Source organism: Halotalea alkalilenta DSM 17697 (assembly GCF_000621205.1).
Lineage (GTDB): Bacteria > Pseudomonadota > Gammaproteobacteria > Pseudomonadales > Halomonadaceae > Halotalea > Halotalea alkalilenta.
Window position 1 is genome coordinate 1 of sequence record NZ_KK211234.1, and the last position, 56959, is coordinate 56959.

Sequence of the window (56959 nt, forward strand, 5' to 3'; positions counted from 1 at the left end):
ACGAAAGGAGACGGTGGAGCGAAGCTTCGCCGATGCCAAACAGCTACACGGCCATCGCTACGCTCGGATGCGGGGACTGGCTCGGGTGAGAGAGCAGTGTCTGCTTGCCGCAGCCTGCCAAAACCTGAAGAAGATGGCCCTGGCGCGGATGCGCCGGCTATTTTCATCCATTTTTGGGGCCTGGAGCGTTGTTCAACGGCGCTGTGAGGCGTTGATGAGCGCCATGACCGTCATCTACCGATTCCCTGGGTATCTGCACGCAAAGTGGGTGGCTTGAACTGAAATGACGAACCCTGCCTGTAAAAGCAGGGTTCGTCAGCAGTCTGATTACATGCATATTTGCACCATTATGAGCGATAATCGGAAACTAACAGCCCAATGACCAAAGATAGCGGATATCGTCGCCGTCAGGCCGTCGCCCGGGCACTGATCGCGATGGATGAAAGCTGGATATCGCTGTTCGACGATATCGGGCTTAGGGATCTGAGTTACAGCGACCTGCTGACCCACATGTGGCTGCGCCGCGACCAGTCTTTGCACAAGACGGATCTGTACGCCTTCATGCCGAGTATCAGCAGGCGCACCGCCGTCAAGTACGTGCAGCAGATGATCGACCAGGGACTGCTGAAGGAGACCAGCTCCCAAGAGGACAAGCGCGTCCGCCAGGTATTCCTTGGCGAGCTGCTGATCGAGCGGCTAGAGCGGTTCTATGACGAAACCGGCCGGCACTTCTCCGGCTGAACGCGGCGCCCGCCGACTGAAGCCCCACCGCCACCATCTTCTCCACGCTGGGTCGGATGAGGTCGATCTCCTACGGTGTCGAAGCGTCTCCCTCCCAGGGTGGGGATTGAACGAAGCCACGGTCGAGACACCCGCCCACTACGACGTCACAGCTAGCTCTTCCACCGTTTCGATCGCCGATCGAGCGATAGCACGCCATGGTGAGTTAGTGCCGTGCGCGCCAAGCCGCCGCATATCGAATGTTTTCTCCTCCCACTCCTTCGGCTACAGCATCTCATCGGGCAATGGCGAGCCGTGGTATTTCTGGTAGATATCGTTGAGGCGTCCGTTGCGAAGGTTCTCCGCCACCCATTCGTTGAGCTTCTCCATCAGTTCTGGCTCGTTCTTGCGCAGGCCAATGGCAAGATCGAAGGTGGTGATCAAGAACTTCGGCTCGAACGCCAAGGTGGCGTTGCGCTGACCTATCTGGTTGACCAGGGTCTCGGAGGTGGCGACGAAGCGGGCCTGGCCGCTCACCGCCGCGGTCACCATCGTCGCGTCGTCGTCGTAGCGTGCCACGGTGATCCCTCGCTCGCCGGCCATCCGGGTCAGCTCGGCGTCCTGGGTCGTACCTCGGGTGACGGTGACCCGCTCGCCGCGCAGATCCTCCCAGTCGTCGACATCGACGGCGGCCGGCGCACCGATGACGGATCGCAGCGCGGCGTAAGGCGCGGAGAAATCGATCACCTCGGCGCGCTGCGGCGTGACTGATAGGGTCGAAATGACGATATCGGCCTTGTTGGTCTGGAGGTTGGGTATCCGTGTCGCCCCGGTGGTCTCGATGATCTCCAACTCGAGCCCCCAGTCCTTGGCCAGCAGCTCGGCGGTCTCCACATCGGAGCCGATCGGCCGCAGGCGATCATCGAGCATGCCGGACGGTGGGATGGAAAGATCGATGGAGACACGAATCCTGCCCGACTCCATGATCTCCTCGTAGGAGTTTGCCGCGGCTGTCCCGATCGGTGCCATGAAGATGCCGACCATGGCGCCGATGGCAGTGATGTGTCCTAGCCTGTTCATGATCTTTTCACCTCGACTGTGCCTGGGAATTCTGGACCCGCGCGCTCAGTGCAGCTCATCGCCGATGAACTCTCTGAGCTCGGAAGTCCGGGGGGAGGTCAATATGTCGGTGGAACCTGACTCGTGGACGTACCCCTGGTGCATGAAAATGACCTTGTCGGCGATCCGGCGAGCGAAGTTCATCTCGTGGGTCACCATGATCATGGTGATCCCGGACGCCGCGAGCGCTTCGATGACCTTGAGCACCTCGCCGGTGAGTTTCGGATCGAGTGCCGAGGTCACCTCGTCGAACAGCATCACCTTGGGCTCCATCGCCAGCGAGCGCGCGATCGCGGCCCGCTGCTGCTGGCCACCGGAGAGCTGCTCCGGATAGTTCTGCGCCTTCTCAGAAAGCCCCACCTTGGCAAGCGACGCCAGGGCGATCTCACGCGCTTGAGCGCGGCTGATCTTCTTCACCGAGCGGGGCGCGAGGGTGATGTTTTCTTCGATGGTGAGATGCGGGAACAGGTTGTAGCTTTGGAACACGATGCCGACATCGAGTCTCAGTTTCCTAAGATCCAGTTGGGGATCGTTGACCCGGTGCCCGCACACTACGATCTCGCCGCTGTCGATCAGCTCCAGGCGGTCGATGCATCTGAGCGCCGTGCTCTTTCCCGACCCGCTCGCGCCGATCAGCGCCATGACCTCTCCCGGCGCCACCGAAAAGGAAACGCCCTTGAGTACCTGCAGCTTGTCGAAGCTCTTCTTCACATCCTTGAGCATGACGATGGACATGAATTCCTCCCCATGGATGACTCATCTCAAGCGGATACGGCCTTGAGCGCACGCAATCTCGCCGCGCCACTTCGCTCCAGCCTCTGGCTGAATGCCGACACGGGAAAACAAAGGCAGAAGTAGATCGACGCGACGATGATGTAGATCAAGAACGGCTCGAATATCGAGTTGTTGATCAGCTGACCTGCGCGCGTGAGCTCGACGAATCCCACCACCGAGGTCAGCGAAGTGTTCTTGATGATCTGGACCGAGAAACCGACCGTCGGCGGTGTCGCGATACGAATCGCCTGAGGCAGGATGACCTTGAAAAGGCGTTGGGTGCGTGAAAGCGCCAGGCACTCAGCCGCCTCCCATTGCGCCTTCGGCACCGACTCCAGGCACCCTCGCCAGATTTCACCGAGGTACGCGCTGACGTAGATGGTCAGCGAGACCCCCGCCGCCAGTAGAGGGGAAATCGAAAAGCCCAGCGACGGAAGCCCGAAGTAGATCAGAAACAAGATGATCAATAGCGGCGTACCCTGGACGATCTGCACATAGACTGCCGCCAGGATGCGCAGCAGCCTGAACGGAGAGGTTCTCCCGAGCGCGACGAGGAATCCTCCGGCACCGCCGCCGAGGAACGCCATGAGGGAGAGAATCAGCGTCCAGAAGGCACCGGTGAGCAAGAACTGCAGGTGGCCGGGATTTATCGCAGTGGTCATGGCGTTTTCTCCGTCTTCCTTCGGTCTCGTTCACAGGTTGGTGCCCAGGCGTCTACGCCTCGGGAAAGCGAGAAGAGCGATCCCCCAGAACACCAAACGCATGAGCAAGGAGATGGCCAGGTAGATGAGCGCGACGATGATGTAGGTTTCGAACGGTCGGTAGGTTTCCGACTGGATGAAGTTGGCGGCGGCGGTCAGCTCTTCGGCGGAAATCTGCGAAGTCATCGATGAGGCGAGCATCAGCAGGATGAACTGGCTGGTCAGTGACGAATAGACCCGCTCTATCGCCGGACGAAGCGCTACGTGCCAGTAATTCTGTACCCGGGATAGACCGAGGCATTCCCCTGCCTCCCACTGCCCGGGATGGATGGAGTCGAATCCCGCCCGCATGATCTCGGCCGTATAGGCGCTGACGTTGATCGTCAATGCGATGATCGCCACCGCGACGGGAGAGAAAGAGAATCCCAGGCTCGAGAGACCGAAATAGACGATGAATATCTGCACCAGGAAAGGTGTGTTGCGTATCGACTCCACGTAGATGGTCGCTGCTCTCGCGGCGATGACGACATGGGAGCGACGGGCGACGGCGCACAGGGTACCGATGATGAAGCCGGTGATGGTGGTCACCAGCGCGAGCTGGATGGTCAGCGTCAGCCCGTCCAGCAGCATCTGCCAGCGGGCCAGGATGGCGGTGAAATCCAGGATCATCCCGCCGCTCCCGGAGCGCTCTGCAAGCCGCCCCGCTGCCCGCTCATACGATCGTATACGCGAAACAGCGCCTGGTTGCCTTCCCCGCCGCCACCGTGCGCCTTGGCGTCGAGATACTGCGTGGTCACCAGCGACGTACCCGGCAGCGGTACGCACTGCTGCTGCGCCATCTCGAGCACCAGGCGCAGGTCCTTGAGCATCAGGTCGATGCGAAATCCTGCATCGACATTGCCCTCGAGCATTCCGGCGCCGAGATTCTCCAGCATCCAGGAAGATGCCGCACCGCCGAGGAGCACCTCCCGCATCATGGCGAGATCGATGCCGCATGCGCGTCCGAGCGCGATGGACTCGCAGATCGCCTGGATGTTGATCGCGCAGACCAGCTGGTTGCAGAGCTTGGTCGCCTGTCCCGCGCCGGCGGGACCTAGATGGAAAATCGTGCGGCCCATACGGGACAAGACCGGCTTCGCGCGCTCGAAGGCCTCTTCCACCCCGCCGACCATGATCGAAAGGCTCGCCCGCTCGGCACCCACCGGTCCGCCTGAAACCGGTGCGTCCAGCATGTCGATGCCGACGTCCTCGAGCTCGGCGGCAAGCGTCCTGGTCGCCTGTGGCGAGATGGTGCTCATGTCGACGTAGAGACCGCCCTTCGGCGGGTGTGCGAGAAGACCGCGCGCGCCCCTGACCACCTCCTCCACCTGCGGCGTATCGGGCAGCATGGTGATCACGATGTCCGCCTCAGACGCCGCTCCGGCGACATCGGCCGCCGCAATCGCCCCCTGGGCCACCAGTCGGGAAGCGGCTTCCATACGAATGTCGTGGACGCGGACCTGGTATCCAGCGGCCAGCAGATTGGCTGCCATCCGTTCGCCCATTATGCCGAGACCGATGAACGCAACGACCCTGGATGCACTGATCGAATTCATTGCTCTTGCCTCCTCGCAGGTTCGAGTTCAATGGGAGCCGGGCGACTCGAGCCGCGCGATTTTCTCCAATCTCCTTACGAAGTCCTCGCCACCTTCGAACTCGGCCGATAGATAGGCATCGACCAGATCTCGCGCGAGCCAGGGCCCGACTATCTGCGCGCCCAGGCACATCACATTGACGTCGTCGTGCTCGACCGACTGGTGCGCCGAATGAAAGTCGTGGCAAACCGCGGCGCGAATCCCCTTGATCTTATTGGCGGCGATCACCGCCCCCACCCCGGTGCCGCAGACCAGCAGTCCTCTGCGCCGCACGTCCTCGACCACCTTGCTGCAGACCAGCTGCGCGATGTCCGGAAAATCCACCGGCTGGCTGTCGAAACTGCCTACGTCATCCACCTCATGCCCCGCTAGCTTCAAGAACTCCACCAGCTCTTTTTTCAGCGGATATCCCGCATGATCGCTACCAATCACGATATCCATTGGTCTATCGCACTCCCGTCATTGCTATCTACTGGATGGAGGAACTTCCGTTCCTTCGTGCGCCGCACCGAGCATGATCGCCCGGCGCCTGAACCCCGCGCCGATCTCGAAATGCATTCCCAGCAGCTCGTCGGCCCTTTGCACGTCTTGGGCCACGATCGCGGAAAAGATCAGCCTGTGATGGTCGATCAAAAACTCATCTATTCCTTCGACTTCGATGATCTTTTCGCGCCTTTCCAGGTGCGACCTCATCGCCAACTTCGAAATGGATTCGTAGATACTGACCAGAACCGGCGAGTGAGCCGAACGAACGATGGCCTGATGAAAACGGTGATCCGCCATACCTCCTTCATACGGGTCTCGGATGGTTTCGGCGATAGTGTCCAAGGCCGCGGCCAATTCATCGAGATCGGACTGGCGTGCGCGATGGCAGGCAAGGCGAATGGCGTGATGCTCTATCGCTATGCGCGCCTCCATGATGTCGTCGACCACATCGGTATGCTGGGCGAGAAAGAAGGAGAAGAACTCCCCCAAAGTAGAGGCATCCGGCTGCCGTACCACCGTCCCGATACCATGGCGTATCTCCACCGCCCCGATCATCGCCAGTGCCCGAAGAGCCTCGCGAAGCACGGGTCTGCTCACGTTCAGTCGGGCGGAAAGCTCCCGTTCTGGAAGCAAGCAATCCCCTGTTTTCAACCGCCCCGACAGAAGCTGTTCACGCAAAAACGAGACTACCTTCTCGTATCCCGTTTTAGCGCGCCCCTCTTCTTTCGAGACGGATATCGTGGTTTTCATTCAGAGATCATTCCATGGTAAGACCACTGGAACGACATTAGCATCCAAGCGCGGCAATGGATCCTGATCTTTAGTCTTTCAATCCATCGTTGATAGAGACTTTAGGAGAATTAATGGAGCTATCCGGAGCAGCCCGGCGCCCGAATATTCGACGAGCGCATCCTGCACTTCATGGACTGCACGAATCGGCCTTGACCAGAAGTGCATCTGATCAGAAGTGCATTGCTCGAAGCGCATCGGGCTGGCTATGTTGATGCATACGGTAGAAAGATCGCCCGCCGCCAATGTCGCCCCCAATGTCGCCCCCATGCAGGTCCCCGAGGAGCCGAGATGAAAGCGCCACGCCCCGTGCCCCCTCAGCGTTTCGAATTCTTCACCCCGGCTGGCGGCGTGCCCAACAATCCACGGCTGCCGCTGCTGCTCTATTCGCAGATCGTCCCGCCGGGCATCGTCGACCGGGCGAGCTACTTCGAGCGGCTGTTCCGTGCCAACGGCTGGCCACCGCAGTGGCGCTGGGGAATGTTCGACTTCGACCACTATCATCCCAACACTCACGAGGCGTTGGGCGTATTCTCCGGCAGCGCCGAGGTAAAGCTTGGCGGCGAGCTGGGTCGAACGATCGAACTTCATGCCGGCGACGCACTGCTGATCCCGGCAGGCGTCGGCCATCGCGCGCTCACCACCGCTGACGACTTCAGCATGGTGGGCGCGTATCCGACCGGCTACTCCCCCGAGACCCTACGGGCAACCGAAGTGGACAGGTTCGCTGTTGCCAAGCGCAGCATCGCCGCGCTGCCGACACCCTGTAGCGACCCGATCCTGGGCCCGGGAGAGCTGCATCGTTTCTGGCCCAGCAGCTGAACCTTCCCCGCACAGACCGCGAGCGCGCAGCGCCACGGGGTGATCCCAGAGTGGCCTCGACTGCGGCAAATGATCGCATCGGCTTTGCGCCTGATTAGCCTGGGCATCGATGAATTCCCCGCCATTCAATGCACTTCCCGCCACAGTCGGCGAAAGGGGCCTGCTGTGAGCGCGTAGCGACCAGCGTGGTTCGTTGCGCGGCAACCCCCTCCTCGACTAAATATTCAAATCGACCCTGGATGAATCCTGCTCCGCCCGTCGCCAGGCTTCATCGCCGTGCGATGCCAATCTCATCGGCAAGGTGGAGCGGATCGAGCGACCCGGCCAACCGCGGCCGGGACTCGGCGATGGCGCGGGGGATCGCGCAGGCAAGCGATCTCGACTGCGGCGCCGAACCCGTGCGGTACCTGAAGGAGGTTGACCAATGCAAGCCATGGTGCTGCACCAGATCCACCAGCCCCTGGTGCTCGAGCAGCGTATCACCCCGACTCCCGGCCCCGGTGAGATCCTGCTGCGCGTCGAAGCCTGTGCGGTCTGCCGGACCGACCTGCACGTCGTCGATGGCGAACTGCCCCACCCCCAGCTCCCCATCGTCCCTGGACACGAAATCGTCGGCCGGGTCGAAGCGCTTGGCGCTGGCGTCGACGCGCTAGGGCTGGGGGACCGGGTTGGCGTGCCCTGGCTCGGCCATACCTGCGGCGTCTGTCCCTACTGCCGGGCCCAGCATGAGAATCTCTGCGACCAGCCGATATTCACCGGCTACATGCGCGATGGCGGCTTCGCGACCCATGTCGTCGCCGATGCGGCGTTCGCCTTTCCACTGGCCGGATTCGACGATCCCGTCGCGGCGGCGCCTTTGCTGTGCGCCGGGCTGATCGGCTGGCGCTCGCTCAAGCTGGCAGGAGACGGCGGCAGGATCGGGCTCTACGGCTTCGGCGCAGCGGCGCATATCCTCGCGCAGGTGTGCCGCTGGCAGGGGCGCGAGGTCTATGCCTTCACTCGCCCGGGCGACACCGCGGCCCAGCAGCAGGCCCGCGCACTCGGTGCCAAGTGGGCGGGCGGCTCGGACGATTCGCCCCCGCAGCCGCTGGATGCGGCGATCATCTTCGCCCCCGTCGGCACCCTGGTACCTGCGGCCCTGCGCGCGGTACGCAAGGGAGGCCGGGTGATCTGCGGCGGTATCCATATGAGCGACATTCCGCAGTTTCCCTACGACATTCTCTGGGAGGAACGACAGCTCGCTTCGGTCGCCAACCTTACCCGCCAGGATGCCGTGGAGTTCCTCGAGATCGCACCGCAGGCCGGGGTGAAGCCAACGACGACGGTCTATCCGCTGGAGCGGGCCAACCAGGCCCTCGACGACCTGCGACACGGACGCTTCCAGGGCGCGGCGGTGCTGGTGCCGCCAGCCGAAGAGTGAACTGACGAAAAGCCGCGCCCGGGTTCGGCCCGGACGCGGCTAAGATGAAAAAGTGCGACGAACGCTCGCTGGCTTCGATCCGGCGGATGGCCTTGACTCAGAGATCCGCCTCCTCGTCCAGCTCGCTGATCGAGCGAACCAGATCCGCACGACTGACGATGCCGACCAAGCGGCCATCGCGCAGCACCGGCAGCCGCTTGACCCCTTCGCGCAGCATGATGTCCGCCAGTTCGATGAGCGAGGCATCCTCGCCCACCGTAATCGCGGGAGAGCTCATCAAAAGCGATGCCTGGTAGTGGCCACGCCGCATGAACTCGGCAAGCGCGGGAGCGGGGTCCGCCCCCTCCACCAGAAACGCCAGCCACCAGTCTCGACGCTGCTCGATCTCCTTACCGAAGGGACGCAGAAGGTCCCTTTCGCTCACGATCCCGAGCACCTTTCCAGCGGAATCACAGACGGGCGCCGCACTGATCGAATGCTTGGTGAACAGGGTGGCGATCTCACTCAAGGTACTTTCCGGTTTGACGCTGATCACCTCGCGGGTCATGACGTCATCCACTCGTCTACTCATCCCGATTCTCCTTCACTGGCGCCGCTCTGGGTTAGGCTTGCCACTCAATCCATAGGCTCTGCTGCACTGACGATCACCTTCATCGCGTTCTCTTTTGCCGCGTTGGAGAACACTTCATAAGCGTCGAGGAACTGTGCCATATCGAAGCGGTGGGTCACCAGCTGCGCGGGAGCGATCTTGCCCGAGGCCACGGTCTTGAGCAGCATCGCCGTGGTATTGGTATTCACCAGACCAGTGGTCAAGGTCACGTTCTTGATCCACAGCGTCTCCAGATGCAGCTCCACGCTCTTGCCGTGGACGCCGACATTGGCGATGCGTCCGCCCGGCAAGATCGCCTGCTGGCAAAGATCGAAAGTGGCCGGGATCCCGACCGCCTCGATCGCTACGTCGACCCCGCCGCCGCTCAGCGCCAACAGCGTCTCCAGCGCATCGCCCTGGGATACGTCGATCACGTCGGTGGCGCCGAACCGCTTGGCGATCTCCAAGCGCCCCGCATCGGTATCGAGCATGATCAGCCGGGCCGGGCTGTAGAACTGCGCGGTCAGCAGGGTGGCCATCCCGACCGGACCGGCACCGACGATCGCAACACTGTCTCCCGGCGCGACCTGCCCGGCGAGCACCCCGATCTCGAAACCCGTCGGCAGAATGTCGCTGAGCATCACCAGCGCCTCTTCATCGGCCCCAGGGGGAACCGGGTAGAGGCTGTTGTCGGCGTGGGGGATTCGAACGTATTCGGCTTGCGTACCGTCGATCAGGTGACCGAGGATCCAGCCGCCGTCGGCGCAGTGAGCGTAGAGCTGGCGACGGCAGTTGGCACAGCTGCCACAGGAGGTGATGCAGGAGATCAATACATGATCGCCGACTTTGAAGTTCTTGACGCCGTCGCCGATCTGCTCGATCACACCGACGCCCTCATGGCCCAGGATCCGCCCAGGCGTCACCGCCGGCACGTCTCCCTTGAGGATATGCAAGTCAGTGCCGCAGATGGTGGTCTTGGTGATTCTGACCACCGCGTCGGTCGACTTCTGCACGCTCGGCCGGGGAACCTCCTCCCAGCCCTTTTCACCAGGTCCCTTGAACACGAGAGCTTTCATTTTCAACCTCCACGATCAGTTCGATGATGTGGACTTCGTTCGAAAATGGTCGGTGCCACGGCACGGGCGGATGTCGTCACCGCTGAGAGGGACCCAGGGAAGATAAAGGAGAGTTCCAGGCCCGAGCCCCGTATATCCTCGCGGACGAGGAAGTCGCCCTCAGCGATAGACCAGCCCGCCGTCGATCAGCGGCGCCTGCCCGGTCATGTAGTCGGAATCGGGGCCGGCGAGATAGGAGACGAAAGCGGCCACGTCATCCGGTGTTTCAGCTCGGCCCAGGGCGATACCGCCGACGAACTTGTCGTAGGTGGCGCCGATCGGCGCGCCGGTCACCTCGGCCATGCGCTTGTCGATGTCGACCCACATGTCGGTGCCGACCACGCCTGGACAGTATGCGTTGACGGTGATGCCTTCGCTGGCCAGCTCCTTCGCCGCGGCCTGGGTCAATGCGCGTACCGCGAACTTGGTCGACGAGTAGACGCCGAGCAGCGCGTAGCCTTCGTGACCTGCGATCGACGAGGCGTTGATGATCTTGCCCTTGCAGCCCAGTTCGCGGAACTTGCCGACAGCGGCCTGGATTCCCCAGAGAGTCCCCTCGACGTTGATCTTGTAGATCCGCTCGACCTCCGCCGGGGTGACGTCCACCAGCGGTTTCACCTGGCTGATTCCGGCATTGTTCACCATGATGTCCAATCCGCCGAGCTCCCGGCTGGCGTGTTCGACCGCCGCGAACACCTGCTCGCGATCGCTGATGTCGGCGACGAACGTGGTGACTTTCCGGCCCAGCTCGCGAATCTCCCCGGCCACTTCCTCCAGCTTGTCCTGCTTGACGTCGACCAGCGCCAGATCGGCACCATCTCGAGCCAAGCGCAGCGCGATTCCCCGCCCGATTCCCTGTCCAGCGCCCGTTACCAGCGCCACTTTGCCATCGATAGCCATGTCCGGAACTCCTGTCAGTTGGGTAACGGAGAGGATGGTGGTTTCAATTCACCACCTCGTCGTAATGCACCGACCACTCGCTGTGGCGTTCCCTGCTAGCGCGCAGGGAACGCCGCGGGGTCGGATCAGAACGGTGCGTCGATATCGACCACATCGATTAGCTTATGGTTGACGAACTCCTTGATGCCCAGACCGATCAGCTCCCGCCCATAGCCGGAACGGCGAATGCCGCCGAACGGCAGGTCAGCCTTGACCATGGTCGGATGGTTGATGAACACCATGCCGGTGGAAATCTTCCTCGCCACTTCCGCACCGTGCTGGGTATCGGTGGTGAATACCGAGCCGCCGAGGCCGAACGGGGAATCGTTGGCGATACGCACCGCGTCATCCTCGTCCTTGGCACGGAAGACCAGCGACACCGGGCCGAAGAACTCGGTGTGGTAGGCCGGGTTGTCCGGAGTGACGTCGGTGAGGATGGTCGGCTGCACGAACGCTCCCTGGGTCGGAACCTTGGGACCGACCTCGGTGGCGGTAGCGCCGTGCTCGACCGCCATGCGGATCTGCTCCTTGATCTCGTCGGCAGCGCCCTGGGAGGAGAGCGGCGCCAGGCTGGTGGCCGGGTCGAACGGATCGCCCGCGCGCAGGTTGGCCACCCCCTCGACATAGCGACCGAAGAAATCGTCGTAGATCTCATCGGCGATGATCAGTCGCTTGGACGAGCAGCAGACCTGTCCACCGTTCCAGTGGCGGCCGAAAACCGCCCACTTGACGGTCTTGTCGAGATCGGCGTCGGCCAGCACCACGAAGGCGTCGGCGCCGCCGAGCTCCATGGTCGATTTCTTCAGCGCCTTGGCGGCCTGGGATGCGACCACCGCGCCGGCAGCCTCGGAGCCGGTCAGCGCGACACCATGCACCCGCGGATCGTTGAGGATGGTCTCGATCTGCTGGCGAGTGGCATAGAGGTTCTTGAACGCCCCTGCCGGCAGGCCAGCGTCCAGCATCAGCTGTTCGAACGCCGCCGCGCTCTGCGGCACGTTGGAGGCATGCTTGAGCAGCACGGTATTGCCGGCCGACAGCTGCGGGGCGAGGATGCGGGCGATCTGATAGTAAGGGAAGTTCCAAGGCTCGATCGCCAGGATCACCCCCAGTGGGTCATGGACCAGAATGGCCTCGCCCTCGGCCGGATCGTCGACCGGCAGCTTCTCGGGAGCCAGCAGCGCCTCGGCATTCTTGACGTAGTACTCGAGAATCTTGGCCGACAGCTCGACCTCGGCCTGGGCCTCGGTGAACAGCTTGCCCATCTCCAGGGTCAGCAGCTTCGCATATTCATCGCCCTGCTCACGCAGCAGGTCAGCGGCGCGCTGGAGGATCGCGCCACGCTCGGCGAACGAAGTCTCCTTCCATGCCGTGAAGGCGGCGTGAGCGCTGTCGAGCGCCTGGCCGACTTCCTCATCGGTGGCATTGGGGAAGGACTTGATCAGTTCACCAGTGAACGGATTGGTAGTGGCATAGGCCATATCGGCATTCCTCGTTGAAACGGCTGTTGAAGCTTCTTCCCGCCTCGACGCTCGGTTAGAAGCCCGTATCAGGCTGGCACCAAGCAGCGCTCGCCTTACGGCTCACGCGGCCAGCTCCTTGATCGCTTGTACCATATTGCTGAGTACCGCCTGCGCGTCACCATAGACCATGTCGCAGTTTTCACCGTAGAAGAGCAGGTTCTCTACGCCAGCGTACCCTTTACCCTGGCCACGTTTGATCACGTAGACCTGGTGCGCTTGATCGGCGTCGAGAATCGGCATGCCATAGATCGGCGACTGCTTGTCGGTGCGCGCCGCGGGGTTGACCACGTCGTTGGCACCAATCACCAGGGCCACGTCGGTATTGGCGAAGGAGTCGTTGACGTCGTCCATGTCGAAGATCAGGTCATAAGGCACACCGGCTTCCGCCAGCAGCACGTTCATGTGCCCCGGCATGCGCCCGGCTACCGGGTGGATCGCGAACTTCACGTCCACGTCAGCCGCCTGCAGCAGCTTGACCAACTCGTAGAGCTTGGCCTGCGCCTGGGCAACCGCCAAGCCATAGCCCGGCACGATGATCACGCTCGAGGCATAGCGCATGGTGGTCGCCGCGTCGCTGGCATCGACCGAGGTCATCTGCCCCGCCACTTCGCCCTGGGCGGAGGCGGATACCTCGCCGAAGTTGCTGAACAGCACGTTGGCCAGCGAGCGGTTCATCGCCTTGGCCATCAGCACGGTCAGCAGCGTACCAGCGGAGCCGACGACCATCCCGGCGATCATCAGCGCGGGGTTCTGGATCGCGTAGCCTTCGAGCCCCACCGCGAGCCCGGTGAACGCGTTGTAGAGCGAGATCACCACCGGCATGTCGGCACCGCCGATCGGCAGCGTCAGCAGCACGCCGAAAGCGAGCGCGGCGACGAAGAACAGCACCGGCATGCCGTACCCGACACCGATACCCGCGGCGACCAGCGCCCCGGCGAGTATAGCGATCAGGAAGACCACGCCGTTGAGGACCTTCTGCCCCTCGAATCGCCACGCGCTGTTGATCCGGCCATCGAGCTTGGCCCAGGCGATCACCGAGCCGGAGAGCGAGACCGAGCCGATCAAGGCGCCAAGCAAGGTGACGGTGATGTGCAACGGGTCAGAGGCATACGCACTGCCGGTCATCGCCACCGCCGCCACCGCTGCGGCAGCGCCACCGCCCATCCCGTTGTAGAGCGCCACCATCTGCGGCATGTCGGTCACCGGCACGCGCTTGCCGCTGCGCCATGCCCAAGCGCCCCCCAGCGCCAGCGCCAGCACCACAAGGAAGAGATTGACCAGCAGTCGGGGCTCGGCGCTGGGCTCGACGTTGGCCATGTAGCCGAACGCCGCGATCACCGCCACCAGCATACCGATCCCGGCGAGGACGATCCCCCTGAGCGCAGTGACCGGAGAGGACATTCGTTTCAGGCCGAGAATGAACAACAAGGCGGCGACCAGGCCACTGAGTTCCACCAGCAACATCAGCATGACACGCTACTCCTTGTCGTTTTTCCCGGGCTGGCTGGGTTTGAACATCGCCAGCATCCGATCGGTCACCACATAGCCACCCGCGGCATTGCCCGCGCCCAGCACCACACCGATGAAGCCGATCAGTTGACCCAGCGTGGTATCGGCGTTGAACAGTGCGTGCATCGCACCGACGACGACGATGCCGTGGATGAAGTTGGACCCGGACATCAAGGGCGTATGCAGGATCGATGGCACTCGCCGGATCACCTCGTAGCCGGTAAAGGCGGCGAGCATGAACAGATAGAGCCCGATCAACCAGCTCATCGAAAGATCCAGTTCCATGACTCATTTCTCCTTGGTAGAGGGAACGGGAAAACTGCGGGCATCCGGGTCGCGAACCTTTCCGTCGTAAGCCACCAGGGTGCCGAGCACGACTTCATCCTCCAGGTCCAGCGCCAGCGCACCGTCTTTGACGATCAAGGCAAGGAGATTGAGCAGGTTCTTGGCGTACAGCTCGCTGGCGTGCTGCGCCAAGAGCGAGGGCACGTTGAAGGGCGCGAGGATCACCGCGGGGCCGATCTCGATGGTCTGGCCGGGCACCGTGCCCTCGCAGTTGCCACCGCTGTCGGCGGCCAAGTCGACGATCACCGCACCGGGCTTCATTCCCTCGATCTGTGCCCGGCTGACCAGGCGGGGCGCTTGACGCCCCGGCACGTTGGCGGTGGTGATCACCACATCCGCCTGCTGGATGTGCTGGGTGAGCACTTCGGCGGCCTTGGCCTGCTCCTCAACGGTGAGCTCACGCGCATAGCCACCCTCGCCGGTCGCATCGATGCCGGTATCGACGAACTTGGCACCTACCGACTGGGCCTGCTCGCGCGTCTCCGGGCGTACGTCGTAGCCCTCGGTCACCGCGCCGAGGCGCCGTGCGGTGGCGAGCGCCTGGAGACCGGCCACGCCCAGCCCCATCACCAGCACCTTGGCGGCACGCAGTGACCCCACCGCGGTGGTCATCATCGGCATGATCCGCGGCAGGTGCAGGGCGCCCAGCAAGGGCGCGTAGTAACCAGAGAGCGCCGCCTGGCTCGACAGCGCGTCCAGCGACTGGGCACGACTGATCCTCGGCACCGCCTCCATCGCGAAGGCAGTGATCTTGCCATCGCGCAGTCGCTCCGGAAGGCCAGGGACCTTGTTCAAATAGAGGAAGGACACCAGCACCGCCCCCGGCTTCATCGCCGCGACCGTATCGAGCCCCGGCGCCTGGACCGCCAGCACGATATCGGCGTCGGCAACCAACACTTTGGGATCATCGATCAGCTTGGCTGGAGAGGGCCCCTGCAGATAAGCGTCGTCTGGAAGGCGGGCACGTAGACCAGCCTCGCTCTGCACCTGGACCTCGACGCCCAACTTGGCCAATTTTGGCAGCAATGAAGGGACAATGGCGACGCGCCGCTCATCGTCTTTGGTCTCTTTCAACACGGCTATTTTCAACGCCATCGCGAACACCTTTAGGTGGCAAGACTTCTAAAACAAATTAGGCTCCTACAGGTAATTAAGTGTCAATGGACAAGTCGTGCGTCAAAACGACACATTTGAAAAAATATCTTTACCTTATTGAGTGAATTTATTTTTCCTATTTAAATCAATGAAATAAAGGAATAAATGGATGAATGAACATAAAAAATGACCCATCATCAGACGCTGATGACGCCTTTATTTTAGTAATAATCACAACAAATCCTAAAGCCCCGAGCACAGCATGTAATTCTATCCATACGATCAGCCACCCATCCTCGTCTCAGGATCGATATCGAATGATTCATGCCTGAGAAGAAAAAATGGAAACCCGGTATGCGATGGGATGGATCGCCGATCATGGCCGAATATGCATTGCGATGAGCGAAGAGGTGAAACGGCATTACCTCGGCGTTCTGCCATGGTGCAACCATCCTGGAATCCGCATCATCTCAGTGCAATTCATGCGCCCCTTGGCTCGTTGAGCCCTTTTCTCATCCCGGCAACCCATTGAAACGTAGATAGAAACCAATTTTAGGTCGATGTTTTGCCCTGAATTGAGCGATTCATATTCGAAGGAGTCGGCAGTCACACTGCCTCACAATTCGGCTCAATGGATGGCTAGGGTTCCGAGCGCCCCCTCGATGAGGTCGCGCTGTCTGGTCCGAGAGCTGTCGACCCGGCCTCGCATCATGCGCTGGCAAGGTTACACGGCGGGAGAAAAGCCCGGGAGGATCAGGTGCAGCTGTGCTGCCACCGACTCCCCGTCTTTCTCATCTCTGCACCTTGGAGCGCCGCCATGCCAGCCCACTTGCCGACCCAAGCCGCCAATCGCCTCCCCCCTCTTCCCCTCCGGCAGCGAAGCTACCTGCTGCGCCTGGCGCTTTTCGCCGTCGCGATTCTGCTGCTGCTGTTCTCACTCGCACCCAAGGCCCATGCCCAGAGCCGCGATCACTTCAGCGTCTGCTGGTCGATCTATGCGGGCTGGATGCCCTGGGGCTACGCCGAGCTCGAGGGCATCGTCGACCGCTGGGCGCAGCGCTACGGCATCACCATCGATGTGCAGCAGGTCAACGACTACGTCGAGTCGATCAACCAGTACACCGCCGGCAACGTCGACGGCTGTGCGATGACCAACATGGATGCCCTGACCCTGCCCGCGGCCAGCGGTGTCGACACCACGGCGCTGGTGATCGGCGACTACTCGGACGGCAACGATGGCGTCGTGCTCAAAGGCAGCGACCGGCTCGAAGACCTCGCCGGCAAGCGCATCAACCTGGTCCAGTTCAGCGTTTCTCACTACCTGCTCGCCCGCGCGCTGGACAGCGCCGGCATGAGCGAGCGCGACGTGGAGACCGTCAACGCCGCCGATGCCGACATCGCCGGTCTGTTCTCCAGTGCGCAGACCCAGGCCGTGGTGACCTGGAACCCGCAGCTGGCGGCGATCAGTACCATGCCCGATGCCAACCTGGTCTACAGCTCCAAGGATATTCCCGGCGAGATCCTCGACCTGATGGTGGTCAACACCCAGGTCCTGGCCGACAACCCGGACTTCGGCCATGCCCTGGTCGGCGCCTGGTACGAGGTGATGGAGCGGATCGCCGCAGACGACGTCCAGGCGCTGAGCTCGATGGCCGAGGCCGCCGGCACCGACCTCGACGGCTATCGCGCCCAGCTGGCCGACACGCACCTCTACACCGATCCGCAGGATGCCTTGGAAGCCTTCGAGGACCCCAAGCTGCTCGACACCATGGAGCGGGTCGCACGCTTCAGCTTCGACCATGGCCTGCTCGGCGAGATGGCCCCGAATGCAGAGGTGGTGGGAATCGAGACCCCCGCCGGCAGCTTCGGCGATACCGCCAACCTCAAGCTTCGTTTCGACCCGAGCTACGTGCGCGCCTACCTGGAAGCGCGCCAGTGAGCCACGCGCTCGAGGAGTGATCCCATGAAGCGATTGGTCAACCTCAAGCCGCGGCCGGCGACTCGCTGGCTGCTCGGCGCCCTGCCCTTCGCGCTGCTCGCCCTGCTCTATCTCGGGCTCTCCTCCCAGCGGCTGGCCGACAACCCCAGCGACCGGCTGCTGCCGAGCCCGGCGACGATGGCCGAGAGCTTCCTGCGCCTGGCCAGCGAGCCGAGCGCGCGCACCGGGGCACGCCTGCTGTGGAGCGATACCTTCGCAAGCCTCGAGCGGCTGTTCGCCGGGGTCGCGATCAGCGCAGTGCTCGCGCTGGTGATCGGACTGGCATGCGGTGCGCTGCCGCTGGTGCGGGCCAAGCTTTCGCCGCTGGTCACGGTGGTCTCGCTGATCCCGCCGATGGCGATCCTGCCGATCCTGTTCATCGCCTTCGGTACCGACGAATTGGCCAAGGTCGCGCTGATCGTGATCGGGGTGACGCCCTTCCTGATCCGTGACCTGCAGGGCCACGCCTTGCGCGTCCCCGCAGAGCAGTGGGTCAAAGCGCAGACCCTCGGCGCCAGCTCCTGGCAGCTGATCCTGCGCCTGCTGCTACCGCAGCTGATGCCACGGTTGATCTCCTCGGTGCGTCTGGCGCTGGGCAGCGCCTGGCTGTTTCTGATCGCGGCCGAAGCGATCGCCGCCCAGGAGGGGCTCGGCTATCGCATCTTCCTGGTCCGGCGCTACCTGGCGATGGACGTGATCCTGCCCTACGTGGCCTGGATCACCCTGCTCGCCTTCCTCATCGACCAGGCGCTGGCCTGGATCTCGCGCCGGGGCTTCCCCTGGTTCCACGCCGAGGAGAAGGACGCATGAGCCAAACGCCGCTGCTGCTCGCCCGAGGCGTCGAGAAACGCTATGGCGACGTGCCGGTACTGGAACGGCTCGATTTCCGGGTCGATGCAGGTGAATTCGTCACCCTGGTCGGCGCCTCCGGCTGCGGCAAGACCACCCTGCTGAAGATGCTGCTGGGCACCGAACGGCCGAGCCGTGGCGAGTTATTACTCGAAGGCGCGCCGCTGCCCGACGAGCCGGGGGTCGATCGTGGCGTGGTGTTCCAGCGCTACTCGGTGTTTCCCCATCTCACTGCGCTGGACAATCTGGTACTCGCCGAGGAGTTCGCCCTCGCCCCGCTCACCGCTCGCCTGTTCGGCGCCGCTCGCCGCCAGGCCCGTGAGCGGGCCGCGGCCAACCTGGCCGAGGTCGGCCTGGGCCAGGCAATGGCACGCTATCCGTACCAGCTCTCGGGCGGCATGCAGCAGCGCCTGGCACTGGCCCAGGCGCTGACCATGCGCCCGCGCCTGCTGCTGCTCGACGAACCCTTCGGCGCCCTCGATCCGGGCATTCGCCTGGAGATGCACGCATTGATCACTCGGCTCTGGCGCGAGCGTTCGCTGACCATCTTCATGGTCACCCACGACCTGCGTGAAGCCTTCACCCTCGGCACCCGCGTGTGGGTGTTCGATCGCCTCAGGCACGACCCCCAGGTGCCCGACGCCTTCGGCGCGACGATCACCTACGACCTGCCAGTCGCCGCCAGGACGAAGGCGACACCGGATATCCCGTCCCCTCTGATCAAGGAGAGCCATGCATGAACCTCGTTCCCGACGTCGACTACCGCACCCGGCTGCCCGGCGGGCAGCACTGGTCGTTGCGGCTGCGCCGTGGCACCAGCCTGACGCTGATCGCCGAAGAGCCCGGCTGCAACGTAGGTCTTTTGCTCTACAGCGCCGAGCAGCCGCTCGAGCGCCTCAACCTGCCCGATACGCTCAAGTGCCAGCACACCTTCCATCTCGGTCGCGGCCACTGTCTTTACTCCGACATGGGGCGGGTGCTCGCCTCGATCGTCGAGGACGACTGCGGTGGCCACGACGCGGTGGGTGGCAATCTCGGCCCCGGGCACTTCGAGGCCAAGGGCTGGCGACGCATCCGCTACCAGCAGGGGCGCAACGAGCGCACCCAGAGCGGCCACGAGAGTTTTTTGATCGAGCTGGCCAAGTACGGCCTCGGACTGGCGGACCTCAGCGCCAATCTCAACCTGTTCTCAAAGCTTACGGTGGACGAGCAAGGCCGACTGCGCTACCTCCCCGACCACTGCGCGGCGGGTGACCGGGTCACCCTGCGCTTCGAACTCGACGTACTGGTCATGCTGCACACCTGCCCGCATCCTCTCGACCCCAGCCCTGACTACCCCCACCGCGGCGTGACGATCGAACTCGGCACGCTGCCGCCGCCGGATCGCACCGACGTCTGCCTGAGTCACTGCGCCGAAAACGCGCGCGGCTTCGACAACAACCGTCTCTATCTACTCGGCCAATGAGCGCCACCGCCACGGAGAAGTCCCGATGAATGCCTCCTCCCCCGTCCAGGACACCGCGCCAATGCCCCCGCTGGCGCGCCATCTGATCGAAGCCGGCGACCATTTCATCGGCCGCCTGCAGCAAGGCCAGCGCCTGCGCATCGTCGACCTCGAGGGCAACCAGGCCGCCGATACGCTGTTCTACAACGCCTGCGACGTCGCCGAGCGCTACAGCGCGGTGGACACCGTGCGCGAACAGGGTTCGCTCTACCTCACCACCGGCAGCGTGCTGCGTTCGACCCTGAACCGCCCGATGCTGCGTATCGTCGATGACAGCTGCGGGCGCCACGATACCCTCGGCGGCGCCTGTTCGAGCGAGAGCAACACGGTGCGCTATGCGCTCGACCGCCGGCACATGCACTCCTGTCGCGACAACTGGATGCTGGCGATCGCGAACCACCCCGAATACGGCCTGACCAAGCGCGACATCGGCCATAACATCAATTTCTTCATGAACGTCCCGGTCACCCCGGAGGGCGGGCTCGATTTCGCCGACGGGATCTCCGGCCCCGGCAAGTACGTCGAGCTGGTCAGCGAGATGGACGTCGTGGTGCTGATCTCCAACTGCCCTCAGCTCAACAACCCCTGCAGCGGCTTCGATCCGACCCCGATAGAGCTGCTGATCTGGCGCCACTAGGCGAGTCGACCCAGGCGGCGAGGACGGCCTCGCTCGCATCTCGAGACGGCGGGACGACCCGTCATTGACTGCGTGAACCGACCATGCTCGACAAGCCGTTCGACAAAGTTCTGATCACCAACCGCGGTGCGATCGTCACCCGCATCCAGCGCACCCTCGCGCGACTCGGTATCGAGTCGGTAGTGGTCTACGCCGAGGCCGACCGCGACGCGCCCTACGTCCATTCGGCCGGCGCCGCCTATTCCCTCGGCGAAGGCAGCGCCGCCGATACCTATCTCGACATCGACAAGCTGATCGATATCGCCCGGCACAGCGGCGCCCAAGCGGTTCATCCCGGCTACGGCTTCCTCAGCGAGAACGCCGCCTTCATCGAGGCCTGCGAAGCCGCCGGACTGGTATTTCTCGGCCCGACCGCCGAGCAGGTCCGTGACTTCGGCCTCAAGCATCGCGCCCGGCTGCTCGCCGAACGCGCCGGCGTACCGCTGGTACCCGGCAGCGGGCTGCTCGCGAGCCTCGACGAGGCACTGGCCGCGGCCGAGCGGATCGGCTATCCGGTGATGCTCAAATCGAGCGCGGGCGGCGGCGGCATCGGCATGCAGGCCTGCTTCGATGCCGCCGCGCTGACCCAAGCGTTCGAACGGGTGCGCCAGGCCAGCCAGCGCAACTTCGGCGATGCGGCGCTGTTCGTCGAGGCCTACATCGCCGATGCCCGTCATATCGAAGTACAGCTGTTCGGCGATGGCGAAGGCCGGGTAGTGGCCTTGGGCGAGCGCGACTGCTCGACCCAGCGGCGCCACCAGAAGGTGATCGAGGAGTGCCCGGCGCCGAATCTACCCGCGCCGGTGCGTAAGGCGATGCTCGAAGCCTCGGTGCGGCTCGGCGAAACGGTGCGCTATCGCAGCGCCGGCACGGTGGAGTTCATCTACGATCCGAGGCGCGGGGACTTTTACTTCCTGGAGGTCAACACCCGGCTGCAGGTGGAACACGGGGTGACCGAAATGGTCTGGGGGCTCGACCTGATCGAATGGATGCTGCGCCTAGGCGCGGGCACGCTGGGCGATCTTCACGCCCGCGCAGCCGCCCTCGCGCCACACGGCCATGCGATCCAGGCCCGGCTCTACGCCGAGGCGCCGCACCAGGGGTTTCGCCCCAGCGCGGGGCTGCTCACCGAGGTCGAATGGCCAAGCGCCCCGGGGCTGCGCATCGATCAGGCGATCGAGGCGGGCTTCGAGGTGTCGGCGCAGTTCGACCCGATGCTGGCCAAGCTGATCCAGCACGCCGACAGCCGTAAACAGGCCCGACAGGGCCTGGCCTCGGCGCTCGCCGCGAGCCGGGTCGAAGGCATTGCCACCAATCGTGCCTGGCTCGTGTCGCTGCTCGACGATGGGCGCTTCGCCGAAGCCCGGATGCACACCCGCTGGCTCGATACCTTCGACTGGGCGCCCAGGGCGATCGAGGTGCTCAGCCCCGGCACCCTCACCACGGTGCAGGACTTCCCCGGCCGCCAGGGCTATTGGCACGTAGGGGTGCCGCCGTCGGGGCCGTTCGACGATCTCTCGTTCCGACTCGGCAACCGGCTGCTCGACAACTCCGCCGACGCAGCCGGGCTCGAGATCACCTTCACCGGCCCGACGCTGCGCTTCCACCGCGCCGCCCAGATCGTGCTCAGCGGCGCGCCGATCGCCGCCACCCTCGACGGCGCGCCGCTGCGCTCGTGGCAGGTCACCGAGGTGGCGCCCGGCGCCATCCTCACGCTCGGCAGGGTCGAGCGCGGCGCGCGCGCCTACCTGCTGGTGCGCGGCGGCATCGACTGCCCTCGCTACCTCGGCTCGCGCGCCACCTTCACCCTCGGGCGCTTCGGTGGTCACGCCGGCCGCGCCCTGCGCAGCGGGGACCTGCTGGCGCTGAGCGCCACGACACCGGTCGCCGCGCGTACGCTCCCCGAGGCGCTGCGGCCGGGCTTCGGTAGCTCGAGAATAGAGATCGCAGTGCTCTATGGTCCGCACGGATCGCCCGACTTCTTCACCGATGCGGACATCGATACCTTCTTCGCCCACGACTGGGAGGTGCACTACAACTCGAGCCGTACCGGCGTGCGGCTGATCGGTCCCCATCCCGAGTGGGCCCGTGCCGATGGCGGCGAGGCCGGCCTGCATCCATCGAACGTCCACGACAACGCCTACGCTTTCGGCAGCATCGACTTCACCGGCGACATGCCGGTGGTACTCGGCCCCGACGGGCCTTCGCTCGGCGGCTTCGTCTGCCCCGCGGTGGTGGTGCGCGCCGAGCGCTGGAAGCTCGGCCAGCTCGCCGCCGGCGACCATGTGCGCTTCGTTCCAGTCAGCATCGATACCGCCCGAGCGCTGGAGGCCGCCCAGGAGCGGCTCATCGCCCAGCTGGCGCCGGTGGCGATGCCGAGACTCGAGATCGAGCGCGGTGAGCCGCTGCTGCGCGAAGTCGCCGCAGAACGCGCCGGCGAGCGAATCGTCTATCGCCGCGCCGGCGACGACTTCGTGCTGATCGAGTTCGGGGCGATGGTGCTGGACATCGCCCTGCGCCTGCGCGTGCACGCCTGGATGGAGTGGCTGCAAGCCCATCCGCTGCCGGGGCTTAGGGAAATGACTCCCGGCATTCGCTCGCTGCAGCTGCATTTCGAGCCCCGCGAGCTCGGCATCGCTGCGCTGCTCGCCCACCTGGCCGAGGCGGAAATCGCGCTGCGCGACGTCGAGCGGCTCGAGGTCGAATCGCGCCTGGTCTATCTGCCGCTCTCCTGGGACGACCCCGCCTGCCGCGAAGCGACCGACAAGTACCAGCGCTCGGTGCGCCCGGACGCCCCCTGGTGCCCGAGCAACCTCGAGTTCATCCGCAGGATCAATGGGCTCGACGACATCGACGCGGTACGCGAGACGCTGTTCTCGGCGCGCTACCTGGTGATGGGGCTCGGCGATGTCTACCTCGGCGCCCCGGTCGCGAGCCCCCTCGACCCGCGCCATCGGCTGGTGACCACCAAGTACAACCCGGCACGAACCTGGACGGCGGAGAACTCAGTCGGGATTGGCGGCGCCTATCTTTGCGTCTATGGCATGGAGGGGCCTGGGGGATATCAGCTGGTCGGCCGCACCCTGCAGATGTGGAACCGCTATCGGCGCACCGCGGAATTCGACCAGCCCTGGCTGCTGCGCTTCTTCGACCAGCTCCAGTTCTTCGAAGTGAGCGCCGAGGAGCTCGAACGAATCCGCCGCGACTTCCCCCATGGCCGCTATCCATTGAGGATCGAGCGGCGTCGCTTCCGGCTCAGCGACCTGCGCGCCGAGCTCGAATCGGCGCAGCCAAGGATCGATGCTTTTCGCGCGCGACGCGAAGCAGCGTTCCAGGCCGAGATGACCCGCTGGCGGGCCTCGGGGCAGTTCAGCTTCGAGGATCACCTGCCGCCGCCGGGCGAACAGGCCGTTCTCGCCAGCGGTGAACATGGCGTCGAAAGCCCGGTCGCCGGCAGCCTCTGGCAACTGCTGGTCGCCGAGGGCGAGCGCGTCGAGGCGGGCCAGCCGGTGGCGCTGGTCGAGTCGATGAAGATGGAAATCGAGATCGTCGCCGACCGATCGGGGCAAGTGGTCAGGCTGCCGCTGCGGGCCGGCTCGGCCGTGGCGGCCGGCCAGCCGCTGGTGGTGATCGCGGCCGACTGAGCGAGCGTCCCGATGCTGAGTCTCGAAGCTCAGTTACGATCGAAGTGGCTGTCGGCTATCTCTCCCTCGAGCCATGTGCGGAAGGCTTCGAGGGCGGGAAGGGACTGGTTGCGCTTCGGATAGACCAGGTAGTAGCTGCGCCGGCTGACGATCGACGGCCAGGGTGAGACGAGTTCGCCCTCGCGCAGCTCGTCCTCGACCAGGATGCGCGGCACCAGTCCGATCCCGATGCCGTCGGCCACCGCCTGGATCAGATGGGAGGTCAACTCGAAGCTCGGCCCCGGACGAATGGCCCGCGAATCCAGGCCGTGCTGCTCGAACCACTCCCCCCACACCTCGGCGCGGCTGACCACGTTGAGCAGCAGGAACTCGTTGAGCTGCGAAGGCGCCATGGGCCTCTTCGCACCGGCAAGCCTGGGGCTTGCGATCACCGCCAGGCGCTCGGTGTGCAGCCGGTGCGACACCAGGTTCGGCCAGTGATCGACCCCCACGCTGATCGCGGCGTCGAGATCGCTGGCATGGAAGTCGACCGCGTCGATGCGCGAGTGGATATTGACCAGCATGCGGGGATGAGCGGCGTAGAACCGGTGCAGGCGCGGCAGCAGCCACTTCGAGCCGAAGGTGGGCAGCGTCGCCAGGCGCAGGAATCCGCCGCCCGACTGGTGGGAAATCGCCCGCATGCTGGCGTTGCGGATCTGGCCCAGCGCCTCGCTCAGCTCGCGCTGGTAGACCCGCCCGACCTCGGTCAGCGCGATCCGCCGCCCCTCGCGACGAAAGAGCTTGAGCTCGAGCAGCTGCTCGAGCGCTTGCACGTGCCGGCTCACCGCGCTTTGGCTGAGCTTCAGCTCCTCGGCCGCACGGGTGTAGCTCTCGTGGCGCGCGGCCGCCTCGAAGGCGAGCAAAAGCGACATCGATGGCGTCAGCCTACGTGGATTCATTCGTAAAACTCATGGATATCCTGTGAGATATGCGTTTGTCCTCGCCCATTTTGCCGATCAGAATAGCCTATGCGGGGAGGTGCGGCCGGGATCCATGAATCCTACGCAAGATTATCCGAAACGCCTCCGTGCCGCCCGCGCCGACACCTTCCACCCCTGGAGCCACCTGGGCATGATCACTCAGCTCGACGACTCGGCCACCGAGACGCTCGCCCCGCGCTATCGCCGCTTTCTCGACCGCCTCGCCGAGCTTGGCTTCAAGGGGCAGATCGATACCGACGACGCCCACCGCACGGTGCTCTCCACCGACAATTCGATCTACCAGCGCCAGCCCCAGGCGGCGATCTTTCCCCGCGACGCGGACGACCTGACGCTCGTCGCGCGCCTCGCCGGGCAGGCGGAGTTCGCCGAGGTGGTACTCACCGCCCGCGGCGGCGGCACCGGCACCAACGGCCAGTCGCTGACCGACGGTGTGGTGGTCGACCTGAGCCGCCATCTCAATCGCATCATCGAGATCGACGTCGAGCGCCGCCGGGTGCGGGTCCAGGCCGGGGTGGTCAAGGACCAGCTCAACGCCGCGCTGAAACCCCATGGGCTGTTCTTCGCGCCCGAACTCTCGACCTCCAATCGGGCGACGATCGGCGGGATGATCAACACCGACGCCAGCGGCCAAGGCAGCTGCGAGTACGGTAAGACCCGCGACCACGTGCTGGCGCTGGATACCGTGCTGATCGGCGGCGAGCGTTTCGAGGCCCGGCCGCTCGATGCCGACCAGGCCCAAGCGATGATCGATGCCGGCGGCAAGGTAGGCGAGCTGCATCGCGTCGCTCGCGAGGTGATCGACCAGCACCGGGAGGCGATCGAGGCGCGCTTCCCTTCGCTCAATCGCTGCCTGACCGGCTACGACCTCGCCCACCTGCGCGACGCCGACGGCCGGCTCGACCTCAAAAGCCTGCTCTGCGGCGGCGAGGGCTCGCTCGGCTTCATCGTCGAAGCGACGCTCAACGTACTGCCCATCCCCAAGCACTCGGCCCTGGTCAACGTGCGCTACGCAAGCTTCATGGATGCCCTGCGCGACGCCTCGGCCTTGATGCACGGCGCCGCGACCCTGTCCCCACCGACGTCGATCGAAACCATCGACGACAAGGTGCTGGGACTGGCGATGGCGGACATCGTCTGGGAACGGGTGGCCGAATACTTCCCTCCCGGCTCGGCGGTGCCCACGGAGGGGATCAACCTGGTCGAGTTCAATGACGAGGATGCCGACGCGCTGGCGAGACGCGTCAAAGCCTTTCTACTCCATCTCGACACCGACCCCTCGGTGACCCGGCTTGGCCATACCGTGGCCTGGGGCCGCGCGGAGATGGCCTCGGTCTATGCGATGCGCAAGCGCTCCGTTGGGCTGCTCGGCAACGTCGAGGGCGAGAAGCGCCCGATTCCCTTCGTCGAGGACACCGCCGTGCCGCCGGAGCGGCTGGCCGACTACATCGCCGAGTTCCGCGCGCTGCTCGATGCTCGTGGGCTCGACTATGGGATGTTCGGCCATGTCGACGCCGGCGTGCTCCACGTACGCCCGGCGATCGATATGAAGGACCCCGCCCAGGCCCGGCTGATTCGCGAGATCAGCGACGAGGTCGCCGAGCTGACCCTGCGCTATGGCGGGCTCCTGTGGGGCGAGCACGGCAAGGGCGTGCGCTCGGAATACTCGCCTGGATTCTTCGGGCCGCTCTATCCGCTGCTGCAGCGGATCAAGACCGCCTGCGATCCGCACAATCAGCTCAATCCGGGCAAGATCGCCACCCCGAGCGGCAGCGCCGAAGCCTCGGCCAGCTGGCGGCTTTTGAAGATCGATGAAGTACCGACCCGCGGCGAGCGCGATCGCCAGATTCCGGTACAAAGCTGGCGATACTTCGGCGCCGCGATGCACTGCAACGGCAACGGCGCCTGCTACAACTACGACCCCGACGACGCGATGTGCCCTTCGTGGAAGGGCACCCGCGACCGGGTCCACTCGCCCAAGGGGCGGGCGACCCTGTTCAAGGAGTGGCTGCTGCGCCAGCACCAGGCCGGCGTCGATATCGAGCGCGAACGCAAGCGGCTTGCCGGCGCCGGTCCGCTCGATCATCTGCGCGCCCTGCCCGCTCGCGCCCTGCGCAGCCTGAAGCGCGAGCGCGATGATTTCTCCGACCAGGTCTACGGAGCGATGGCCGGCTGCCTGGCGTGCAAGTCCTGCGCCGGCCAGTGCCCGGTCAAGGTCAACGTGCCGGATTTTCGCGCCGAGTTCCTCGCCCTCTACCACGGCCGCTACCTGCGCGGGCCGCGCGATCACCTGATCGGCGCTTTGGAGGCGATGATTCCCCGACTGGCGCCGTTCGCCGCGGCCTACAACGCACTCGGCGGCTGGCGCCCCGTCTCCCGGCTGGTGGAACGCTGGATCGGCCTGGTCGACATGCCACGGCTGACCCGCGCGCCGCTGCACAAGCAGCTGGCCGCCTGGAACGTGCCGATCGCTACACCGCAGCGCCTCGACGCGCTGCCGCCCGAGCGCAGGGACCAGGCAGTGGTACTGGTGCAGGATGCCTTCACCAGCTACTTCGATACCGCGGTGGTGCGCGATGTGATCGAGCTGCTGCGTCGTCTTGGCGTCGAGGTGCTGGTCGCGCCCTACGCGGCCAACGGCAAGCCGCTGCAGGTGCAAGGCTTCCTCGGCCGCTTCGAGCGCACCGCCCGGCGTCAGGCCGAGCGGCTCTCGGCGCTGGCCAGCCGGGGCGTACCGCTGGTCGGCATCGACCCGGCGATGACCCTATGCTATCGCCAGGAGTACGCCAAGGCGCTCGGTCCCGGCCAGGCGCCCAAAGTGGCGCTGCTGCAGGAGTGGCTGCTCGACCATCTGGACCGCTTCGCCCGGCCGCTCACTCACCCCGCCAACCAAGCGAGCGCGTACCGGCTGCTGGCCCACTGCACCGAGAAGACCACCGCGCCGGGCTCGGTGAGCGGGTGGCAGCGGCTGTTCACCGCCTTCGGCCTCGAACTCGGCACGCTCGAGACCGGCTGCTGTGGGATGTCCGGCACCTACGGCCACGAAGCGCGCAACCTCGAGACGTCGAAGCGGATCTACGCGCTCTCCTGGCAGCCGAAGATCGAGCAGGCCGGCGAAACGGTGATGCTGGCCACCGGCTACTCCTGCCGCAGCCAGGTCAAGCGTTTCTCCGCGACCCGCCTCGACCATCCCTTCCAGGCGCTGCTGCGCGCGCACAAGCGGGCCATCGACGGCTGATCCTGGGCGGCCCTACCTCGAGCCCACCCACCGGGCCGCTGCAGAGCGGCCCGGTGGATGCCGCATCCGCATTCTCCATCCCGCTCCCACGCCACAGGCCCACCGAGCGCCCATGGCTTCGAACGCCCGCTCTGCAGCAGGGGTGAGAAAAGCGTATGGTGAAAGGGTCACGAAAAATGGAGAGCATCATGAATGACAAGTCAGGCGCTCTGGCGTGCCCGAAATGCGATAGTCAGGAAACGGTCAAGCTACAGCCCGCAGAGGCCCCGGCCCAATTGAAGTGCAACACCTGCGGCTATCTGAGCGAGTACCGCATGGCCTTGATCAAGGCCTGCGCCCATAAGGTGACCGACGCCGCAGCCGCATCGTCCGAGAAGACTACCTAAGCCTTCTCCACGACCCGCCGCTTCGCATGTTCGAATCACTACATCGATCTCATCATCGAGCCCTTCCCACTGGTCCATCGATATGGAGCAGCGGGAAGGGATCGTTCAACGTGAGCCAAAGCGCTTGGATGACATCTGGCGTATCTCGCCATGGCCAGAGCGACCAGAATGAAGTTTGCACCGGTCCTGGTAGAGGCAAACCGAGCACCGAACCTCGACTTGCCGCTGTCACCTAGAGCGAACGCAGGCGGCGAGCGATGCGAAACGATGCCTTGGCGTCAATCGATCGACCAGGTCACGTTGACGCCTGCATCGAGCGTAATCTCACCCTCGCGATACTCGGGCTCGGGAGCACCAGCGAAGCCGGCGGCGCGAGCCACGCTCATTTGCGGGCGGAACACCGGAGCCTGCGTCTCTTCGACTCTAATCACCTGTCCAAGCGAGACGCCCAGCGATTCGGCGATCAGCTGCGCCTTCGCCTGCGCTCGCGCCAGGGCCTTGCGCAAGGCTTCGTCGGAGGCCGCATCGCGGTCGATGAGGTCGTATTGAATCCCGGCGAGATCATCGACACCCGCCGCGGTCAGCGCATTGAGGATGGTCGGTACGCTATCCAGGTCATACAGGGTCAGGCTGACCGGGCGCTCGAGGCGTGTACGAACCAGTGGCTCACGGTTCTGGCCGTCATCCTGCGGGCGGGCGAGGGTCTCCGCCGTCACGCTGAGCGAGCCGGCGCGAATATCCTTGCGCTCGACGCCTGCAGCCTCGATCTTCCTGATCAGCTCGCCCACGCGCGCCTCCAGCCGCTCGCGCGCCTCGGCGAGTGCCTCGGGATCGGTGGAAGCTCCCTCCTCCCTGGACACCGCCGGCGTACGCTCCATCAATCGCGCATTCACCGTCGCCATGTCGGGGGCGACATCGATCGAGCCTTGCGCCTGGACGTAAAGCTCGGGCGGTGTCTTGTCAGCGGCCAATGCCATAGGGGAAAGGGATAGCAGAGCGGCAGTAATAGCAGCGCTTGCGAGGAAAAGCATGGGCGGGCGATGAAATACGTGCATAGGGACTCCTGTCATGGGCATCCATCCGGCTTGCGGGCATAGGATGCCACGAACCATCGCCCAAAGCGTTCCCCTGCGAAAGCCTGATTCCTGAGCAAGCAGCCAACACCATGGTGATCGGGTCCACCAAGCGACAGGGCGGCTGCGGTCATCATCACAGAACGAAACGGCGGCTGGACCGAGAGGTCCAGCCGCCGCTGTTTACATCACTGGTAGCCATCGGAGCAGAATCCGAGCTTGCCGTCAGCCGACACTCAGGAGATGTCAGCGAAGTTGTTGCCCGGACGGCTGTCGATACTCTCGACGTTGGCCCGGTTACCACCCGGATGGCTGTCGATGCTCTCGACGCTGGCCCGGTTGCCGCCCGGACGGCTATCGATACTCTCGACGTTGGCCCGGTTGCCACCAGGACGGCTATCGATGCTCGCATAGGTCGAAGCATTGGCGAACTGCATACTGGTGAGGCCAAAGGCAACGACACTGGCAGCGATGGCGAGCTTGACTGATTTCATGGTTCTGCTCCTTGAGCTGTGTGGGATCAGGCTTCGATCTTCAGCGATTTAATCGTGCGCGACTTTTCTTGCCATGAGCGGGGAAGCGTCTGACGGCTTCCCCTGCTTTCATGAGGATATAATATAGTCAGCGACTTTATCGCGCACGACATGAATTTCGATCATCGAAATAGCGCCCGCCTATCGCGCACTCAGAAAGGTGTCGACGTCGCTGATCAGGTGGCAGGCAATCGCGGGCAGACAGCGCTACCAAAGGAACACCCACCAGCACGACCCCACCACCGCTGGCAGCAGCGCCTCCTCGACGAGACAGCAAGCGCCTACGCCACCCGACCGACTTCGCCCCCAACCCGAGTTTTCCCTTACAGGCTTGACGCTTAGGCTTGGAACTGTATACTACGCCGCGTGCTCAAGGATGTTCCCCGATAGCTCAGTTGGTAGAGCAAATGACTGTTAATCATTGGGTCGCAGGTTCGAGTCCTGCTCGGGGAGCCAACCGCACCGCCCCTGATGTTCCTCGATAGCTCAGTTGGTAGAGCAAGTGACTGTTAATCACTGGGTCGCAGGTTCGAGTCCTGCTCGAGGAGCCACTGCTTTCGCCTGTCTCAATGGACAGTAATCGAAAAACAGGCTTGCACCGTTTACTTCCTCATCATCTATTGCTCCTCGCACTACGTTGGCTGTGACCAGCAGTTGCTCGTAAAATTCTCGCCCTGCCCAGATATTTATCTCCAGTCCTTTGTTACGTTGGCTATACCGGCTAGCGTTAAACAGTTAGTCACCTCTTTTGACTCCCGTCTCATGCGCAGTCGCGACGAACTGCGATAAAAGGCGCATACCAGCGTTCGAAGCCACTCGAGCGGTGGTCTCGTGGCGTCGCCAAGGATTACCCCCAACTGGCCGGTCGTCCGCCCGCCCTCCGTCGCCAAAACCTGAATAGCCGCTTCCAAAATGGTTGGCACCCACTCGGTCGAGCGTCGTGAGGAAATCCGAGGCGTTGGACGATCTGTCATGGGGCGTGCTGGGAATGCGATTATTAAATGCGTTGGGTTGATCGTATTTTGTATTTCAAGACAATGCAGTGCTTTTCCCGGATTGGACACTCCCCTGACTGCCCTGAAAACCGCGCCGGTCTGCCCGAAGCGATCGATCTGCTATTGCTCGACGGCGCGAAGGAGATCTATCCCGAAATCCTCTTCCTCGTGAAAAGCCGTCTGAGGCCCGTCCTCGGCCTGACCGCACCGGCCCCGCGTCCGATACCAAGACTGAACTTAGAGGAGAAACACCCATGACACTCGAAGGAAAAACAGCGATCGTCACCGGCGGTAGCCGCGGAATCGGTCGGGCCTATTGCGAGCGGCTGGCGGCCGATGGCGCCAACCTTGTCATCATCGGCCGGGAGGATGTCACGCCGCTCCTCGCCGCGCTTCCCGGCCGGGGCGAGAAGCTGGCGCTCACCTGCGATGTCGGCGAACCCGCGCAGATCGAGACAGCGGCGGCGGCGGCACTGGCACGGTTCGGTCGTTGCGACATCTTCGTCAACAACGCCGCCTACATGCAGATGACGACGCTAGAGTCGATCACCTCCGAGGTGTGGCGCCGCGTCCATGCGATCAATGTCGAGGCAATCGTCCACTTTGCCAAGGCCTTCGTCCCCGGCATGACGACAGCCGGCTGGGGAAGGATCGTGGCGACAGGTTCGTCCGTAACCCTGCATCCGCAGACACGTGACCTTGCCTACATCTCCAGCAAGGGTGCTGTGCATGGCGTCGTCAAGGCGCTGGCCAACGAACTCGGCGACAGGGGCATCACGGCCAACGCCATCGCGCCGACCGTCGTGAAGACCGAGGGCTTCGCCGAGCGCCTGCCTGCCGAAGGATGTGGCCGATGCGCTCGCGTTCCTCGTTTCCGAGAATGCGGGCTTCATCACCGGCCAGATCATCCACGTTGACGGCGGCCGGACGAGAAGCGGTGCCTGACTTTCCATGCGGGCGGCCAAAGCATGGTCCGCCATCCCCATAGGCTTTTCCGTGAAGAGCAACCAAACGACTGAGGTCGCACATTTCTGACCGCCAAGACCGGCCACGCGAGATACCGAGGCTGGCCGCTTGACATGGCCGGCTTGTGAAGGTGTTCAACCAGGAAAACGAGCTGGTCGCCAGCTACGACATTCTCACCCTGGTGGCCAAGCGTCCAGGACAGCGGCAACGACAGGGCAGTGGCCTACCAACACACTTGATCAGGACGTGGCAGCCGCTGGCAGCCCTCGCAACGATGCGACAGGCGATCCCAGAATCACCATGGCCTGAAGAATGAAGCCCACCAGCGCGACCAGCAGGCAGGCGGACTCTCCCCAGCCAGCTCCCACCAGCCCGCCCAGCGCGGCTCCGATGGGGCGCGCGCCAGCGTTGGCCGTCAGGAATACAGAGGATACGCGGCCGAGCAAGCCGTCAGGGGTCATGCTCTGGCGCAGCGTCGTCGTGGTAATCGTCCATATCATGGGCCCGGCGCCGAGCAGGAAGAAGCATAGCGCCGCCAGCCAGGTGCTGGGCAACACCAGCGTCGCGGCGAGGCTGGCGGCGGCGAACACGCCGGCGATCGGGCCGACCTGAATAGCCCGCCCCAGGGGCAGCCAGGCGACCACTCGCGCTGTCGCCAGCGCGCCGACGATCATACCTGCGCCATACAATGCCAGCGTAGCGCCCACCGCTCCCGCGCCGAGACCCAGGGTTCGGATCGCATACGGCACATAGGCGGCCTGCAGCGCGAACCATGAGAGATTGAAGATCACGCCAGTGATCATGATCGGTCGCAGCAGCGTATCTCGCCAGACGAAGAGCGCGCCCTCGGCCACTTCGCGCAGTGGATGCCGCCTCGGCGTAGATACCGAGGAGGCTGCGGGTCCGGCCAACCGCAACAGCAGGCCAATGGCAGCCGCCGACAATATGGCGGCCAGGACGAAGGCGGCCGATGCGTCGGCCGATGCGACGAGCGCCCCCGCGACGGCTGGACCGGCAGCGAAGGCCGCGCTGCGAGCCAGCTCCAAGCGGGCGTTGGCTGACGCCAGCGCCTCACGCGCGACCAGAGATGAGACCAGCCCAGGGGCCGCCACGCTGAAGCCGACGGTACCAACGGCACCCACGAAGCCGAGCACGGCCAGCCAGCCGATGGTCAGCGTGGAGCACAACAGCGCCAGCAGCATGGCCAGCAGAGACGATAGCCGCAGCCCCTCGCTCCAGAGCATCAGCCGCCGCCGGGGTAATCGATCAGCCAGCACGCCCAGCGGCAGTGACAGCAGCAAAAATGGCAGGGTCTGCATGGCCGCCAACATGCCTACCTCACCAGGGCCGGCCCCCAGCGCCAGCACGGCGATGAGCGGCGCCGCCGCCAGGCTTAGCTGTTCGGCGGATTGAGCGGCGAGGTTCGACCAGGCCAGGCTGGAGAATGAACGGGGAAGCAAGCGTGACTGCGTGAAAGACGCCATGGATTTCGTTTTCCTTGTATCTCCGGCGACTTCAGCCGACTGCGCCATTTTCGCAGTCCATACTCGCCGGGAATCCTATCGATGCGTTGCTTCACCATCTTTCCCCCAGAGTGCCGACGATACGTGCCATCTCCGGACATCTCATTGGCTATGGCATTGCAATGCTTGCCGAAGGCAAACGCAGAGCCGACTCCGCGAGGTTGAGATTCGGTTTGCCCCGATTCTCAAGCCTCTCGCGGTACAACGAAAAAGCCCGGCGAACCGGGCTTGGTGTAGACGCAACATCACGACCCCGGCCTGCCGAAGCAGGCCGGGGCTGTCGTTTTGCTCCAGCAGCTTGAGTAGGAACAGGCGAGATCGTGAACAGGTTCTGAGATCAGATTCGATACATAGAGAGGCAATCAGCCCGACTCGTTCATCGGCCTGTACTGCACGCTGAGGTATCCACCGTCTCTCCCTTGATCATTCGCGCGTAGACCTGAAAGCTCAGCTTAGGAGTACGCTTTTGAGTATCGAAATCCACGTGGATCATTCCGAAGCGGCTGCCATATCCGCTGAGCCACTCGAGATTGTCGTGGCTGGACCAGACGTGGTAGCCGCGCACATCGGCGCCATCGGCCATGGCGCTCTTCATCGCCTCGATGTGCGTGACCAGGTAGTCGCAACGCCTCAGGTCCTCGACCTTGCCGTCGACGAGCTGGTCCTCGTCGGGAAACCCGGCGCCGTTTTCCGTGATCACGACGGGCGGATTGCCGTAGTCGAGCCGGATCCGCTCGAGCAGGGCCTTGAACTGATCGGGCCTGACCGGGCCGTTGAAGGCGGCATTGGAGGTATCGGGGACGTACATCTGCGCCGCATAGATCGTGCTGGCCTGGGCCGGGCGACGGACGAACAGCGGGGCGTAGTAATTGATGCCCAGGTAGTCGAAGCGCGCCGCCCCGATCCGGGCGGCGTCGCCTTCCTCGATCCCGGTGTCCAGATCGAGCTTGCGCGCCAGCTCGAGCACGTCCTCGGGATAGGCGCCGTGATACATCGCGTCCAGGAACCACCGATTCAGGATACCGTCGGCGAGTAGGGCGGCCTGCTTGTCGGCCTCGGAGGCGTCATCGGAAGTCAGGGTTGGGAAGAGAGGAAGGGCCAAGCCAATCTGCCCGGCATAGCCTTGCCTTGAAAAGCTCTCCTTGGCCGCGGCCGAGGCCAGCAGGATGTGGTTGAAGGTCTTGAGCGCGTCGGCCAGGTGTGCCTGATCGGGAATGATCTGCATGTCGCCAGACACCCCGTTTAGCCGATCTTCCGCCAACTGTTTGGTGGCGCGCTCGACGGTCGGCTCATTGATGAGCACGTAGGTGTCGACCAGGTCGGAGAAGTTGGCGAACACCACCTGCGCATAGCGCTGGAACCAATCGATCGACTTGGGATCGCTCCAGCCGCCCGCCGCTGCCAATTGCGCCGGCATGTCCCAATGGTAAAGCGTGAGCATCGGCTCGATGCCGGCCGCCTTGAGATCGGTAATGAACCGACGATAGTGCGCGATGGCCTTGGGATTCACTGGCCCCTGCCCGTCGGGAAGAATCCGCGGCCAAGAGATCGAGAAGCGATAGCTGTTCAGCCCCAGCGCCTTGAACAGCGCGATATCCTCCAAGTACTGGTCCCGATCGTAGAAATTGATCGCGACAGCGCCGGAAACGCCGGGGCCGGCCAGGCTGTGATCATCCAGGTACACATCCCAGATCGAGCGGCCCTTGTTGTCCGCGGTCGTCGATCCTTCGACCTGGTAGGCCGCCGATGCCGCGCCCCAGCGAAAGGGTCGCGATGCCTGGACCAAACCAGCCATGGCGTCCGGCTCTGCAGCCAGAGCGACCAGCGAACGAGTTTTCATCAAACCTCCGAAGGTTGGGACCAGCGACAGAACAAATACTATCCGACACGAACCAGGCGGACACCGTTTTCGGGGAAGACGCTCTTCGCCGGGCGGGAGCCGCCGCTTAGCCGATCGTGTCTCGAGAAGCGTCTCGGCAGTACCGCACGGTCATCGCTCCCGGATTTGCCCAGCTGAAAAAACCGCCCCGGGTGTGCACTTTTCATCGGCCAGGATGAGCCTAAAGGACTAATCTAATCGTCGAATGCCTGAGGACTGCTCAGACGTCACCCTCTTGTTTCTGCTCAACTTGGCCCTCGGGGTTTCCGGCATGCCGCGATCCACCTTGACGAATCGGCGCGCGTCGAGCGGTGTCTACGCGCTCGCCCTATCAGCCTTCGTCTTCAACACCAGCGAATTCGTCCCGGTCGGGCTTCTGAGCGATATCTCCTTCAGCTTCGGCATGCCGGTGACACACGTCGGGCTGATGCTGACCATCTATGCCTGGGTGGTAGCGCTGACCTCTCTGCCGTTCATGCTGTTAACCCGCCGCATCGAGCGCCGGCGGTTGCTGATGGGCACACTGCTGCTGTTCATCGCTGCCCATGTGGTCTGCGGCACTGCCGGCAGCTATGCAATGCTCGTGGCCGGACGCGTCGGCATTGCATTTTCACACGCGGTGTTCTGGTCGATCACCGCCTCGCTAGCGGTGCGTATCGCCCCACCAGGCAAACAAGCGCAGGCGCTAGGACTGCTGGCCGCCGGCACCTCGATCGCGATGGTGCTGGGCATCCCGGCCGGGCGCGTGATCGGTGATCTGATCGGCTGGCGCACCACCTTCTTGTTGATCGGCGCAGTGGCAGCGCTGGTCATGGTCGCCCTGCGCCTGCTGCTCCCCAGGCTGCCCGCACAGAACGTTGGCTCGTTGACGAGCATCCCACTGCTGTTCCGCCGGCGAGTACTGGTCGGGCTCTATCTGCTGACCATTGCAGTAGTCACCGGCCATTTCACCGCCTACAGCTACATCGAGCCGTTCGCTCAAACGGTTGCAGGACTGACGCCATTGGATACCACCACCCTGCTACTGGTGTTCGGCGGCATGGGCATTCCCGGCACGATTCTGTTCGGGCGCTGGTATGCGCACCATTCCAATGCCATGTTCGTCGGTTCGATCGCACTGGTGGCAGCCTGCCTACTGGGGATCGCGGTTGCCAAGAGTCATTACTGGACGATGATCACGCTGTGCGCCCTCTGGGGCCCGGCCATCATCGTGTTCGGCCTCGCCATGCAAGCGCGCGTGCTGGAACGCGCACCGGAGGCCACCGATGTGGCAACGGCGATCTACTCGGCGACCTACAACGTCGGCATCGGTGCCGGGGCCCTGCTGGGCAGCGACGTGAGCGTGCAGTTGGGCCTGAGCGATGTAGGCATGGTGGGCAGTGCGCTGGTAGCCATCGGGCTGCTGATCAGCATCTGGGTCATCCGCCAGCACCCGGATGTCGGCATGCCGGTCCCTCCCGGCACGCCGCGCCCGCATCCCGATGCGCCTCCCGGTGTCTGGCGACGTTGGCGCAACAGGCACGCTGCTCGCCGCGGTTGAGGCTCGGGCACTTAGTGGCGGATCTTTCGCTGAGCAAGGCGATGCCGCAGGATATCCTGTCAAAAAGGGACGTTCGTCGACCCTCCAATGAACATCGCCTAAAGCTCGAAGTTTTGTATGGGACCAGGAATTAGTCTACTTCGGGCCGTTTTGACGGACTGCGGCTTCATCGGCTAGATGCCACGCAAGAGCGTCGCGGCAATGACGCGATCGGCCGAACTCTAACCTGGTGATATTCAGCCAGGAATACGGGCGATGACCTTGATCTCGAAGTCGAACCCCGCGAGCCAGTTGACGCCGATCGCGGTCCAGTTCGGGTAAGGCGCGTCGGGGAAGACTTCGCTTTTAACGGCCATGATCGTATCGAACTGATTTTCAGGATCGGTATGATAGGTAGTCACATCGACGATATCGTCGAGCCCGCAGCCACCCGCTCGCAGGGTAGCCTCGAGATTGGCGAACGCCCGTCGGACCTGGGCCTCGAAGTCCGGCTCGGGCGAGCCATCGCTGCGACTGCCGACTTGACCGGACACGAATAGGAGATCATCCGATCTGATCGCTGCGGAATAGGTCTGTGAGGTATAGAGGTCATGCCGACCAGCGGGAAAAATGGCGTCACGCTTTGCCATGAGTATCTCCTTCAATAGGCCGATAACGACCCTGTGATTTATGGTCAGGAAACTCTATACGCCCATGTCTAGTGGATAAACGTCCCACTGCTACAAACACTGTTTTCAATCTCCAAACAATCATGAGGTGTTGGAAAAGCAATGGACCGTTTCGACGCAATGCAGGCATTCGTCCGCGTGGTGGAGACTGGCAGCTTTACCAAGGCGGCCGAATCACTTCATATGAATAAGACCAGCGTAACGCAACTTGTGAAAAATCTTGAGGCGCGACTGCGCGTAAAGCTGCTCAATCGAACGACTAGAAAGGTGAACGTAACGGCCGACGGAGCAGCCTACTACGATCGCGTCGTAAAGCTTTTGGAAGATATGGACGACGCCGAAACCAGTCTGTCCAATGCTTCAGCATTGCCTCGGGGTCGTCTGCGAGTGGACGTTCCCAGCCCTCTGGCCCGAATGATCCTTATTCCGGCCCTACCCGCGTTCCACGCTCGATATCCTGACATTCAGCTCGATATGGGGGTAAGTGACCGCAGGGTAGACCTGATCAGCGAAGGCGTGGACTGCGTCGTACGGGGAGGAGAACTGACCAACCTATCCTTGATGGCACGCCGCGTGGGCGACCTGCAACTTGGAGTGTACGCAGCGCCGAGCTATCTGGAGCGTGCGGGCATGCCGTCGCACCCTAAGGAGCTGGCGCTCGAGGATCAGCGCATTGTGGGCTTCACCTGGGCTCGCCTCGGCAGCGCCTTGCCTTACGTCATGCATCATGACGGTGAAAGTTTCAAAGTGCACGGCCGCTACGTAATCGCCGTCGACGATGGCAATGCCTACCTTGCGGCGGGGGTGGCCGGCCTGGGAGTGATATGGCTCCCTCGCTACATGGCCACCGAACACCTGGCAAGAGGCGAGTTGGTGCGTCTGTTCGATGATTGGCATCTCGATCCAATGCCCCTGTACATCGCATTTCCACCGAACCGGCACGTCAGCGCCAAACTGCGTGTGTTCATCGATTGGATCGCAGAACTGATGGCCAAGCATGCGCCTGTAATCAACCAGACGAGGGTGCATGACCCACTAACTTTGCAATATGGCGGTCTCAATGATTAAGGCCCATTGGTCCATAGCGGACGATCGACCTTCTCGACCATAGCCTGACGGGCTGCGCGGTGCTCGAAATCGAGGGCATCTTGAACGCCACCACCAACTACCTGCTCGACGCGATGACGACACGAGGGCTGGGCTTCGACGATCCCCGCGAGCGGCATGATGTCGACCGGGTTGGCAAGCACCACAGCGGCATGGAAACATCGGCCACGCCTCGTGTCTGCGGAGTTCGAACTTGAGCCGCAGTAGATGCCGATGGCCAACCAAAGTTGGTAGGCTTGCCGTTTCGCAGCTTCACACTAACCACCGGGGAGACCCCATGCAGGGATTGAAGGCTTTCTTATCGAGCGACATGGCGCCTGGGATTGCGCTGATGCTGGCCGCTGCCTTGGCACTGGTGGTGGCGAACTCTCCGGTGCAAGAGAGCTACTTCGCCCTGCTCCACAGCTATCTGGGCGGGCTGAGCGTACAGCACTGGGTGAACGATGCGCTGATGGCGCTTTTCTTCCTCATGGTTGGCCTCGAGGTGAAGCGCGAGTTTCTCGTCGGCCAGCTCGATAGCTGGCCCAAACGCGTTCTACCCGGCATCGCCGCCATGGGCGGCGTGATCGCCCCGGCGCTGATCTACGTCGCGTTCAACTGGCGCTCCCCGGAAGGACTGAACGGCTGGGCCATTCCTACCGCCACCGACATCGCTTTCGCCCTGGGGGTACTCTCGCTGCTCGGGTCTCGAGTGCCGGTGGCGCTCAAGGCGCTGCTGGCGGCGATCGCCATCATCGACGATTTGATCGCGGTACTGGTGATCGCTCTGTTCTATACACCCGAGATCTCGATGTTCCATCTTGGGGGCGCCGGGCTGCTGCTGCTCGCGCTGATCGCCCTGAATCGGCTTGGCGTCGCTCGTCTAACGCCGTATCTGCTGCTGGGTGCGGGGCTTTGGTGGTTCGTGCTCCAGTCGGGTGTTCACGCAACGCTGGCAGGCGTTGCACTGGCGATGACCATTCCGATGACGGCTTATCGTGGCGGAAGGGAGAGTCATTCACCGCTGGAGCAGCTCGAACATCGACTCGCTCCTTGGGTCGGGTTCCTGATCGTTCCCCTCTTCGGCTTCGCCAATGCCGGCGTCTCCTTCGCAGGCTTCACCCTCGACATGCTGCTCAACCCGGTGCTGCTGGGAATCGCCTGCGGGCTCTTCTTCGGTAAGCAGATTGGGATCTTCCTCACCATCAGGCTCTGCGTGGCACTGGGCATCACCCAGCGCCCGGACGGCTCGAGCTGGGCGCAGGTCTACGGGCTGTCCTTGCTCTGCGGCATCGGTTTCACCATGAGCCTGTTCGTCAACCTGCTGGCTTTCGACTCCGAAGCCCTGCAGGAGGCAGCGAAGGTAGGCGTGTTTGCCGGCTCGCTCGCAGCCGGGCTGCTCGGCTGGGCGGCGCTGAGGCTGACTTCGTCATCCAAAGCGCAGCATTCCGTCCCGGATGAGCGCGCCGCATGAGCTGATTGCCGATTCATCACCACCTCGAAATAGCCGAGGGCCCGACGCGAGGGTGCTCGGCTGTTGGCGACCAGGATGGCGCATAGAGTTAATCGCGTTCGCGCAGCATCCAGACATCCAGGCCGCTAACCGCCCGATCCGCCATCTACATCCTTGTCATCTCCACTCCCCATCCAGGGAGAGGCTCACGATCTTCTCCAGCGCATCTCCTCCGCACGCTATGTCCTACCTTCGATCAGCTGCGGCAAAATATAGACGACCGGTCTATTTGTGCCAGTATGCCCACATGACACAGACAGCCAAAGCCGAACTCACCCGCCAGCACATTCTCGCCACCGGCCGAGAACTGGTGCTGCGCAAAGGCTTCGTCGGGGTGGGGCTCAAGGAGATCCTGGACGCCTGCAAGGTGCCCAAGGGATCGTTCTACTACTACTTCCCATCCAAGGAGGCGTTCGGCTGCGTGCTGCTGGAGCAGTACGTCACCGACTACGGACAGCGCCTGGACGCGTTGCTCGCTCCTGGTACCGGCAGCGGGCGCGAACGCTTGATGCGCTACTGGTCGGCCTGGATCGACGATCCGGTGCTGGGCGGCTGGGCGGAGCACTGCCTGGTGGTCAAGCTGGCCGCTGAGGTCGCTGACTTGTCCGAGGATATGCGCCTGATCTTGAGCGACGGCGTGGCGCAGCTGGTCGCTCGTATCGCGGCTATCGTCGAGGAGGGCCAGGGCGATGGTTCGCTGCGCCCGGCGCTGGCATCGAAGGCCACCGCGCAGACCCTCTACCAGCTGTGGCTCGGTGCCGCTTTACTGTCCAAGTTGGGCAAGGACAAGGCACCGCTGCGCCAAGCCCTGGTCGCGACCGACCTGCTGCTGGTCGCCACTACACCTTCCAACGGCGCCTGATCAGCTTTCCGCGCGCCGCTCACCGCAACTCAGAGGATCTCACCTGATGAATATCCTGATCGTTCTCACCTCCCACGACCGCCTCGGCGATACCGGCAAGAAAACCGGCTTCTGGCTGGAGGAGTTCGCCGCGCCCTACTACGTGTTCAAGGACGCCGGCGCGCAGATCACCCTGGTCTCACCGCTGGGCGGCCAGCCGCCGCTGGATCCCAAGAGCGATGAGCCGGAGGCGCAGACCGAGGCCACCGAGCGTTTTCGCAACGACCCGCAGGCCCAGGCCGCATTGGCCGACACCGGCAAGCTGGCCGATGTGCGAGAAGCGGACTTCGACGCGGTGTTCTATCCCGGTGGCCACGGCCCGCTGTGGGACCTGGCCGAGGATCCGGCCTCGATCGCGCTGATAGAAGCCTTCGACCGCGCCGGCAAGCCGCACGGCCTGGTCTGCCACGCCCCCGGTGCGCTGCGTCGCGTCCGCGCCGCCGATGGCCAGCCGCTGATCAAGGGCCGCAAGGTCACTGGCTTCTCCAACACAGAGGAAGCCGCGGTCCAGCTGACCGACGTAGTGCCGTTCTTGATCGAGGACGAATTCCAGCGCCTGGGCGGCCTGTACCAGGCCGGTCCCGACTGGCAGCCGCACATCATCACCGACGGACGTCTGGTCACTGGCCAGAACCCCGCCAGCTCCGAAGCGGTGGCCAAGGCCCTGCTCGAGCAGCTGGGCTGAGCCCGCCTTTTCCCTCTTTCGCTATTGGAGTCGCACATGAATTCTTCTGACACCATCACCAGCCTGGCCACCACCGTCGCCGCGATGAAGCGTGCCCATGTGCAGGACGGGCCGGCCAGCGCCGAGCTGCGCCGCGACCGCATCGACCGTGCGATCAGGCTTTTGACCGAGAACCACAAGGCGCTGGAAGCGGCGGTCAGCGCCGACTACGGCCACCGCAGCCCCTACCAAACCCTGCTGGCCGATGTGCTCTCCTCGGTCGCCGAGCTGAAGTACGCCGCGGAGAACGTCGAGCAATGGATGCAGGCCGAAGAGCAGCCGGCGCCCGGCCCGGGGATGAAGGCCCGGATCCAGTACCAGCCGCTGGGCGTGGTCGGCATCATCAGCCCGTGGAACTTCCCGCTCAACCTGGCCTTCAGCCCGCTGGCGGGCGTGTTCGCCGCCGGCAACCGCGCGCTGATCAAGCCCTCCGAGCTGACCCCGCGCACCGCTGAACTGCTGGCCGAGCTGGTCGCCCGCTACTTCGACCCGATGGAGCTGACCACCGTGCTCGGCGACGCCGATGTCGGCGCCGCCTTCAGCGCCCAGGCCTTCGATCACCTGATCTTCACCGGCAGCACCAGCGTCGGCCGCCATGTGATGCGCGCCGCCGCCGAGAATCTGGTACCGGTGACGCTGGAGCTGGGTGGCAAGTCGCCGGTGGTGATCGATACCGATGCAGACCTGCGCACCGCCGCCGAGCGGGTGATGACGATCAAGACCTTCAACGCCGGGCAGATCTGCATGTCGCCGGACTACGTGATGCTGCCCGAAGGCGCACGCGACGCGTTCGTTGAGCATGCACGCGAGTTCATCGCCCACAGCTTCCCGACGCTGCAGGCCAATCCGGACTACACCTCGATCATCAGCGAGCGCCACTTCAAGCGCCTGCAGGACCTGCTCGACGACGCGCGCGCCCAGGGCGCCACCGTGATCGGGCTGGAGCCGCAGGGCGAGCCCAACGCCGACGCCGCCCGCCGCAAGATGGCGCCGACCCTGGTGCTCGGCGTCACCGACGAGATGAAGGTGATGCAGGAGGAGATCTTCGGGCCGATCCTGCCGATCAAGACCTACCGCGATGCCAGTGAAGCGGTGGACTACATCAACGCCAATCCGCGCCCGCTGGCCGCCTACTACTTCGGCAACGACGCCGAGCGCCAGCGAAACTTCAGCGCACACACCACCTCCGGCGCACTGGTGATCAACGACGTGATGACCCATGCCACGGTCGAGACCGTGCCGTTCGGCGGCGTCGGCGCGTCGGGCATCGGCGCCTACCACGGCATCCACGGCTTCCGCCGCTTCAGCCATGCCAAGGCGGTCGTGGAGCAGAGCCCGGACGGTGAGTCCAACCTGCGCCTGCGCGCGCCCTACGCCGAGGGCCTGGCGCAGGTCGAGTCCCTGCTGGCGGGCTGACCACCACCGCACCGCCCATCCCTGGCGGATGGGCGGTATCTGCCCAACACAAGGAACCACACCGATGAAGATTTTCTACAAGACCCGCGCCACCGCGACCGGTGGCCGCTCCGGGCGGACCGCGTTGGACGATGGCAGCCTCGCGCTGGACCTGGCCGTCCCTGGCTCCGGCAAGAGCGGCGCCAATCCCGAGCAGCTGTTCGCGATGGGCTATGCCGCCTGTTTCGACAACGCGCTGCCGGTGGCTGCCAAGCAGCTGAAGCTGGCCCCCGCCGGCACCAAGACCTCGGTCGAGGTCGGCATCGGCCAGACCTCCGAAGGCGGCTACGCGCTGGACATCGACCTCTACGTGGAGGTGCAGGGCCTGAACGAGGCAGACGCGCAGAAGCTGGTCGAAGCCACCCACCAGGTCTGCCCGTACTCCAATGCCACCCGCGGCAACGTCGACGTACGTCTGCATGTAACGGTGGCCTGAAGCCCGCTCACGGCGGCGGATCGCATCCGCCGAAGGCATCCAGTCATCCCTCACCAGGAGCACACCATGCGCAGCGCCATCCATGCGAGCTTCGGCGATCCCGCCGAGGTCCTCACCCTGGGCGAGAGCCCGGTGCCGCAGCCGGGTCCCGGCGAAGTACGGATCAAGACCCTCCTCGCCCCCATCCACAACCATGATCTTTGGACCGTACGCGGCCACTATGGCTACAAGCCCGAACTCCCGGCCATAGGCGGCAGCGAGGCAGTCGGCGTGGTCGATGCGCTGGGCGAAGGCGTTCAGGGCCTGTCGATCGGACAGCGCGTAGCCGCCTCCTTCGTGCACGGCACCTGGGCCGAATACTTCCTCGCCCCGGCGCAGGCGGCGGTGCCGATGCCCGATGCGATCGGCGACGAGACCGCCGCACAGCTGATCGCCATGCCGTTGAGCGCGCTGATGCTGCTGGAGTTCCTGGAAGTGAAGCCCGGCCAGTGGGTCATCCAGAACACAGCCAACGGCGCGGTCGGCAAGACCGTGGCGATGCTGGCCAAGGCGCGCGGGGTCAATACGATCAACCTGGTCCGCCGCGATGCGGGTGTGGCGGAGCTGGCCGAACTTGGCATCGAGCATGCCGTCTCCACCGCCCGGCCGGATTGGCAGGATGAGGTTCGCGCCATCGTTGGCGACGCCCCGATCAGCGCCGCGGTCGACTCCGTCGGCGGCAAGGCCAGCGGCGAACTGATGTCGCTGCTGGGAGAAAACGGCGTGCTGGCATCGTTCGGCTCGATGAGCGGCGAACCGATGCAGATATCCTCATCCGACATGGTCTTCAAGCAGACCACGGTCAAGGGATTCTGGGGCGGCAAGGTCAGCGATACGATGGCGGCGCAAGACAAGCATCGGCTGATGGGCGAGCTGCTGGCGCTGGCCACGCGCGGGGCGCTGAAGCTGCCGGTGGAAGGCATCTATGACCTCGCCGATGCGGCCAAGGCCGCCGCCGCGAGCCTGGCTCCGGCCCGCAAGGGCAAGGTGCTGCTGAAGCCCTGACCAGCGGCGCCTGGCGCTCGCTGAAACGATCTTGGCGTATCGATTCGAGAAAAGGCGAAGCCCTGACCGCAGAGTCAGGGCTTCGCTATGGTCAGGACGTCTCGGGAAATCAGGCGCGCTGCTCGACGCCGATAGTTTCGAGCCAGGCGTTCAGGTCCTTGGTGCTGATCTTGTCATCGCCGTCCCCTCCCTTCTGGAAGGAGTCGAGCGTGCCGAAGAAGCCGTCGTCATCGAGCAGGATACGGGCGGCGTCGCGCTCGTCATCGCCCCTCCCCTCGTCATCGACGATATTTTCCAGATCATCGCGGCTGACGATCTCATCGTTACCGTTCCAGTCGTCCCAAGCCGATGCGATGGTCTTGATCTCTTCTTGATGCTCTGCGAAGAAATCTTTGCCGTAGAATGTCATCATCGCGTCTCTCCGGGAGTTCCAGAGCAGTTCGTCCGTTCCCAGGCCTTTGTCGCCGGCCTCCATGTCCGTATCGCTCCATGGGCGCCAGTCATCGTTCTTACTGGTATGCTCCTTGCCAGTCCGTTGCGTCGTACCACCCGTCAAATGCTTTTCCCACAGATTCTCCGTGCCGGGGTCCCCGTCCTTGTGCAGGTAAGGCGCCAATCGCGACAGTGAACTGCCTTTCTCATCGTCGGTCTCTTGGAAGTGCTCCCACTCCTTGGTTTGGTAATCGAACAGCGACTCGCCATCCGGCGCATCACGCCCTCCATACATGTAGGAGGCATAGCGGGCGTACTCGAGCTTGTCGCCCCAGTCCGCCTCGGTTACCCCGTATTCGGCAAGATTCTTGAAGAACTCCCCTTGGGAATCAGTGAGTTTCTGCATTTTCTTGTGATTGACCGCCTCAGCGATCAGTGAACCGGCAATGCCGAAGATCGAGCCGACGATACCCAGCACCGGTCCTGCCACCCGCATACCCATGAACACACCGTTCATCACGCGGGTGCCGGCCGGCGAGACGCTGGTCGGACTGCTGCTGCCGCTGACCGCAGTGACGATCGTGGTTTCGCTACTGACCAATCTGGCGATCATCCGCGGACTGGTGTTCTCCACCGAGCCGCTCAAGCCCCAGTTCGAGCGGATCAACCCGGTCGAGGGATTGAAGCGGATCTTCTCACTGCGCAGCTTGATCGAACTGCTCAAGTCGCTGTTCAAGATCGTCGCCCTGGGCAGCGCGATGGTGGTGATCTTCCGCTTCGCGCTGCAGATGCTGATGGACATCCCCCAATGCGGGTTCGACTGCATCGCCGACGGCTTCCTGGCACTGCTGAAACCGCTGGTGATCACCGCACTGCTGGCTTTCATGATCGTCGGCGGGCTCGACATGCTATTGCAGCGCTGGCTGTTCCGACGCGACCAGCGGATGACCAAGAGCGAGCAGAAGCGCGAGCGCAAGGACAGCGAGGGCGATCCGCTGCTCAAGCGCGAGCGCCAGCGGCGGCGCCGCGACATGCACGCCACCGGCACACGCCGGGGGATCGAACATACCTCGCTGCTAATCGGTGCACCCGGCGACTGGCTGGTCGGTGTGCGCTACGTACGCGGCGAGACCCCGGTGCCGATAGTGACCTGTCGCGCCGACCCCGAGCGCTCGGCCGCGCTCTATGCGGACTCCCGCCTCCACCACCTGCCGCTGCTTGGCGAACCGGCGCTCGCCGCGCGAGTCGCCAAGCGAGCCGGCAATGGAGAGCCCATTCCCGAAGGCACCTTCCAGGCGGTGGCCGACCTTTTGGTCGAAGCGAAGCTGGTCTGACGGTCGGATCTGGGCCATCTGGTCGAAGAAGAAGTCTTCCCGCTCGAGCAGGGGTTACATAGAAGGGCGATCATGCACAGCGACTGCGGCAATCGCATGCCCCTCGCCATCGCTGCTCAGGCGGTCCGCTCGCCTGCCCAGCTGCCAGCCTAGAACTGCCCAGAGCAGCGCGAAGGCGGCGCCGACCAGCGCCACCAGCAGGGCGCCTTGGCCAAGCATATCCAGCGCGCTTTTGATCCATCCGCTGACCGCGTCGCCGCCACGATAGACGACCGTGTCGATGAAGCCCTTGGCCTTGTACTTGCTCTGGGCGTCCAGCGGGGCGAACAGCATCTCCCGCCCGGGCCTGACGAAGGCGTACTCGCCGATGCGCCGGACGATCATCAGCACTGCCAGCAGGGCGAAACTCGGCGCCAGGGCGAGTCCGATGAAGCCGATGCAGACCATCATCGGGACGATCGCCAACAGCGTGCGCACGCCCATCTTCTGCGCGATGCGCCCGGTGATGAACAGCTGGGCCAGCAGCGCCCCAGCCTGGACGATGAAATCGATGATGCCGAACACTCTGATCTGCGACTGCTGGTCTGGAAAGCGCTCAGCGACGAGCCGCGCTTGTTCGAAATAGAGAAAGGTGGCCACCGTGGCGAGCAGTACGACAAACCCCGCGATCGCCAGCAGGTAAGGAGACCGCATGACCCGGGTGAAACCACTGAACGGATTGCCCATCACCGGCTGACGAGTGCTCTCCGCCGGTGGTGCGCCCTGCCTGCCGGCTCCACCGATTTCGCGCCAGCGCATCAGCGGTGACTTGAGCGCGAGCGCGATGCCGAGCAGCACTGCGGCGAGCAGGACCAGCCCGGCCTGGCCAATCCCCTCCACCAGCAGCGCGCTGATCGCCGGCCCGGCCAAGCCACCGACACTTGCGCCGGCGGCGATGAACGCGAACAGACGCTTGGCCTGACGCCCATCGAACACATCCGCCATCAGGCTCCAGGCCACCGAGACCACGAACAGGTTGTAGACCGAGATCCATACGTAGAACACCCGCGCCAGCCAGACGTTTTCGCCGACGAACAGGAACGAAGCGGTAAACAGCAGCAGGTTCAGGCAGAAGAATCCGTATACCCAATCGATGAAGTGGAGACGCGGCACTCTCGAGCTCAGCCAGGCGAACATGGGGACGGTCACCAGCATGACGAAAAAAGTCGCGGTGAACAGCCACTGCAAGTTCTCGATACCGGCCATGATGCCCATCGACTCGCGAAGGGGCCGGAGCATGAAATAACCGCTGAAGAGGCAGAAGAACAGCAAAAATCCGACCAGCGCGGGAACCACCTCGTGACGTTCGGCATCGATGACGGCGCCAAGGCGCCGCATCAGGAGGGTGGAGGAGATCATCGGGTTCCTCAGCGATAGCTGACACCAGTCAGCCGTTCGGAGACATCCCATAAGCGACCGGCCGCTTCAGCGTCTTGCGCAACGGGAGGCACAGTGGCCAGGCCAAGCGGTCCACGCTGTTCGTTCTCGCCGATCGGGCCGTAGTAGGCACCGGCTTGTGCTTCGGGCGCGGTGGCGGCATACAGGGTCGGCAACGCCCCTTGCGCGGGAGAGTGGTAGCGCTCGCGATCCCTGGCCCAACTATGCCCGAACTCGCTATCCAGCCCAGGGCCTCGCTCGATCAGCTCGGTCACCGCGACGCCCGGGTGGGCCGCGATGCTTCGAATGCCCCAGTTTTCAGACTCGCTGCGCCGCTGAAGCTCGAACGCGAACATCAGGCAGGCCAGCTTGGATTGAGCGTAGACCCTATAGGGATCGTAGCCTTGCTCGGATTGAAGGTCGTCGAAGTCGATGCTGCCACGGGCGGCGGCGATGCTGGACAGCGTCACCACGCGCGCGGAGTCGCTCTCTCGCAGCAGCGGCAGCAGCTCAGCGGTCAAGGCGAAGTGCCCCAGGTAGTTGGTGGCGAGCTGCATTTCGAAACCATCAGCCGATTCAGCCCGCTCGGGAGGCGCCATGATCGCCGCGTTGTTGATCAGCCCATCGAGGCGGGGCAATGTCGCATTGAGCCGCTCGCCCAGCGCGCGAACAGAAGCCAGGCTGGCCAGATCGACCGCTTCGAACCGCACCTGGGCCTCGGGCGCCTCCTGCCTGATACGCTCGATCGCCTCCGCGCCGCGTTCTGGGTTGCGGGCCGCGATCACCACCTCAGCACCTGCAAGTGCCAAGGCCATGGCATCTTCGTATCCCATGCCGCTGGTGCCGCCGGTCACCAGAAAGATTCGCCCTGCCTGCGACGGCATGTCCGCCAGGCTCCAATCCGGCTGGGGTGCGCTCTGCGCAACAGCGCTCCCGGCCGAGAGTGCATAGCTCACCGCCAAGCCCAATGCTACGAGACTGTATCGCCACGCTGAACGGGCAGCGCGTATGGGCACCATTCGTCTAGTTGTCATCGTTCGACCTTAACGCTCGGTTGGGATTCGATCAGCCGCTGCATAATTGCAGAGGCCTGCGTCGGAGCAAGGCCATGTTAACGTCTGGATTACTGCTGATAATCCCTATAAAAATGAATGCCGCGTGCGCCCAAGCGTACAATCGCAGCTCACACTTGGAGTACGACGAATGCGCCAGCCTAATCTGAGTGACGTGGCCCTGTTCGCTTGTGTAGTGGAGGCCGGTGGCTTTCGGGCCGCGGCAGAGAAGCGAGGAATCTCGGCTTCGTCGCTCAGTGACTGCGTGCGGCGCCTGGAGAGTGATCTAGGGATCAGGCTGCTCAACCGCACCACCCGCAGCGTGATTCCCACCGAAGTGGGAGCCCGATTACTGGCGCGTTTGCGTCCGGCGCTCGAGGAGATAAACGCGGCATTCAATGATATCGATGACCATACCCAGCGCCCGGTCGGCACGCTCCGGCTCAATGCGCCAGTTCCCGTCGCCCGTTTCGTATTACCGCAATTGATACCCGCTTTCCTCGAACGCTATCCGGGGGTGAACGTCGAAGTGGCGATGGATAACACCTTCATCGATGTCATCGCCGAGGGCTACGACGCGGGGGTGAGATATGAGGAGAGCTTGGCCAAGGACATGATCGCCGTGCCCATCGGTCCTCGGCGGCAGCGTTTCGTCGCCGCGGCCTCCCCCTCCTACCTCGAAAGAAATGGCACCCCAATCCACCCACGGGAACTGCTCACCCACCGTTTGATCGGTCACCGTTTCGAGAGCGGGAAACTTGGCGTGTGGGAGTTCGAGAAAGACGGCACCGTCGTCCGTATACCGCCCCAGGGGCCTCTGTTGTCCTCCGCCCATGACCTGGAAGTCGGAGCTGCGGTGAGAGGCGTAGGAATCATCTACACCTTCGAAGAGTTCCTCGGGCCGATGATCGATCAGGGCAAGCTTCTGCCGGTACTCGAAGACTGGTGGCAGGCATTCGATGGTCCCTTCCTCTACTACCATGACCGCCGGCACATGCCTTCACCACTAAGGGCGTTCGTGGATTTCCTCAAGGAGGACGCACGACAGGCTTGATCGCCTATCGCGGCCTTTTTCGGCGGCCGCCACAGTGGCGTGCACTAACGGCGGCAGGCGCGGAGTGGCCGTCGAAAGTCATTTGCTGGCAGCTGCAGCCAAGGCCTCGCCCAGTTCGGCGACGGCCGCGTTGCGCTCATCCATCGTAGCATTCGTGCCCGTAAGGTAGATCGCCGCCACGATCGGCTCACGCTCGGGGGGCCAGATCACCGCGACCACGCCGCGCGATCCATACCCCCCAGCCCCGGTGCGGTCACCGATGCGCCAATCCTGGGGAATGCCCGAGCGCAACAGTGGTCCGCCGACCTCGTTTTCGACCAGCCAAGCGGTCAGTCGCGCTCGCGACGAGGCAGACAGTGCGTCGCCGAGTACGAGTTCGCGCAGGGAAGTGGCGATCGCCGCGGGCGACGTCGTGTCCCTCATGTCGCCAGGAGTCGCCTGGTTGAGCTCGGGCTCCCGTCGATCGAGGCGGGTCGTATCGTCGCCGATACTGCGCATGAACGCAGTCACCTGTTGCGGTCCTCCGATGCTATCCAGCACCTTGTTCGCGGCCAGGTTGTCGCTGGTGCGCATCGTCGCGGCGCAGAGCTCGCCAAGGCTCACCCGCTGCCCGACCAACTTCTCCATCACCGGCGCATAGGGCACCAAGTCGGCTTCGGCGAGCGCCACGGTCTGGTCGAGATCGCGCCCGCCCGCATCCACCTGGTGAAGCAGCGTGGCGCAGGCGAACGCCTTGAAAGTGCTCGCCATCGGAAAGCGCTCGTCGGCTTTGTAAAGCCAGCTCTGATTGCTGCCGGTATCGTAGATGGCCAACCCCACGCGTGCCTCGAGCCGCTGCTCTATCTCGCGCGCCTTGATAAGAACGGCGTCGTCAGCGGCTTGCGCCATGCCTCCGGCCGTCGATGCCATCAAAGTGACACCCAGCAGGAAAGTGAAGAATTTCATTTTCAGTGCCCGGCAGGGGCGATGAGCCGAAGCTCATCGCCCGGGGTGCGAGTCACGCTCAGCGAGAAGCTTTGGCCCGCTCTCCCATAGAAGCGTCGTCGAGCCAGTTCTGGCCTTTGTTCTTCAGGAAGAAGACGTAGACGAACAGGGAAATCGCAATGATCGCGGTGGCGTATATCACGAACATCGTCACATGATCCGTGCTCAGCGCGGCCTGGTAGAGCAGCGGAGCAGTACCGCCGAAGGCGGAATTGGCCAGCGCGTAACCGAGCCCGACCCCGAGGGCGCGCACGTGGGTCGGAAACAGCTCGGCTTTGACCACGGCATTGATCGAGGTGTAGCCGGTGAGGATCACGAATCCGATCGCGAGGATCACGAAGGCTTTGAGCCAGTCATCCTGTTGCGGCAGTGCCGATATGAGGAACCAGGTGTAAAGCACACCGCCCACGCCGAAGAACACCAGAAGGCTCTTACGCCCGACGATGTCCGACAGCCAGCCACCGAGCGGCTGCAGCACCATCAAAAGCGTCAGTACGATCAGGTTCAAAACGGTACCTGTGATCACGTCCCCGCCCGCGAAGGCGCTCTGGATCATCTTCGGCCCAGTGACCGAATAGGTATAGAACGCGACCGTGCCGCCGGCCGTGATCAGGAAGCACAAGAGCAGCGGTCGCCATTGGTGGACGACTAGCTCGTAGAGCGAGCCGGATGCCCGCGCGCCGCCGGATTTCGCGGCCTCGATCGATTCCGCCCCCAGCGACTCATCCATCGAACGGCGCAGCCAGAACACCACGATCGCCGCCACCCCGCCGATACCGAAGGCCACCCGCCAGCCCCACTCGGAAACCTGCGGGACGTCGAGGAACGTCAGCATGATCAGCAGCGTCAGCTGCGCCAGCACGTGCCCACCGACCAGAGTGACGTAGTGAAACGAGGAGAGGAAGCCGCGCCGGCCCGGAATGGCTGCCTCGGACATGTAGGTCGCGCTGGTGCCGTATTCACCGCCAGTGGCGAACCCCTGCACCAGGCGTGCAACGAGCAAAACGATCGAGGCGCCGATGCCGATGGTCGCGGCGGTCGGCGTCAGGGCGATGACGAACGAGCATGCGGCCATGATCGTCACCGAAACGGTCAATGCCAGACGGCGACCGTAGCGGTCGGCGAACCGACCGAAATACCAGGCGCCGATCGGTCGCATCAGGAAGGTCGCGGCGAAGATGGCCCATACGTAAAGCGTGGAATTCTTGTCCTCGGAGGAGAAGAACTGCGACTCGAAGTAGATGGCGAAAACGGAGTAGACGTAGACGTCGTACCACTCGACCAGGTTTCCTGCCGAACCCTTCAACGTGTTGGATACCGATCTTCTCAAGCTGGCGGGCTTCGCCGGGGCGGAAGGCGATGCGGGTGGAGCTAGTGGGGTCATTGAGTTTAATGCCTTAATTGTGAGAACAGCTGCCTCCACCCGAGCATACTCGCCCACCGCCCCTTTGGTAGATTGAACTAAAGTTGCAGTGCGATGCGAGCCTCGGATATCGAGGGCCTGAAGCTGGTGCCGGGGTCCGGCTCGACGCGGCTGGTCCTTCCCTCCCCCGATGCCTCATGCGACCACGTTCAGCCCAATGGCCAAACCGATGAACCCCAGGATGATCTCCGCATAGGCCACCCATATCCTGAGCTCCGGATGCGCACGCATCGCCATCCGGCGCCTTTTGGTGAGCAGATAGCGCTTGCCCAGCGCTGCCAGCAAATGTCCGATCAGTGCACCCAGTATCGCCGCGATGATCTGCATTTCTACCCTCTGATCGCGCATTTTCCCGACTCGCGATGGCCGAATGGCGCTACTGGTCAGAATGCCCGTCTGACCATCGGCCAGCGCCTCGCCCCTAATGCGGCACAGAATACTCCGACCATGCTGGCTGCGCTCCTGGGCATCTATCCACAATTTCATACAACGCTCGGCAGCGTCCGTAGTCGAGCACGCATGGAAAGCTGCAAGGACGAAAGAAATTGCCGCCGACAAAAGCCGCGACGATTTGAGCTGACCGGATTGGATGAAAAAGCTGAAACTGAAAGACAGGACCAGAAATCAATGAAACGTAGCGCGACGCTTCGCGGCTCATTTCTTGACGATAGAGGCGCTCACCATCGGCCAAGATGGCCGGTAGTGCGCCCGGATAAGAGCGAGCGTTCCCTGCGCTCCGGTTTCCTCACGCCTTCTTCTCTTTCCTTTTCGACATATCCAGATGGGCAAGCCACCTCTCAGCGGCCAGCTGCGAATCGAAGGGCCCCTCTATCAGCTCCCCGGTTCTCAGGTCCTCGATATGCCAGGTCGCCGAGGTTCGGTGGCCCATACCGTCTCTCCCGCTGGCGTGGGATACCTCGACTACTGCGAATCGATGTCTCATGACGGTCACCTCGATCGTGGAAAACCCTTATATCCTCACAAAGAAAGTGGTCATTGATCAAGGCGACCTAGGGCCGCAGACGAAGGTCGTAGATAAAGGCGCCTCGAGCGGCGGTCCGGATCGATGCGGTCCGCCTGTCGAGCTTGATTCATTGCTGCTACTGGAGCAGCCGTCCTACCTCGAGCAGGATGAGTTCATTATCGTCCGCCAGATTGGGCTCGCGGCTGGATGAGAAGGGGAAGTTATTGTCGTTACCTACGATGATATGGCGATCATCCACGACGTCGACATTCTCGATGGTAAAGAAGGGGAAGGTGAACCTCCCATCGTTCAACGGTTTGCGCGCCACCCCTTCTGGATCGAGGATGTCCAGCAGGTCAACGTAGGCGCTTTTCTCGACAGGCTGTCCCACATCGGCGTCCGAGAAGTCGATCCGATAGATGCGCTTGAACCGCGCGACGTTGCTGAAACACCCGCTAGTGGCTTCCCCTTGCGCGCATGCCCGATCGGCAGTGCCTTCGCCGTTGTCCCGTTCGATCACCAGTGCGGAGTCGGGATCGATCATATTGAAGTCACCGATGGCGTTGCCGTCGTCTTCCAGCACGTACTTCCAACTGCGCCCACTCCAGGCCCGACGCTCGACGTCGAATTCCAAAAGATGCAGATAGCGCTTGCCGTGCTCTTTTTCGTACGCTTGCTCCGTCGCGTTCCAGAGCGCGCCCTCGAGCAGCGGATAGAGCTTCCGGCCATCTGGCGACGCCGCCATTCCCTCGAAGCCCTTCGAGCGCGAGACCTGGAAATCCAGTTCGCCATCCGGCGTGCCGGGCGATCTCCATCGGGGGCTGTCGGGGGAGCGCACCACCTGGCCATCCACTTCGGTTTCGAATACCGCGACCACCTTGCCGTCCAGCTCGGCCTGGATCAGGAAAGGACCGAACTCATCGCCGATCCAAAGCCAGCCGCCGGCGAACTGGAAGCTTTCCGGATCGAAGTCACTGCCGGTGAGGTAGCGCTTCTCGCTACTCTCATTGACGATATGAAACGGGACTTTTCCATCCGGGTCGTGCAGGAACACGGTATCCAGGCGAGTGACCGAGCCGTCGTCGAAGTCGATCCGGTAATGGTTGAGATAGAGCATCGAGTCGGGGGAGTTGGCCTTGCTACCGAATCCGTTGTCGCTCAATACCCAGTAGGTACCGTCCGCCATCCTCTTGATCCCCGAGTGCCCCTGCAAAGGCTGGCCTTCGATCGGAAGGCCGTACCCCGTCGGACGGTCGGCGGACATACCCGGTACGCTGCCCAGCTCCATGACCCGCTCGGCGCCGGTGTACTTGCCGCTGATCCTCATGTCGTCGGGCGCATCCTGCGGAACTTCCAAACGAGCCTCCACCGGCAGGATCGCATGACCCGCCAGCACCGCCGATACCTGCTGCTGGGCGAGTGCCGCCCCGTTCAGCGCGAGCAGCAGACACCCAGTCGATAGCGCCAGGCCGTTCTTGATCGAGTCCACGTCTTCCCTCCTTGCTTGAGCAGTTCTCGGATCGGGGCGGAGAAATTGATCCAAGCGGCACTATAGAAAGGCGGGGTGACAGCTTGATGTCGCCCACATCGGCGACCTTTCGGCGCTAGTCTATGGCCTTTCGCCAGCGGTCGATCTTTGTTGATTGATCGTTCAATATAGTTCTTATAGACTAATGGCCAACGCGGTCGATGCCGAGGCGTCGCCGCGAGCCAGGAGAAACACGATGCCCAAGGTCGGCATGGAGCCCATCCGCCGCAAGCAGTTGATCGAAGCCACGTTGGTATCCATCGAAGAGCTCGGTCTCCACGACACCACCATCGTCAGGATCGCGCAGCGGGCGGGCGTCTCGGCTGGAATCATCAGCCACTACTTCGGCGGCAAGGACGGTCTGCTCGAAGCGACCATGCGGCACATCCTCAGCCAGCTGCGCGCAGCGGTGGCGAGCCGTCGCGCGCAGCTCGACGCAGAGGATGTGGAGGGGCACCTGGTTGCGATCATCGAGGGCAACTTCGATCGCACCCAGCTCAGCGAGTCGGTGATGAAGACCTGGCTTGCGTTCTGGGCCTCGAGCATGCACCGGCCGCAGCTCAAGCGGCTGCAGCGGGTCAATGATCGCCGGCTGTATTCGAATCTTTGCCATCAGTTCAACCGCGAACTGCCCCTCGACCAGGCACGCGATGCCGCTCGCGGGCTGGCCGCGATGATCGATGGGCTATGGCTTCGCGGCGCGCTGATGCCGGAGCGCTTCGATGTCGATGCCGCGGTCCGGATCGCGCGCCGCTATGCCTACGACTGCTTGCATCGCAAGCCGTGACCGCCAAGGCACCACCGCACACACGAACACCAGGGAGTCGCCCCATGAGCAGCCTGCCGCCTCTTCAGCTCTACATCGATGGTCAGCTGGTCGATGCCACCTCCGGCCGGACCTTCGAGACGATCAATCCGGCCACCGGCGAACTCCTCGCCGAGGTCCAGGAGGCATCGCAGGCCGACGTCGATCGCGCAGTGGCAGCCGCCCGGCGCGGCCAGCGGGTCTGGTCCTCGATGACCGCGATGGAGCGCTCGCGCATCCTGCGCCGCGCGGTGGACATCCTGCGCTCGCGCAACGACGAGCTGGCCCGGCTCGAGACGCTCGACACCGGCAAGGCGCTGGCCGAGACCCTAGCGGTGGACATCGTCACCGGCGCCGACGTGCTCGAGTACTTCGCCGGCCTCGCCACCGCGATCGAAGGCACCCAGCAGCCGCTGCGCGAAGATGCCTTCTTCTATACCCGCCGTGAGCCGATCGGTGTTTGCGGCGCGATCGGCGCGTGGAACTATCCGATCCAGATCGCCCTGTGGAAATCCGCTCCGGCGCTCGCCGCCGGCAATGCGATGGTGTTCAAGCCGAGCGAAGTCACACCGCTCAGCGCGATCGAACTGGCGAAGATCTATACCGAGGCCGGGGTGCCGGCGGGCGTGTTCAATGTGGTCCAGGGCGCGGGAGAGGTCGGCGCGATGCTCACCGCACACCCGGGAATCGACAAGATCTCGTTCACCGGCGAGGTCGGTACCGGCAAGAAGGTGATGTCCGCCTCAGCCGCCTCGACGCTCAAAGAGGTGACCATGGAGCTGGGCGGCAAGTCTCCGTTCAT

54 protein-coding genes, 2 tRNA genes, 1 pseudogene and 1 riboswitch (1 of these 58 cut by a window edge) are annotated in these 56959 nt (G+C 63.6%); of the genes and pseudogenes, 30 read left to right on the top strand and 27 right to left on the bottom strand.

Annotation, left to right across the window (positions count from 1 at the left end):
• Both Q376_RS25460 and Q376_RS0119395 read left to right on the top strand, forming a co-directional pair.
• Positions 1-277, top strand: a 277-nt coding sequence (locus Q376_RS25460; protein ID WP_027349761.1) for a transposase, incomplete at its 5' end; no start/stop codon positions are given.
• A 101-nt stretch (positions 278-378) separates the two neighbouring features.
• Entirely contained in the window at positions 379-741 is a 363-nt protein-coding gene (locus Q376_RS0119395; RefSeq protein ID WP_027351698.1) for a hypothetical protein, read from the top strand.
• Between the two features lie 264 nt (positions 742-1005).
• Here Q376_RS0119395 and Q376_RS0119400 read toward each other — a convergent pair whose 3' ends face one another.
• Genes Q376_RS0119400 through Q376_RS0119430 form a run of 7 tightly spaced genes read right to left on the bottom strand, consistent with a single transcriptional unit; the run spans position 1006 to position 6184 of the window.
• Positions 1006-1800 carry a transporter substrate-binding domain-containing protein gene (locus Q376_RS0119400; RefSeq protein ID WP_027351699.1) on the bottom strand — a complete coding sequence of 265 codons (795 nt, stop codon included), beginning with the start codon at positions 1798-1800 and terminating at the stop codon, positions 1006-1008.
• A gap of 45 nt (positions 1801-1845) precedes the next feature.
• Complete coding sequence (locus Q376_RS0119405; protein ID WP_027351700.1) at positions 1846-2574, bottom strand: amino acid ABC transporter ATP-binding protein; 729 nt, start codon at positions 2572-2574, stop codon at positions 1846-1848.
• A 26-nt stretch (positions 2575-2600) separates the two neighbouring features.
• Positions 2601-3275 (bottom strand): amino acid ABC transporter permease, encoded by a 675-nt coding sequence (locus Q376_RS0119410; protein WP_027351701.1) that lies wholly within the window; start codon positions 3273-3275, stop codon positions 2601-2603.
• 30 nt (positions 3276-3305) lie between these two features.
• Positions 3306-3983 carry an amino acid ABC transporter permease gene (locus tag Q376_RS0119415; protein WP_027351702.1) on the bottom strand — a complete coding sequence of 226 codons (678 nt, stop codon included), beginning with the start codon at positions 3981-3983 and terminating at the stop codon, positions 3306-3308.
• Complete coding sequence (locus Q376_RS23625) at positions 3980-4909, bottom strand: NAD(P)-dependent oxidoreductase (RefSeq protein WP_052365554.1); 930 nt, start codon at positions 4907-4909, stop codon at positions 3980-3982. The genes Q376_RS0119415 and Q376_RS23625 overlap by 4 nt, the downstream gene beginning before the upstream one ends.
• Positions 4910-4936: 27 nt before the next feature.
• Complete coding sequence (rpiB, locus tag Q376_RS0119425; RefSeq protein ID WP_027351703.1) at positions 4937-5389, bottom strand: ribose 5-phosphate isomerase B; 453 nt, start codon at positions 5387-5389, stop codon at positions 4937-4939.
• A gap of 24 nt (positions 5390-5413) precedes the next feature.
• On the bottom strand, positions 5414-6184 hold the full coding sequence (locus tag Q376_RS0119430) for a FadR/GntR family transcriptional regulator (protein WP_081803667.1): 771 nt from the start codon (positions 6182-6184) through the stop codon (positions 5414-5416).
• A gap of 330 nt (positions 6185-6514) precedes the next feature.
• Here Q376_RS0119430 and Q376_RS23630 point away from each other — a divergent pair, with 330 nt between their 5' ends.
• Positions 6515-7045, top strand: a complete 531-nt coding sequence (locus Q376_RS23630) for a cupin domain-containing protein (RefSeq protein ID WP_052365555.1) — start codon at positions 6515-6517, stop codon at positions 7043-7045.
• 424 nt (positions 7046-7469) lie between these two features.
• Positions 7470-8465 carry a zinc-dependent alcohol dehydrogenase family protein gene (locus Q376_RS0119440; RefSeq protein ID WP_027351705.1) on the top strand — a complete coding sequence of 332 codons (996 nt, stop codon included), beginning with the start codon at positions 7470-7472 and terminating at the stop codon, positions 8463-8465.
• A 97-nt stretch (positions 8466-8562) separates the two neighbouring features.
• Here Q376_RS0119440 and Q376_RS0119445 read toward each other — a convergent pair whose 3' ends face one another.
• From Q376_RS0119445 to Q376_RS0119475, 7 genes are all read right to left on the bottom strand, one after another.
• The gene (locus Q376_RS0119445) at positions 8563-9036 is read right to left on the bottom strand and encodes a CBS domain-containing protein (protein WP_027351706.1); all 474 of its coding nucleotides are present in this window, start codon (positions 9034-9036) and stop codon (positions 8563-8565) included.
• A gap of 44 nt (positions 9037-9080) precedes the next feature.
• Positions 9081-10130, bottom strand: coding sequence for a zinc-dependent alcohol dehydrogenase family protein (locus tag Q376_RS0119450; RefSeq protein ID WP_027351707.1), 1050 nt, complete (start codon positions 10128-10130; stop codon positions 9081-9083).
• 159 nt (positions 10131-10289) lie between these two features.
• A complete protein-coding gene (locus Q376_RS0119455) occupies positions 10290-11069 on the bottom strand; it encodes an acetoin reductase (RefSeq protein ID WP_027351708.1) in 780 nt (259 codons plus the stop codon).
• Positions 11070-11194: 125 nt separating this feature from the next.
• The gene (locus Q376_RS0119460; RefSeq protein ID WP_027351709.1) at positions 11195-12586 is read right to left on the bottom strand and encodes an NAD-dependent succinate-semialdehyde dehydrogenase; all 1392 of its coding nucleotides are present in this window, start codon (positions 12584-12586) and stop codon (positions 11195-11197) included.
• 102 nt (positions 12587-12688) lie between these two features.
• Positions 12689-14098: an NAD(P)(+) transhydrogenase (Re/Si-specific) subunit beta gene (locus Q376_RS0119465; protein WP_027351710.1), complete on the bottom strand. Its 1410-nt coding sequence runs from the start codon at positions 14096-14098 to the stop codon at positions 12689-12691.
• Positions 14099-14104: 6 nt separating this feature from the next.
• On the bottom strand, positions 14105-14422 hold the full coding sequence (locus Q376_RS0119470; RefSeq protein ID WP_027351711.1) for an NAD(P) transhydrogenase subunit alpha part 2: 318 nt from the start codon (positions 14420-14422) through the stop codon (positions 14105-14107).
• Between the two features lie 3 nt (positions 14423-14425).
• Positions 14426-15577: an NAD(P) transhydrogenase subunit alpha gene (locus Q376_RS0119475; RefSeq protein WP_027351712.1), complete on the bottom strand. Its 1152-nt coding sequence runs from the start codon at positions 15575-15577 to the stop codon at positions 14426-14428.
• 628 nt (positions 15578-16205) lie between these two features.
• Positions 16206-16330, top strand: a riboswitch (guanidine-I (ykkC/yxkD leader).
• 64 nt (positions 16331-16394) lie between these two features.
• Between Q376_RS0119475 and Q376_RS0119480 the strand changes: the two genes are divergently transcribed.
• From Q376_RS0119480 to uca, 6 genes are all read left to right on the top strand, one after another.
• Complete coding sequence (locus tag Q376_RS0119480; RefSeq protein ID WP_052365557.1) at positions 16395-17516, top strand: putative urea ABC transporter substrate-binding protein; 1122 nt, start codon at positions 16395-16397, stop codon at positions 17514-17516.
• Between the two features lie 24 nt (positions 17517-17540).
• Entirely contained in the window at positions 17541-18365 is an 825-nt protein-coding gene (locus Q376_RS0119485; RefSeq protein ID WP_027351714.1) for an ABC transporter permease, read from the top strand.
• Entirely contained in the window at positions 18362-19144 is a 783-nt protein-coding gene (locus tag Q376_RS23635; RefSeq protein WP_043448987.1) for an ABC transporter ATP-binding protein, read from the top strand. Before Q376_RS0119485 ends, Q376_RS23635 begins: the two co-directional genes overlap by 4 nt.
• Positions 19141-19869: an urea amidolyase associated protein UAAP1 gene (locus Q376_RS0119495; protein ID WP_027351715.1), complete on the top strand. Its 729-nt coding sequence runs from the start codon at positions 19141-19143 to the stop codon at positions 19867-19869. Before Q376_RS23635 ends, Q376_RS0119495 begins: the two co-directional genes overlap by 4 nt.
• A gap of 25 nt (positions 19870-19894) precedes the next feature.
• Entirely contained in the window at positions 19895-20545 is a 651-nt protein-coding gene (locus Q376_RS0119500) for an urea amidolyase associated protein UAAP2 (RefSeq protein ID WP_043448991.1), read from the top strand.
• Positions 20546-20628: 83 nt separating this feature from the next.
• Positions 20629-24228, top strand: a complete 3600-nt coding sequence (gene uca, locus Q376_RS0119505) for an urea carboxylase (protein ID WP_027351717.1) — start codon at positions 20629-20631, stop codon at positions 24226-24228.
• 29 nt (positions 24229-24257) lie between these two features.
• Here uca and Q376_RS0119510 read toward each other — a convergent pair whose 3' ends face one another.
• Positions 24258-25166 (bottom strand): LysR substrate-binding domain-containing protein, encoded by a 909-nt coding sequence (locus tag Q376_RS0119510; protein WP_027351718.1) that lies wholly within the window; start codon positions 25164-25166, stop codon positions 24258-24260.
• 172 nt (positions 25167-25338) lie between these two features.
• On the opposite strand from Q376_RS0119510, the gene ydiJ reads away from it, so the two are divergent.
• Positions 25339-28443, top strand: a complete 3105-nt coding sequence (gene ydiJ / locus Q376_RS0119515; RefSeq protein WP_027351719.1) for a D-2-hydroxyglutarate dehydrogenase YdiJ — start codon at positions 25339-25341, stop codon at positions 28441-28443.
• 188 nt (positions 28444-28631) lie between these two features.
• A complete protein-coding gene (locus tag Q376_RS0119520) occupies positions 28632-28829 on the top strand; it encodes a hypothetical protein (RefSeq protein ID WP_027351720.1) in 198 nt (65 codons plus the stop codon).
• A gap of 278 nt (positions 28830-29107) precedes the next feature.
• On the opposite strand, the gene Q376_RS0119525 is transcribed toward Q376_RS0119520, so the two are convergent.
• Together Q376_RS0119525 and Q376_RS0119530 are read right to left on the bottom strand one after the other, a co-directional pair.
• Positions 29108-29806: an SIMPL domain-containing protein gene (locus Q376_RS0119525; RefSeq protein ID WP_245599005.1), complete on the bottom strand. Its 699-nt coding sequence runs from the start codon at positions 29804-29806 to the stop codon at positions 29108-29110.
• Positions 29807-30138: 332 nt separating this feature from the next.
• A complete protein-coding gene (locus tag Q376_RS0119530; protein ID WP_027351722.1) occupies positions 30139-30396 on the bottom strand; it encodes a hypothetical protein in 258 nt (85 codons plus the stop codon).
• 419 nt (positions 30397-30815) lie between these two features.
• On the opposite strand from Q376_RS0119530, the gene Q376_RS0119535 reads away from it, so the two are divergent.
• The 5 genes and pseudogenes from Q376_RS0119535 (at position 30816) to Q376_RS25570 (ending at position 32375) form a co-directional block, all read left to right on the top strand.
• A tRNA-Asn gene (locus tag Q376_RS0119535) sits at positions 30816-30891 on the top strand.
• Between the two features lie 19 nt (positions 30892-30910).
• Positions 30911-30986: transfer RNA gene (locus tag Q376_RS0119540), tRNA-Asn, on the top strand.
• 450 nt (positions 30987-31436) lie between these two features.
• The gene (locus Q376_RS25005) at positions 31437-31688 is read left to right on the top strand and encodes a hypothetical protein (protein WP_043449000.1); all 252 of its coding nucleotides are present in this window, start codon (positions 31437-31439) and stop codon (positions 31686-31688) included.
• A pseudogene (locus Q376_RS25465) lies at positions 31685-32248 on the top strand (SDR family NAD(P)-dependent oxidoreductase); the annotation flags it as partial. The gene Q376_RS25005 and the pseudogene Q376_RS25465, both read left to right, overlap by 4 nt.
• 28 nt (positions 32249-32276) lie before the next feature.
• Positions 32277-32375, top strand: a complete 99-nt coding sequence (locus tag Q376_RS25570; protein WP_162177925.1) for an SDR family oxidoreductase — start codon at positions 32277-32279, stop codon at positions 32373-32375.
• 260 nt (positions 32376-32635) lie between these two features.
• Here the strand turns inward: Q376_RS25570 and Q376_RS0119550 are convergent, their stop codons facing one another.
• Both Q376_RS0119550 and Q376_RS0119555 read right to left on the bottom strand, forming a co-directional pair.
• Positions 32636-33880 carry an MFS transporter gene (locus Q376_RS0119550; RefSeq protein WP_027351724.1) on the bottom strand — a complete coding sequence of 415 codons (1245 nt, stop codon included), beginning with the start codon at positions 33878-33880 and terminating at the stop codon, positions 32636-32638.
• 415 nt (positions 33881-34295) lie between these two features.
• Positions 34296-35759: a glycoside hydrolase family 1 protein gene (locus Q376_RS0119555; RefSeq protein WP_052365562.1), complete on the bottom strand. Its 1464-nt coding sequence runs from the start codon at positions 35757-35759 to the stop codon at positions 34296-34298.
• Between the two features lie 274 nt (positions 35760-36033).
• Between Q376_RS0119555 and Q376_RS23650 the strand changes: the two genes are divergently transcribed.
• Complete coding sequence (locus Q376_RS23650; protein ID WP_211266727.1) at positions 36034-37338, top strand: sugar transporter; 1305 nt, start codon at positions 36034-36036, stop codon at positions 37336-37338.
• Between the two features lie 236 nt (positions 37339-37574).
• Here Q376_RS23650 and Q376_RS0119565 read toward each other — a convergent pair whose 3' ends face one another.
• The gene (locus Q376_RS0119565) at positions 37575-37967 is read right to left on the bottom strand and encodes a RidA family protein (protein WP_027351726.1); all 393 of its coding nucleotides are present in this window, start codon (positions 37965-37967) and stop codon (positions 37575-37577) included.
• 141 nt (positions 37968-38108) lie between these two features.
• Here Q376_RS0119565 and Q376_RS23655 point away from each other — a divergent pair, with 141 nt between their 5' ends.
• The 8 genes from Q376_RS23655 to Q376_RS0119605 all read left to right on the top strand — a co-directional run bounded on the left by Q376_RS23655 (position 38109) and on the right by Q376_RS0119605 (position 45165).
• Entirely contained in the window at positions 38109-39074 is a 966-nt protein-coding gene (locus Q376_RS23655; protein WP_043449003.1) for a LysR family transcriptional regulator, read from the top strand.
• A gap of 23 nt (positions 39075-39097) precedes the next feature.
• The gene (locus Q376_RS25260; protein ID WP_281173379.1) at positions 39098-39310 is read left to right on the top strand and encodes a hypothetical protein; all 213 of its coding nucleotides are present in this window, start codon (positions 39098-39100) and stop codon (positions 39308-39310) included.
• Positions 39311-39390: 80 nt separating this feature from the next.
• The gene (gene nhaA, locus Q376_RS23660) at positions 39391-40566 is read left to right on the top strand and encodes a Na+/H+ antiporter NhaA (protein WP_052365563.1); all 1176 of its coding nucleotides are present in this window, start codon (positions 39391-39393) and stop codon (positions 40564-40566) included.
• 286 nt (positions 40567-40852) lie between these two features.
• On the top strand, positions 40853-41467 hold the full coding sequence (locus Q376_RS0119585) for a TetR/AcrR family transcriptional regulator (RefSeq protein WP_027351728.1): 615 nt from the start codon (positions 40853-40855) through the stop codon (positions 41465-41467).
• A gap of 46 nt (positions 41468-41513) precedes the next feature.
• Positions 41514-42191: a type 1 glutamine amidotransferase domain-containing protein gene (locus Q376_RS0119590; protein ID WP_027351729.1), complete on the top strand. Its 678-nt coding sequence runs from the start codon at positions 41514-41516 to the stop codon at positions 42189-42191.
• Between the two features lie 36 nt (positions 42192-42227).
• On the top strand, positions 42228-43646 hold the full coding sequence (locus Q376_RS0119595; RefSeq protein ID WP_027351730.1) for a coniferyl aldehyde dehydrogenase: 1419 nt from the start codon (positions 42228-42230) through the stop codon (positions 43644-43646).
• A gap of 64 nt (positions 43647-43710) precedes the next feature.
• Positions 43711-44121 (top strand): organic hydroperoxide resistance protein, encoded by a 411-nt coding sequence (locus tag Q376_RS0119600; protein WP_027351731.1) that lies wholly within the window; start codon positions 43711-43713, stop codon positions 44119-44121.
• Between the two features lie 66 nt (positions 44122-44187).
• The gene (locus Q376_RS0119605) at positions 44188-45165 is read left to right on the top strand and encodes a zinc-binding dehydrogenase (RefSeq protein ID WP_027351732.1); all 978 of its coding nucleotides are present in this window, start codon (positions 44188-44190) and stop codon (positions 45163-45165) included.
• A gap of 109 nt (positions 45166-45274) precedes the next feature.
• Here Q376_RS0119605 and Q376_RS0119610 read toward each other — a convergent pair whose 3' ends face one another.
• Entirely contained in the window at positions 45275-46114 is an 840-nt protein-coding gene (locus Q376_RS0119610) for an HrpF/NolX family T3SS translocon protein (protein ID WP_162177926.1), read from the bottom strand.
• Here Q376_RS0119610 and Q376_RS23665 point away from each other — a divergent pair.
• A complete protein-coding gene (locus Q376_RS23665; RefSeq protein WP_052365564.1) occupies positions 46098-46931 on the top strand; it encodes an EscU/YscU/HrcU family type III secretion system export apparatus switch protein in 834 nt (277 codons plus the stop codon). The two genes, Q376_RS0119610 and Q376_RS23665, sit on opposite strands and share 17 nt — an antisense overlap.
• Positions 46932-46985: 54 nt before the next feature.
• On the opposite strand, the gene Q376_RS0119620 is transcribed toward Q376_RS23665, so the two are convergent.
• Positions 46986-48329, bottom strand: coding sequence for an NTP/NDP exchange transporter (locus tag Q376_RS0119620; RefSeq protein ID WP_211266729.1), 1344 nt, complete (start codon positions 48327-48329; stop codon positions 46986-46988).
• Between the two features lie 8 nt (positions 48330-48337).
• The gene (locus Q376_RS0119625) at positions 48338-49303 is read right to left on the bottom strand and encodes an SDR family oxidoreductase (RefSeq protein WP_281173378.1); all 966 of its coding nucleotides are present in this window, start codon (positions 49301-49303) and stop codon (positions 48338-48340) included.
• 247 nt (positions 49304-49550) lie between these two features.
• Between Q376_RS0119625 and Q376_RS0119630 the strand changes: the two genes are divergently transcribed.
• The gene (locus Q376_RS0119630) at positions 49551-50453 is read left to right on the top strand and encodes a LysR family transcriptional regulator (protein ID WP_027351736.1); all 903 of its coding nucleotides are present in this window, start codon (positions 49551-49553) and stop codon (positions 50451-50453) included.
• A gap of 78 nt (positions 50454-50531) precedes the next feature.
• Here the strand turns inward: Q376_RS0119630 and bla are convergent, their stop codons facing one another.
• The 4 genes from bla to Q376_RS0119655 form a co-directional block, all read right to left on the bottom strand.
• Entirely contained in the window at positions 50532-51398 is an 867-nt protein-coding gene (gene bla / locus Q376_RS23670; RefSeq protein ID WP_043449007.1) for a class A beta-lactamase, read from the bottom strand.
• 58 nt (positions 51399-51456) lie between these two features.
• Entirely contained in the window at positions 51457-52767 is a 1311-nt protein-coding gene (locus Q376_RS0119640) for an MFS transporter (protein ID WP_211266730.1), read from the bottom strand.
• 228 nt (positions 52768-52995) lie between these two features.
• Positions 52996-53346 carry a hypothetical protein gene (locus Q376_RS25010; RefSeq protein ID WP_155834416.1) on the bottom strand — a complete coding sequence of 117 codons (351 nt, stop codon included), beginning with the start codon at positions 53344-53346 and terminating at the stop codon, positions 52996-52998.
• Between the two features lie 614 nt (positions 53347-53960).
• Complete coding sequence (locus Q376_RS0119655; protein WP_081803671.1) at positions 53961-55313, bottom strand: esterase-like activity of phytase family protein; 1353 nt, start codon at positions 55311-55313, stop codon at positions 53961-53963.
• 235 nt (positions 55314-55548) lie between these two features.
• Here Q376_RS0119655 and betI point away from each other — a divergent pair, with 235 nt between their 5' ends.
• Both betI and betB read left to right on the top strand, forming a co-directional pair.
• Positions 55549-56139 (top strand): transcriptional regulator BetI, encoded by a 591-nt coding sequence (betI, locus tag Q376_RS0119660; RefSeq protein ID WP_027351741.1) that lies wholly within the window; start codon positions 55549-55551, stop codon positions 56137-56139.
• A 44-nt stretch (positions 56140-56183) separates the two neighbouring features.
• A protein-coding gene (betB, locus tag Q376_RS0119665; protein ID WP_027351742.1) for a betaine-aldehyde dehydrogenase crosses the window boundary here: on the top strand, positions 56184-56959 show its 5' portion. The gene runs 694 nt beyond the window's last position; 776 of the gene's 1470 nt are visible here — the first part of the coding sequence; it begins with the start codon at positions 56184-56186; its stop codon lies off the right edge, out of view.

Bases quoted from the DNA above. Each gene is read 5' to 3' on its own strand.
- betI (WP_027351741.1), top strand. From the start codon at position 55,549: ATGCCCAAGGTCGGCATGGAGCCCATCCGCCGCAAGCAGTTGATCGAA.
- Q376_RS0119525 (WP_245599005.1), bottom strand. From the start codon at position 29,806: ATGGCATTGGCCGCTGACAAGACACCGCCCGAGCTTTACGTCCAGGCG.
- nhaA (WP_052365563.1), top strand. From the start codon at position 39,391: ATGCAGGGATTGAAGGCTTTCTTATCGAGCGACATGGCGCCTGGGATT.
- Q376_RS0119400 (WP_027351699.1), bottom strand. From the start codon at position 1,800: ATGAACAGGCTAGGACACATCACTGCCATCGGCGCCATGGTCGGCATC.
- Q376_RS0119600 (WP_027351731.1), top strand. From the start codon at position 43,711: ATGAAGATTTTCTACAAGACCCGCGCCACCGCGACCGGTGGCCGCTCC.
- rpiB (WP_027351703.1), bottom strand. From the start codon at position 5,389: ATGGATATCGTGATTGGTAGCGATCATGCGGGATATCCGCTGAAAAAA.
- Q376_RS0119530 (WP_027351722.1), bottom strand. From the start codon at position 30,396: ATGAAATCAGTCAAGCTCGCCATCGCTGCCAGTGTCGTTGCCTTTGGC.
- Q376_RS0119510 (WP_027351718.1), bottom strand. From the start codon at position 25,166: ATGAATCCACGTAGGCTGACGCCATCGATGTCGCTTTTGCTCGCCTTC.
- Q376_RS0119455 (WP_027351708.1), bottom strand. From the start codon at position 11,069: ATGGCTATCGATGGCAAAGTGGCGCTGGTAACGGGCGCTGGACAGGGA.
- Q376_RS0119395 (WP_027351698.1), top strand. From the start codon at position 379: ATGACCAAAGATAGCGGATATCGTCGCCGTCAGGCCGTCGCCCGGGCA.
- Q376_RS0119410 (WP_027351701.1), bottom strand. From the start codon at position 3,275: ATGACCACTGCGATAAATCCCGGCCACCTGCAGTTCTTGCTCACCGGT.
- Q376_RS0119565 (WP_027351726.1), bottom strand. From the start codon at position 37,967: ATGGCAAAGCGTGACGCCATTTTTCCCGCTGGTCGGCATGACCTCTAT.
- Q376_RS0119550 (WP_027351724.1), bottom strand. From the start codon at position 33,880: ATGGCGTCTTTCACGCAGTCACGCTTGCTTCCCCGTTCATTCTCCAGC.
- Q376_RS0119475 (WP_027351712.1), bottom strand. From the start codon at position 15,577: ATGGCGTTGAAAATAGCCGTGTTGAAAGAGACCAAAGACGATGAGCGG.
- Q376_RS0119450 (WP_027351707.1), bottom strand. From the start codon at position 10,130: ATGAAAGCTCTCGTGTTCAAGGGACCTGGTGAAAAGGGCTGGGAGGAG.
- Q376_RS0119430 (WP_081803667.1), bottom strand. From the start codon at position 6,184: ATGAAAACCACGATATCCGTCTCGAAAGAAGAGGGGCGCGCTAAAACG.
- bla (WP_043449007.1), bottom strand. From the start codon at position 51,398: ATGAAATTCTTCACTTTCCTGCTGGGTGTCACTTTGATGGCATCGACG.
- Q376_RS0119445 (WP_027351706.1), bottom strand. From the start codon at position 9,036: ATGAGTAGACGAGTGGATGACGTCATGACCCGCGAGGTGATCAGCGTC.
- Q376_RS23635 (WP_043448987.1), top strand. From the start codon at position 18,362: ATGAGCCAAACGCCGCTGCTGCTCGCCCGAGGCGTCGAGAAACGCTAT.
- Q376_RS0119605 (WP_027351732.1), top strand. From the start codon at position 44,188: ATGCGCAGCGCCATCCATGCGAGCTTCGGCGATCCCGCCGAGGTCCTC.
- Q376_RS0119485 (WP_027351714.1), top strand. From the start codon at position 17,541: ATGAAGCGATTGGTCAACCTCAAGCCGCGGCCGGCGACTCGCTGGCTG.
- Q376_RS23630 (WP_052365555.1), top strand. From the start codon at position 6,515: ATGAAAGCGCCACGCCCCGTGCCCCCTCAGCGTTTCGAATTCTTCACC.
- Q376_RS23665 (WP_052365564.1), top strand. From the start codon at position 46,098: ATGAACACACCGTTCATCACGCGGGTGCCGGCCGGCGAGACGCTGGTC.
- uca (WP_027351717.1), top strand. From the start codon at position 20,629: ATGCTCGACAAGCCGTTCGACAAAGTTCTGATCACCAACCGCGGTGCG.
- Q376_RS0119520 (WP_027351720.1), top strand. From the start codon at position 28,632: ATGAATGACAAGTCAGGCGCTCTGGCGTGCCCGAAATGCGATAGTCAG.
- ydiJ (WP_027351719.1), top strand. From the start codon at position 25,339: ATGATCACTCAGCTCGACGACTCGGCCACCGAGACGCTCGCCCCGCGC.
- Q376_RS0119470 (WP_027351711.1), bottom strand. From the start codon at position 14,422: ATGGAACTGGATCTTTCGATGAGCTGGTTGATCGGGCTCTATCTGTTC.
- Q376_RS0119595 (WP_027351730.1), top strand. From the start codon at position 42,228: ATGAATTCTTCTGACACCATCACCAGCCTGGCCACCACCGTCGCCGCG.
- Q376_RS0119495 (WP_027351715.1), top strand. From the start codon at position 19,141: ATGAACCTCGTTCCCGACGTCGACTACCGCACCCGGCTGCCCGGCGGG.
- Q376_RS0119630 (WP_027351736.1), top strand. From the start codon at position 49,551: ATGCGCCAGCCTAATCTGAGTGACGTGGCCCTGTTCGCTTGTGTAGTG.
- Q376_RS0119620 (WP_211266729.1), bottom strand. From the start codon at position 48,329: ATGATCTCCTCCACCCTCCTGATGCGGCGCCTTGGCGCCGTCATCGAT.
- Q376_RS0119480 (WP_052365557.1), top strand. From the start codon at position 16,395: ATGCCAGCCCACTTGCCGACCCAAGCCGCCAATCGCCTCCCCCCTCTT.
- Q376_RS0119590 (WP_027351729.1), top strand. From the start codon at position 41,514: ATGAATATCCTGATCGTTCTCACCTCCCACGACCGCCTCGGCGATACC.
- Q376_RS0119415 (WP_027351702.1), bottom strand. From the start codon at position 3,983: ATGATCCTGGATTTCACCGCCATCCTGGCCCGCTGGCAGATGCTGCTG.
- Q376_RS23625 (WP_052365554.1), bottom strand. From the start codon at position 4,909: ATGAATTCGATCAGTGCATCCAGGGTCGTTGCGTTCATCGGTCTCGGC.
- Q376_RS25010 (WP_155834416.1), bottom strand. From the start codon at position 53,346: ATGAAATTGTGGATAGATGCCCAGGAGCGCAGCCAGCATGGTCGGAGT.
- Q376_RS0119610 (WP_162177926.1), bottom strand. From the start codon at position 46,114: ATGAACGGTGTGTTCATGGGTATGCGGGTGGCAGGACCGGTGCTGGGT.
- Q376_RS0119460 (WP_027351709.1), bottom strand. From the start codon at position 12,586: ATGGCCTATGCCACTACCAATCCGTTCACTGGTGAACTGATCAAGTCC.
- Q376_RS0119500 (WP_043448991.1), top strand. From the start codon at position 19,895: ATGAATGCCTCCTCCCCCGTCCAGGACACCGCGCCAATGCCCCCGCTG.
- Q376_RS23655 (WP_043449003.1), top strand. From the start codon at position 38,109: ATGGACCGTTTCGACGCAATGCAGGCATTCGTCCGCGTGGTGGAGACT.
- Q376_RS25005 (WP_043449000.1), top strand. From the start codon at position 31,437: ATGCGTTGGGTTGATCGTATTTTGTATTTCAAGACAATGCAGTGCTTT.
- Q376_RS0119465 (WP_027351710.1), bottom strand. From the start codon at position 14,098: ATGCTGATGTTGCTGGTGGAACTCAGTGGCCTGGTCGCCGCCTTGTTG.
- Q376_RS0119440 (WP_027351705.1), top strand. From the start codon at position 7,470: ATGCAAGCCATGGTGCTGCACCAGATCCACCAGCCCCTGGTGCTCGAG.
- Q376_RS0119405 (WP_027351700.1), bottom strand. From the start codon at position 2,574: ATGTCCATCGTCATGCTCAAGGATGTGAAGAAGAGCTTCGACAAGCTG.
- Q376_RS0119555 (WP_052365562.1), bottom strand. From the start codon at position 35,759: ATGAAAACTCGTTCGCTGGTCGCTCTGGCTGCAGAGCCGGACGCCATG.
- Q376_RS0119585 (WP_027351728.1), top strand. From the start codon at position 40,853: ATGACACAGACAGCCAAAGCCGAACTCACCCGCCAGCACATTCTCGCC.